The organism is Enterobacter sp. (genome assembly GCF_977039595.1).
The window spans coordinates 1-48999 of sequence record NZ_CDRQYH010000027.1 but is presented as its reverse complement, the minus strand read 5'-3'; the positions used below and the strand labels follow the sequence as shown (position 1 = coordinate 48999).

Annotated in this window: 49 protein-coding genes, 3 tRNA genes and 1 other annotated feature; of the genes, 19 read left to right on the top strand and 33 right to left on the bottom strand. The window is 55.8% G+C overall.

The window, feature by feature from the left end; all coding sequences use genetic code 11:
* Positions 1-258, bottom strand: a 258-nt coding sequence (locus ACWYRJ_RS10680; RefSeq protein WP_455507854.1) for an Hsp70 family protein, incomplete at its 3' end; no start/stop codon positions are given.
* A gap of 296 nt (positions 259-554) precedes the next feature.
* On the opposite strand from ACWYRJ_RS10680, the gene satP reads away from it, so the two are divergent.
* Positions 555-1121, top strand: a complete 567-nt coding sequence (satP, locus tag ACWYRJ_RS10675; protein WP_008502042.1) for an acetate uptake transporter — start codon at positions 555-557, stop codon at positions 1119-1121.
* Here satP and ACWYRJ_RS10670 read toward each other — a convergent pair.
* The 3 genes from ACWYRJ_RS10670 to tal all read right to left on the bottom strand — a co-directional run bounded on the left by ACWYRJ_RS10670 (position 1098) and on the right by tal (position 4194).
* Positions 1098-2420, bottom strand: coding sequence for an MFS transporter (locus ACWYRJ_RS10670; protein ID WP_455507853.1), 1323 nt, complete (start codon positions 2418-2420; stop codon positions 1098-1100). The two genes, satP and ACWYRJ_RS10670, sit on opposite strands and share 24 nt — an antisense overlap.
* A gap of 122 nt (positions 2421-2542) precedes the next feature.
* Positions 2543-3130, bottom strand: a complete 588-nt coding sequence (mog, locus tag ACWYRJ_RS10665) for a molybdopterin adenylyltransferase (RefSeq protein ID WP_111964074.1) — start codon at positions 3128-3130, stop codon at positions 2543-2545.
* Between the two features lie 110 nt (positions 3131-3240).
* On the bottom strand, positions 3241-4194 hold the full coding sequence (gene tal / locus ACWYRJ_RS10660) for a transaldolase (protein ID WP_023310342.1): 954 nt from the start codon (positions 4192-4194) through the stop codon (positions 3241-3243).
* A gap of 262 nt (positions 4195-4456) precedes the next feature.
* Here tal and ACWYRJ_RS10655 point away from each other — a divergent pair, with 262 nt between their 5' ends.
* Both ACWYRJ_RS10655 and yaaA read left to right on the top strand, forming a co-directional pair.
* Positions 4457-5887 (top strand): alanine/glycine:cation symporter family protein, encoded by a 1431-nt coding sequence (locus ACWYRJ_RS10655; protein WP_455507852.1) that lies wholly within the window; start codon positions 4457-4459, stop codon positions 5885-5887.
* A 66-nt stretch (positions 5888-5953) separates the two neighbouring features.
* Complete coding sequence (yaaA, locus tag ACWYRJ_RS10650; RefSeq protein ID WP_223581204.1) at positions 5954-6727, top strand: peroxide stress protein YaaA; 774 nt, start codon at positions 5954-5956, stop codon at positions 6725-6727.
* A gap of 32 nt (positions 6728-6759) precedes the next feature.
* Here yaaA and ACWYRJ_RS10645 read toward each other — a convergent pair whose 3' ends face one another.
* The 7 genes from ACWYRJ_RS10645 to yjjY all read right to left on the bottom strand — a co-directional run bounded on the left by ACWYRJ_RS10645 (position 6760) and on the right by yjjY (position 13573).
* Entirely contained in the window at positions 6760-7056 is a 297-nt protein-coding gene (locus tag ACWYRJ_RS10645) for a DUF2502 domain-containing protein (protein ID WP_455507851.1), read from the bottom strand.
* Between the two features lie 246 nt (positions 7057-7302).
* The gene (thrC, locus tag ACWYRJ_RS10640; RefSeq protein WP_455507850.1) at positions 7303-8589 is read right to left on the bottom strand and encodes a threonine synthase; all 1287 of its coding nucleotides are present in this window, start codon (positions 8587-8589) and stop codon (positions 7303-7305) included.
* Between the two features lie 3 nt (positions 8590-8592).
* Positions 8593-9522: a homoserine kinase gene (thrB, locus tag ACWYRJ_RS10635; RefSeq protein WP_455507849.1), complete on the bottom strand. Its 930-nt coding sequence runs from the start codon at positions 9520-9522 to the stop codon at positions 8593-8595.
* A gap of 1 nt (position 9523) precedes the next feature.
* Positions 9524-11986: a bifunctional aspartate kinase/homoserine dehydrogenase I gene (gene thrA, locus ACWYRJ_RS10630; RefSeq protein ID WP_133293755.1), complete on the bottom strand. Its 2463-nt coding sequence runs from the start codon at positions 11984-11986 to the stop codon at positions 9524-9526.
* A 24-nt stretch (positions 11987-12010) separates the two neighbouring features.
* Positions 12011-12128: a sequence feature (Thr leader region), on the bottom strand.
* Positions 12067-12135 (bottom strand): thr operon leader peptide, encoded by a 69-nt coding sequence (gene thrL, locus ACWYRJ_RS10625; RefSeq protein WP_015572623.1) that lies wholly within the window; start codon positions 12133-12135, stop codon positions 12067-12069. It overlaps the preceding feature by 62 nt.
* A gap of 211 nt (positions 12136-12346) precedes the next feature.
* Entirely contained in the window at positions 12347-13033 is a 687-nt protein-coding gene (locus tag ACWYRJ_RS10620; RefSeq protein WP_111964081.1) for a tRNA/rRNA methyltransferase, read from the bottom strand.
* 399 nt (positions 13034-13432) lie between these two features.
* Entirely contained in the window at positions 13433-13573 is a 141-nt protein-coding gene (gene yjjY / locus ACWYRJ_RS10615) for a YjjY family protein (protein ID WP_085928893.1), read from the bottom strand.
* Between the two features lie 95 nt (positions 13574-13668).
* On the opposite strand from yjjY, the gene arcA reads away from it, so the two are divergent.
* Complete coding sequence (gene arcA, locus ACWYRJ_RS10610; RefSeq protein ID WP_003856501.1) at positions 13669-14385, top strand: two-component system response regulator ArcA; 717 nt, start codon at positions 13669-13671, stop codon at positions 14383-14385.
* Between the two features lie 47 nt (positions 14386-14432).
* On the opposite strand, the gene creA is transcribed toward arcA, so the two are convergent.
* A complete protein-coding gene (gene creA, locus ACWYRJ_RS10605) occupies positions 14433-14906 on the bottom strand; it encodes a protein CreA (protein WP_032660778.1) in 474 nt (157 codons plus the stop codon).
* A 211-nt stretch (positions 14907-15117) separates the two neighbouring features.
* Here creA and robA point away from each other — a divergent pair, with 211 nt between their 5' ends.
* The gene (gene robA / locus ACWYRJ_RS10600; RefSeq protein ID WP_111964082.1) at positions 15118-15987 is read left to right on the top strand and encodes an MDR efflux pump AcrAB transcriptional activator RobA; all 870 of its coding nucleotides are present in this window, start codon (positions 15118-15120) and stop codon (positions 15985-15987) included.
* Here robA and gpmB read toward each other — a convergent pair.
* Positions 15984-16631: a 2,3-diphosphoglycerate-dependent phosphoglycerate mutase GpmB gene (gpmB, locus tag ACWYRJ_RS10595; RefSeq protein WP_008502057.1), complete on the bottom strand. Its 648-nt coding sequence runs from the start codon at positions 16629-16631 to the stop codon at positions 15984-15986. The genes robA and gpmB overlap by 4 nt on opposite strands.
* A 50-nt stretch (positions 16632-16681) precedes the next feature.
* Between gpmB and yjjX the strand changes: the two genes are divergently transcribed.
* Complete coding sequence (yjjX, locus tag ACWYRJ_RS10590) at positions 16682-17197, top strand: inosine/xanthosine triphosphatase (RefSeq protein ID WP_048961786.1); 516 nt, start codon at positions 16682-16684, stop codon at positions 17195-17197.
* Here the strand turns inward: yjjX and trpR are convergent.
* Together trpR and sltY are read right to left on the bottom strand one after the other, a co-directional pair.
* Positions 17194-17520 (bottom strand): trp operon repressor, encoded by a 327-nt coding sequence (gene trpR, locus ACWYRJ_RS10585; protein ID WP_126501107.1) that lies wholly within the window; start codon positions 17518-17520, stop codon positions 17194-17196. The two genes, yjjX and trpR, sit on opposite strands and share 4 nt — an antisense overlap.
* Positions 17521-17575: 55 nt before the next feature.
* Positions 17576-19513, bottom strand: a complete 1938-nt coding sequence (gene sltY, locus ACWYRJ_RS10580; protein ID WP_455507848.1) for a murein transglycosylase — start codon at positions 19511-19513, stop codon at positions 17576-17578.
* 227 nt (positions 19514-19740) lie between these two features.
* On the opposite strand from sltY, the gene ettA reads away from it, so the two are divergent.
* Positions 19741-21408, top strand: coding sequence for an energy-dependent translational throttle protein EttA (gene ettA, locus ACWYRJ_RS10575; RefSeq protein WP_003856515.1), 1668 nt, complete (start codon positions 19741-19743; stop codon positions 21406-21408).
* Positions 21409-21501: 93 nt separating this feature from the next.
* Here the strand turns inward: ettA and ACWYRJ_RS10570 are convergent, their stop codons facing one another.
* The gene (locus tag ACWYRJ_RS10570) at positions 21502-22401 is read right to left on the bottom strand and encodes a LysR family transcriptional regulator (RefSeq protein WP_115876484.1); all 900 of its coding nucleotides are present in this window, start codon (positions 22399-22401) and stop codon (positions 21502-21504) included.
* A gap of 108 nt (positions 22402-22509) precedes the next feature.
* Between ACWYRJ_RS10570 and ACWYRJ_RS10565 the strand changes: the two genes are divergently transcribed.
* A complete protein-coding gene (locus ACWYRJ_RS10565) occupies positions 22510-23511 on the top strand; it encodes a zinc-binding alcohol dehydrogenase family protein (protein WP_455507847.1) in 1002 nt (333 codons plus the stop codon).
* A 54-nt stretch (positions 23512-23565) separates the two neighbouring features.
* Here ACWYRJ_RS10565 and nadR read toward each other — a convergent pair whose 3' ends face one another.
* The 3 genes from nadR to serB are packed head-to-tail and all read right to left on the bottom strand — an operon-like array spanning position 23566 to position 27199.
* Positions 23566-24798 carry a multifunctional transcriptional regulator/nicotinamide-nucleotide adenylyltransferase/ribosylnicotinamide kinase NadR gene (gene nadR, locus ACWYRJ_RS10560; RefSeq protein WP_006810194.1) on the bottom strand — a complete coding sequence of 411 codons (1233 nt, stop codon included), beginning with the start codon at positions 24796-24798 and terminating at the stop codon, positions 23566-23568.
* 35 nt (positions 24799-24833) lie between these two features.
* Positions 24834-26219, bottom strand: coding sequence for a DNA repair protein RadA (gene radA / locus ACWYRJ_RS10555; protein WP_014068810.1), 1386 nt, complete (start codon positions 26217-26219; stop codon positions 24834-24836).
* Positions 26220-26230: 11 nt separating this feature from the next.
* Complete coding sequence (serB, locus tag ACWYRJ_RS10550) at positions 26231-27199, bottom strand: phosphoserine phosphatase (RefSeq protein WP_136195634.1); 969 nt, start codon at positions 27197-27199, stop codon at positions 26231-26233.
* Positions 27200-27316: 117 nt separating this feature from the next.
* On the opposite strand from serB, the gene ACWYRJ_RS10545 reads away from it, so the two are divergent.
* Both ACWYRJ_RS10545 and lplA read left to right on the top strand, forming a co-directional pair.
* Positions 27317-27961 (top strand): YtjB family periplasmic protein, encoded by a 645-nt coding sequence (locus ACWYRJ_RS10545; protein WP_032643995.1) that lies wholly within the window; start codon positions 27317-27319, stop codon positions 27959-27961.
* Between the two features lie 39 nt (positions 27962-28000).
* The gene (lplA, locus tag ACWYRJ_RS10540; protein WP_455507846.1) at positions 28001-29017 is read left to right on the top strand and encodes a lipoate--protein ligase LplA; all 1017 of its coding nucleotides are present in this window, start codon (positions 28001-28003) and stop codon (positions 29015-29017) included.
* Between the two features lie 61 nt (positions 29018-29078).
* Here lplA and deoD read toward each other — a convergent pair whose 3' ends face one another.
* The 4 genes from deoD to deoC form a co-directional block, all read right to left on the bottom strand.
* Complete coding sequence (deoD, locus tag ACWYRJ_RS10535; protein ID WP_032643987.1) at positions 29079-29801, bottom strand: purine-nucleoside phosphorylase; 723 nt, start codon at positions 29799-29801, stop codon at positions 29079-29081.
* Positions 29802-29890: 89 nt separating this feature from the next.
* A complete protein-coding gene (deoB, locus tag ACWYRJ_RS10530; protein WP_455507845.1) occupies positions 29891-31114 on the bottom strand; it encodes a phosphopentomutase in 1224 nt (407 codons plus the stop codon).
* A gap of 52 nt (positions 31115-31166) precedes the next feature.
* Positions 31167-32489: a thymidine phosphorylase gene (deoA, locus tag ACWYRJ_RS10525; RefSeq protein ID WP_455507844.1), complete on the bottom strand. Its 1323-nt coding sequence runs from the start codon at positions 32487-32489 to the stop codon at positions 31167-31169.
* A gap of 109 nt (positions 32490-32598) precedes the next feature.
* Positions 32599-33378, bottom strand: a complete 780-nt coding sequence (gene deoC, locus ACWYRJ_RS10520; RefSeq protein WP_455507843.1) for a deoxyribose-phosphate aldolase — start codon at positions 33376-33378, stop codon at positions 32599-32601.
* A 262-nt stretch (positions 33379-33640) separates the two neighbouring features.
* Between deoC and ACWYRJ_RS10515 the strand changes: the two genes are divergently transcribed.
* Together ACWYRJ_RS10515 and ACWYRJ_RS10510 are read left to right on the top strand one after the other, a co-directional pair.
* Positions 33641-35188 (top strand): YjjI family glycine radical enzyme, encoded by a 1548-nt coding sequence (locus ACWYRJ_RS10515; RefSeq protein WP_455507842.1) that lies wholly within the window; start codon positions 33641-33643, stop codon positions 35186-35188.
* Entirely contained in the window at positions 35163-36023 is an 861-nt protein-coding gene (locus ACWYRJ_RS10510; protein WP_455507841.1) for a YjjW family glycine radical enzyme activase, read from the top strand. Before ACWYRJ_RS10515 ends, ACWYRJ_RS10510 begins: the two co-directional genes overlap by 26 nt.
* Here ACWYRJ_RS10510 and ACWYRJ_RS10505 read toward each other — a convergent pair.
* The 8 genes from ACWYRJ_RS10505 to ACWYRJ_RS10470 all read right to left on the bottom strand — a co-directional run bounded on the left by ACWYRJ_RS10505 (position 36018) and on the right by ACWYRJ_RS10470 (position 42379).
* Positions 36018-36800 (bottom strand): TatD family hydrolase, encoded by a 783-nt coding sequence (locus ACWYRJ_RS10505; protein ID WP_455507840.1) that lies wholly within the window; start codon positions 36798-36800, stop codon positions 36018-36020. The two genes, ACWYRJ_RS10510 and ACWYRJ_RS10505, sit on opposite strands and share 6 nt — an antisense overlap.
* A complete protein-coding gene (locus tag ACWYRJ_RS10500; protein ID WP_058654236.1) occupies positions 36797-37849 on the bottom strand; it encodes a patatin-like phospholipase family protein in 1053 nt (350 codons plus the stop codon). Before ACWYRJ_RS10500 ends, ACWYRJ_RS10505 begins: the two co-directional genes overlap by 4 nt.
* A 120-nt stretch (positions 37850-37969) precedes the next feature.
* Positions 37970-38131, bottom strand: coding sequence for a DUF1328 domain-containing protein (locus ACWYRJ_RS10495; RefSeq protein ID WP_003856556.1), 162 nt, complete (start codon positions 38129-38131; stop codon positions 37970-37972).
* Between the two features lie 127 nt (positions 38132-38258).
* Positions 38259-38876: a molecular chaperone OsmY gene (gene osmY, locus ACWYRJ_RS10490; protein WP_008502075.1), complete on the bottom strand. Its 618-nt coding sequence runs from the start codon at positions 38874-38876 to the stop codon at positions 38259-38261.
* 299 nt (positions 38877-39175) lie between these two features.
* Positions 39176-40765, bottom strand: a complete 1590-nt coding sequence (gene prfC / locus ACWYRJ_RS10485; protein WP_008502076.1) for a peptide chain release factor 3 — start codon at positions 40763-40765, stop codon at positions 39176-39178.
* A gap of 91 nt (positions 40766-40856) precedes the next feature.
* Positions 40857-41534 (bottom strand): pyrimidine 5'-nucleotidase, encoded by a 678-nt coding sequence (yjjG, locus tag ACWYRJ_RS10480; protein WP_023310313.1) that lies wholly within the window; start codon positions 41532-41534, stop codon positions 40857-40859.
* Positions 41535-41553: 19 nt separating this feature from the next.
* Complete coding sequence (gene rimI / locus ACWYRJ_RS10475) at positions 41554-41997, bottom strand: ribosomal protein S18-alanine N-acetyltransferase (RefSeq protein ID WP_455507839.1); 444 nt, start codon at positions 41995-41997, stop codon at positions 41554-41556.
* Positions 41966-42379 carry a DNA polymerase III subunit psi gene (locus ACWYRJ_RS10470; RefSeq protein ID WP_455507838.1) on the bottom strand — a complete coding sequence of 138 codons (414 nt, stop codon included), beginning with the start codon at positions 42377-42379 and terminating at the stop codon, positions 41966-41968. The genes rimI and ACWYRJ_RS10470 overlap by 32 nt, the downstream gene beginning before the upstream one ends.
* 102 nt (positions 42380-42481) lie before the next feature.
* On the opposite strand from ACWYRJ_RS10470, the gene rsmC reads away from it, so the two are divergent.
* The 4 genes from rsmC to ACWYRJ_RS10450 all read left to right on the top strand — a co-directional run bounded on the left by rsmC (position 42482) and on the right by ACWYRJ_RS10450 (position 44003).
* Positions 42482-43510: a 16S rRNA (guanine(1207)-N(2))-methyltransferase RsmC gene (gene rsmC, locus ACWYRJ_RS10465; RefSeq protein ID WP_455507837.1), complete on the top strand. Its 1029-nt coding sequence runs from the start codon at positions 42482-42484 to the stop codon at positions 43508-43510.
* Positions 43511-43682: 172 nt separating this feature from the next.
* Positions 43683-43769, top strand: a tRNA-Leu gene (locus ACWYRJ_RS10460).
* Positions 43770-43797: 28 nt separating this feature from the next.
* Positions 43798-43884, top strand: a tRNA-Leu gene (locus ACWYRJ_RS10455).
* A gap of 33 nt (positions 43885-43917) precedes the next feature.
* Positions 43918-44003, top strand: a tRNA-Leu gene (locus ACWYRJ_RS10450).
* A 41-nt stretch (positions 44004-44044) separates the two neighbouring features.
* Here the strand turns inward: ACWYRJ_RS10450 and ACWYRJ_RS10445 are convergent.
* Entirely contained in the window at positions 44045-44314 is a 270-nt protein-coding gene (locus ACWYRJ_RS10445; protein WP_455507836.1) for a DUF1435 domain-containing protein, read from the bottom strand.
* A 215-nt stretch (positions 44315-44529) separates the two neighbouring features.
* Between ACWYRJ_RS10445 and ACWYRJ_RS10440 the strand changes: the two genes are divergently transcribed.
* Positions 44530-45594, top strand: coding sequence for a GGDEF domain-containing protein (locus ACWYRJ_RS10440; protein ID WP_029740020.1), 1065 nt, complete (start codon positions 44530-44532; stop codon positions 45592-45594).
* A gap of 95 nt (positions 45595-45689) precedes the next feature.
* Positions 45690-46478: a siderophore-iron reductase FhuF gene (gene fhuF, locus ACWYRJ_RS10435; protein WP_223581158.1), complete on the top strand. Its 789-nt coding sequence runs from the start codon at positions 45690-45692 to the stop codon at positions 46476-46478.
* A gap of 138 nt (positions 46479-46616) precedes the next feature.
* Here the strand turns inward: fhuF and ACWYRJ_RS10430 are convergent, their stop codons facing one another.
* Positions 46617-47963, bottom strand: a complete 1347-nt coding sequence (locus ACWYRJ_RS10430; protein ID WP_133293741.1) for a PTS sugar transporter subunit IIC — start codon at positions 47961-47963, stop codon at positions 46617-46619.
* A 328-nt stretch (positions 47964-48291) separates the two neighbouring features.
* On the opposite strand from ACWYRJ_RS10430, the gene ACWYRJ_RS10425 reads away from it, so the two are divergent.
* Positions 48292-48750, top strand: coding sequence for a YbaK/EbsC family protein (locus tag ACWYRJ_RS10425; RefSeq protein ID WP_149367749.1), 459 nt, complete (start codon positions 48292-48294; stop codon positions 48748-48750).
* Positions 48751-48999 lie beyond the last annotated feature (249 nt).

Sequence of the window (48999 nt, the reverse complement as noted above, 5' to 3'; positions counted from 1 at the left end):
AACGTCACGCTGAACTTCTTCGTCCTGGAAGCGGCGACCGATCAGGCGTTTAATCGCAAACAGGGTGTTTTGCGGGTTTGTCACTGCCTGACGTTTAGCCGGCTGACCAACCAGAGTTTCACCATCCTGGGTATAAGCAATGATAGAAGGCGTGGTGCGATCGCCCTCGGCGTTCTCCAGCACGCGTGCAGTAGTGCCATCCATAATCGCTACACAAGAGTTGGTAGTACCCAGGTCGATACCAATAATTTTACCCATCTAAACGTCTCCACTAAAAATTCAGTCAACATGTGGTTGTGTACCTGTAATAAGGGCAGAACGTGCTTTTTCAACTGCCCAGATTTGATTTTTTTCAGGTCCACACACTGCGGTTGACTACAAGATGGGGTCGCGACGGCATCCATCAAGGGGCAAGCATAAAAAAAATTTTAATTTCACCCTGATGAGATCATAGACGCCATTGATTGCGCCCATTATGATGCCGCGCCCAGTCAGGGAGAACTGACGCGGGTTTAACCATTTCACCATATTAATGATGATTTTTTTGAGGACTTATGGGCAACACTAAGTTGGCTAATCCGGCTCCGCTGGGCCTGATGGGTTTTGGCATGACCACTATTCTGCTGAACCTGCACAATATCGGGATGTTCCCGATGGATGGCATCATCCTGGCGATGGGCATTTTTTACGGCGGTATCGCACAAATCTTCGCGGGCCTGCTGGAATATAAGAAAGGCAATACCTTCGGCTTAACCGCATTCACCTCTTACGGTTCTTTCTGGCTGACCCTGGTTGCCATTCTGCTGCTGCCTAAAATGGGCATGGCAGACGCGGCAAACGCCCACTTCCTGGGCGTTTACCTGGGTCTGTGGGGCGTTTTCACCCTGTTTATGTTCTTCGGTACCCTGAAGGGCAACCGTATGCTGCAGTTCGTTTTCCTGAGCCTGACCGTCCTGTTCGCCCTGCTGGCGATCGGTCACCTGGTGGATAACGAAGGAATCGTTCATGTTGCAGGCTGGATTGGTCTGGTTTGCGGCGCAAGCGCTATCTACCTTGCAATGGGTGAAGTGCTGAACGAGCAGTTTGACCGCACCGTTTTACCGATTGGTGAAAAACACTGATCCTTCTGTCGTGTCCGCCTCGCGGGCACGACATCCCCGCTTCTGCCCCAGCCAAATCCCTAATCCCAGCCCCATCATCGACAGCGCCAGCACGTACCAGGCCGGAGCCATGGGAGACACGCCCATCAACACCGTCACCGCAATCGGCGTCAGCCCACCGAAAATGGCATACGACACGTTGTAGGAAAAAGAAATCCCGGTGAAGCGTACCTCTGGCGGGAACACGCGCACCATCACGTACGGTACAGCCCCGACAACGCCCACGCACAGGCCTACCACGCCGTACAGCAGAAACAGCTGTTCAGGATGGCTGCCAGCCAGATGGTAAAACGCCCAGCTTGATGCGGCCAGTAACAGGCTCCCGACAACAAAGGTAACGCTGGCACCGAAACGATCCGCCGCCAGCCCGGCGGCAAGACAGCCAAAGCAGAGCATGATTGTCGCGATACTGTTCGCCTGTAACGTCACGGCAGGAGCGAAACCGTACTGCTTTTGCAGCCACACCGGGGACATCAATATCACCACCACGATGCCCGCCGAGAGCAGCCAGGTAAGCAGCATCGACACTACTACCGCTTTTTTATGGCGTACCACGACCGCCTTCACCGGCAGCTCCTGCGCCAGCGCCTTGCGCTGCTGCATTTCGAGGAAAATCGGGGTCTCCTGCAGCCAGCGACGCAGGTACATCGCGACCAGGCCAAACGCTCCGCCCAGCAGGAATGGAATACGCCAGCCCCAGTCGTGCACGGCCTGCTGCGTCATGCTGGTATTAACGATCGTTGCGACGACGGACCCGAGCAAAATCCCTACCGTTAAGCCCGCGGTTAAGGTTCCGCAGGCGATACCAATGCGGCGCGCCGGAACATGTTCCGCGACAAACACCCACGCGCCCGGCACTTCACCGCCAATCGCCGCGCCCTGAAGAACGCGCATCAGCAACAGCAGCAACGGCGCAAGGATACCCATCGAGGCATAGGTGGGCAGCAGACCAATGGCCAGCGTCGGCACGGCCATCAGCAGGATGCTAAGGGTAAACATCTTCTTACGCCCGACCAGATCGCCAAAGTGGGCCATGATGATGCCGCCCAGCGGACGCGCCAGATACCCGGCGGCAAAAATGCCGAAGGTTTGCACCTGACGCAGCCATTCCGGAATATCCGCCGGGAAGAAGAGCTCTCCCACCACGGCGGCGAAGAAGACGAAGATAATGAAGTCGTAAAACTCCAGCGCGCCGCCTAAGGCCGCAAGCGTGAGGGTTTTGTAATCCTGTCGATTCAGAGGTCGGGTGTTATGTGACATAGCGAACCATTATGCGTGTATTGTGGATTTATTTTTACAGCAATCGTAAAGAAAAAATTACTATACCGTAAAACCTTGCCCACGCTATCGCCGCTTCAGCTTATGTCACATATTGATTAATTTCAGGAGATTGTTTCGCGACGCGCGTTTTTAGGACGAAAAGCTGCTACCACTTTCTCATCTGTTTCGACATACGGGCCGTCAAGCAGCTGTATACAATACGGTACACTTGCAAAGATACCGTGAACGATGACGCTGCCGTCTTCCGCTTTAAGCCCTTCCAGTGTCTCTTTGATCGACTTCGGCTGACCCGGCAGGTTCAGAATCAACGCCTGCTTGCGGATCACCCCCACCTGGCGGGAAAGAATGGCCGTCGGAACAAAGTGTAGACCGATCTGGCGCATCTGTTCACCGAAGCCCGGCATTTCGCGATCGGCGATAGCCAGCGTCGCGTCCGGCGTCACGTCACGGCGCGCGGGGCCGGTTCCGCCCGTCGTCAGAACAAGATGGCAGCTCATCTCATCCACCAGCTCGCAGAGCGTCTGCTCGATGATCGGCTGTTCGTCAGGAATCAGGCGGGTTTGAATCTCAAAGGGGGTGGTCAGCGCGCTGCTCAACCATTCTTCCAGAGCGGGGATGCCTTTATCCTGGTAAACACCGCTGGAGGCGCGGTCAGAAATCGACACTAAGCCGATGCGTAAGGTATTCATATCCATTCCATTCAAAGAGTACTGATTAAAGGGAATGATACACGCAGAGAGGAGATTCAGACAGGGGACGAAAGAAGTCGCGTGACCGGGAGCCCGGTCACGCAGAATGATTACAGCAGGTCGCCGATCATTTTTTCCAGTTTGCCCTGGTCAACAGCAAACTTACGGATACCGTCCGCCAGCTTGTCTACCGCCATTGGATCCTGGTTGTGCTGCCACAGGAACTCGGATTCAGTGATGCGCTCTGGACGTGCTTTCACTTCACCGGTGTAAGACAGTTTACGCTCAATGGTACCTTCGCTTTCTGCCAGCTCTTTCAGCAGTGCAGGAGCGATGGTCAGGCGGTCACAGCCAGCCAGCTCGATGATTTCACCGACGTTACGGAAGCTTGCGCCCATAACCACAGTCTCATAACCGTGCTGTTTGTAGTATTCGTAGATTTCAGTAACAGAAACCACGCCTGGATCTTCAGCCGGTGCATACTCTTTCTTATCAGTGTTGGCTTTGTACCAGTCCAGAATACGGCCCACGAACGGAGAAATCAGGTATACGCCCGCTTCTGCACAAGCACGCGCCTGCGCGAAGGAGAACAGCAGGGTCAGGTTACAGTTGATGCCGTCTTTTTCCAGCTGCTCTGCCGCGCGGATACCCTGCCAGGTGGAAGCCAGTTTGATCAGGATACGGTCGTTGCTGATGCCCGCGTCGTTGTACATTTTGATCAGACGTTTCGCTTTGGCGATAGACGCTTCGGTGTCGTAGGAGAGACGCGCATCCACTTCGGTAGAGATACGGCCAGGAACCAGTTTCAGGATTTCCAGACCGATGTTCACTGCCAGTTTGTCGGTGGCATCCACAACCTGCTGCGCGCGGTCGTTGCTCTGTGCTTTCGCCCAGGTCACTGCGTCGTCAATCAGTTTGCGATACTCAGGGATCTGTGCGGCGTTAAGGATCAGAGAAGGGTTAGTTGTGGCATCCTGCGGCTGGTACAGCTTCATTGCCGCGATATCTCCGGTGTCAGCTACGACAGTGGTGAACTGACGAAGGGAGGTCAATTTATCCGTCATGATAGTGTTTCTCTTTTAACGTGCCCTGGATAATTCACGCTACCGACAGCATGCCTGCAGCGGAAAAATGACAGGTTTACTTGTTAGGGGGATGTAACCGGTCTGCCCTGATGATAACACGACGGAGGGGTAGCGCAACCGCAGACAGTGCGCTTAGGTAGAGTATGGTAAACTCGGAATATTAACAGGCTGCTAAGCAACAGCATGCCCAATCAGTGGTAGCGCTTACATATTCACTTTGGCATCAACAAGAGGGACGTTAATGCCTGATTTCTTTTTCTTTATTAACGAAGTCCTGTGGGGTTCGATAATGATTTACCTGCTTCTGGGAGCAGGTATTTGGTTTACGCTACGCAGTGGGTTCATCCAGTTTCGTTATATTCGCAAGTTTGGCAGAAGTCTGAAAAACAGCGTCACGCCTCAGCCAGGCGGATTAACGTCGTTTCAGGCACTCTGTACCAGCCTGGCGGCACGCCTCGGCAGCGGGAATATGGCGGGCGTTGCGCTGGCCATCAGCGCCGGTGGGCCAGGCGCTATCTTCTGGATGTGGGTGACGGCGCTTCTCGGGATGGCCACCTCCTTTGCCGAAAGTTCGCTCGCCCAGCTTTATAAAGAGAAAGATAAAAACGGCCAGTTTCGCGGCGGTCCTGCCTGGTACATGGCGCGTGGCTTAGGGATGCGCTGGATGGGTGTCCTGTTCTCGCTTTTTTTACTGCTCGCGTACGGCCTTATTTTTAATACCGTCCAGGCTAACTCGGTCGCCAACGCCCTGCGCTATGCCTTCTCCTGCCCCGAGTGGCTCGCGGGTCTCGCTTTAGCCATCGTCGTTCTGCTTACCATCTCGGTCGGTCTCAAGGGCATCGCCCGTCTGATGCAGTGGCTGGTGCCCATTATGGCGCTGCTCTGGGTTGCCGCGAGCCTGTTCGTTGCCGCCCTGCATCTCGACCAGGTGCCGGGCGTGATTGCGACCATCGTCAAAAGCGCCTTTGGCTGGCGCGAAGTGGCCTCCGGGGCGCTGGGCTATACCTTCAGCCAGGCGCTGATGGCGGGTTTTCAGCGGGGCATGTTCTCTAATGAGGCCGGTATGGGGTCAACCCCCAACGCGGCAGCCGCCGCCTCTTCCTGGCCGCCGCACCCGGCCGCGCAAGGCATTGTGCAGATGATTGGTGTCTTTACCGATACCATTATTATCTGTTCCGCCAGCGCCATGATTTTGCTGCTGGCAGGCCCCGTACCACACGCGTCGGGCACCGTCGGAATACAGCTTCTCCAGCAGGCGCTGGTGAACCTGACCGGCGGCTGGGGTGCAGGGTTTGTCTCGCTAATCCTGGTTTTGTTTGCCTTCAGCTCGATAGTGGTGAATTACCTTTACGCCGAAAATAACCTTATTTTCCTGAAGCTCGACTCCCGCGCCGCAATCGGAACCCTGCGTCTGGGGGTCATCCTGATGGTGATCGCAGGCTCCCTGCTCAGTATGCCGCTGGTCTGGCAGCTGGCCGATATCATTATGGCGCTGATGGCGATCACTAACCTCACGGCGATCCTGCTGCTCTCGCCCGTTGTGACCCTGATTGCCAGAGACTATCTGCGCCAGCGCAAACTCGGCGTTCCGCCGGTATTTGATCCCGCCCGCTATCCCGATATTAAGGCGCAGCTTGCCCCCGGCACGTGGGATGATTTGCCGCGGCAATAACAGCTATCGATCAATTCAGGGCGATTTTTTGCTAAAGTCGCTCTAAATTTCCTGCAAGGACTGGATATGCTGATTCTGATTTCACCTGCAAAGACGCTCGACTACCAGAGCCCGCTCGCTACAGAGCGCTATACTCAGCCTGAACTGCTGGACTACTCGCAACAGCTGATCCGCGAAGCGCGTAAGCTCTCTGCGCCGCAGATCGCCTCGCTGATGAGCATTAGCGACAAGCTAGCCGATCTTAACGCGACCCGCTTTCACGAGTGGCACCCGGATTTCACCCCGGCTAACGCTCGCCAGGCGATTCTGGCATTTAAAGGCGATGTCTATACTGGCCTGCAGGCGGAAGATTTTAGCGAAGCCGATTTCGATTTTGCCCAGCAGCATCTGCGCATGCTGTCGGGTCTGTACGGCGTATTGAGACCGCTGGACCTCATGCAGCCGTATCGTCTGGAGATGGGGATTCGTCTGGAGAATGCCAAAGGCAAAGACCTGTACCATTTCTGGGGTGATATCATCACCGATAAGCTGAATGCGGCGCTGCGCGCGCAGGGCGATAACGTGGTGATTAACCTGGCATCCGATGAATACTATAAGTCGGTGAAGCCGAAAAAGCTGGATGCCAACATCATCAAGCCAGTATTCCTCGACGAGAAGAACGGCAAGTTCAAAGTGATCAGCTTCTACGCCAAGAAAGCGCGCGGTCTGATGAGCCGCTACATTATCCAGAACCGCCTGACGAAGCCGGAGCAGCTAACCGCCTTCAACAGCGAAGGCTATTTCTTTGACGAAGAAGCGTCAGGGAAAGGCGAGCTGGTGTTTAAGCGCCACGAGCAGTAAAAACAAACCCCGCCGGCTGGCGGGGTTTTGCATTAGTGGTGTTTCCAGTCCGGGCCCGGACGATGATCGTCATAGCGACGGTCGTCATGATGGTGGTCACGCTCGCTATGCTCATCATGTGGACGCCAGTGGTTATCGCGCCAGTCATAATGCGCCTTCCACCACTCGTGGTCGCGCCAGCGGCCACCGTCCCAGTAGTGCCCGTTATTATCCCGATCGCCAATCTGCAGTTTGACCGCAGGTACGAGGGTGATTTCGGATGCCTGTACCGCCATGGGAGCGACCAGCATCAGTGAAAGCGCAATCAGCACAGGTTTCAGTGTAGACATCGGTGACTCCTTATTATCTTTGCCCTACGTGGGCCGATGTAAGGAGATTACGCGAGGGAAACGGGGGATGTTATTCTCTGCAATCCTAATCGCTAAGTGACCGCATTTATTGGGAATTTCTGCTTTTTCCCTGCTATTTTCCTCCTTAATTTCTCCATAAAAAAAGCCAGGTAGCGGCTACGCCTTACCCGGCCTACGTTCTGAGCCGTTGTAGGTCGGGTAAGGCGAAGCCGCACCCGACAAAAATTATGCTAGGGACATCATCAGCTTACGCAGCGCGGCAAAGTCTGCCGGCAGTTCATGGGACAGCAGCGGCAGGTCGGCACGCTCGGCCAGCTCTTTCGGCAGCGGCAGCGTTTCGCCCAGGATTGCCTCCACGCTCTCTTTGAACTTCGCCGGATGCGCGGTGCCCAGGAACAGGCCATATTCACCCGGGTTAAGCTGGTCGCGCAGCGCGCGGTAGGCAATCGCCGCGTGCGGTTCAGAGGTATATCCCACCGCCTTCAGCTCGCGCATGGTGGTTTTGGTAGTTTCATCCGTCACAGCGGCATAGCCCAGGTCGCCCAGACGCCAGATCTTACGGCGGAACAGCTCTTCCACGCGCGGCCAGTTGTTCGGCTGAGACACATCCATCGCATTGGAGAGGGTCGCCTGCGTGGCGTTCGGCGCCCACTTCCCGTCTTTCAGGAAGCGCGGCACGGTGTCGTTGGCGTTGGTCGCGGCGATAAAGCGTTTCACCGGCAGACCCAGGGATTTTGCCAGCAGGCCCGCCGTCAGGTCACCGAAGTTACCGCTCGGCACGGAGATCACCAGCTGGTTGCGCGCTTCCTGCGGCAGCTGCGCCACCGCTTCGAAGTAGTAGCAGATCTGCGCCAGCAGGCGGCTGATGTTAATAGAGTTCGCCGAGTTCAGGCCCAACGCGACCTTCAGCTCTTCGTCGTCGAAGGCCTGCTTCACCAGCGCCTGGCAGGCATCGAAATCGCCGTCGATCGCCACGGTTTCAATGTTGCCGCCGAGCGTACAGAACAGCTTTTCCTGCAGCGGGCTGATTTTGCCTTTCGGATAGAGGATCACCACGCGGACGTTTTTCAGGCCGTAAAACGCGTGGGCTACCGCCGCGCCGGTATCCCCGGAGGTCGCGGTCAGGATGGTCACCGGTTTGTCACCGCTGATGTGCGTCAGCATCTGCGCCATAAAGCGGCCGCCGAAGTCTTTAAACGCCAGCGTCGGGCCGTGGAACAGCTCCAGACAGCCCACGTCAGGCTCAACCTGCTTAACCGGCGCCGGGAACGCGAACGCCGCGCGCACGCGCTCTTCCAGCAGCTCCTGCGGAATTTCATCGCCGATAAACGCGGACAGAATTTTGGTGCTGCGGGTGACAAAATCCTGCTTCAGCAGGTCATCAATCTCGGTCAGCTGGAATTCCGGCAGGTCATGCGGGAAAAACAGCCCCTGGTTTTTGCCCAGTCCCTGAGTCACCGCCTGCGCGAAGCTGACCTGCTCGTTATGATCTTTAAGGTTGTAGAGTTTCATTAATTATCCCAGTACTCGTGCGCCAGCCGTGTCCAGACGGCAAATATGAACAAAGCCTTCCTGATTTTGCAGGTAGTGTTTAGAGAGCCAGTCCACCACGCGCTGCGCAGTGTCTGCCTTGTCGCACAGGGCGAACAGCGTCGGGCCGGAGCCGGAGATGCCGCACGCCTGCGCGCCGATATCCATTGATGCCTGTCGCGCCTCGTTAAAGCCGGGTAGCAGCTTCGTGCGGTACGGCTCGGCAATGACGTCCTTCATCAGTTTTGCCGCCAGCTGCGGCTGACGGGTGTAGCAGGCGTGGATAAAGCCCGCCAGATGACGCCCGTGGGCGATACAGTCCTGACGACGATATTGCGCGGGCAGGATCGCACGCGCTTCCGCGGTAGAGACCTTAATGCCCGGATAGGCCAGCACCCACAGCCACTCATCAAACCCTGGCACCTGCTGGCTGATGATGCCATTTTCTTCGATCATCAGCTGCATGCCGCCGAGGAAGCACGGCGCCACGTTGTCATAGTGAATGCTGCCGGAGATACGCCCTTCCAGCTCGCCCATTAAGCCCAGCAGGCGGTTGTTGTTCAGCGGCTTGCCGCAGTGCTCATTCATTGCCACCAGAGCGGCGACCACCGAACAGGCGCTGGAACCCAGCCCCGAGCCAATCGGCATACTTTTTTCCAGCGTCATGGCGACCGGCACGTTTTTACCGATCTCCTGACAGAAGCGTTCCCAGCACTGATAGACGATGTTCTCGCGCGGGTCGGACGGTAGCTTGCTGGCGAAGCGGCCCACGTTATTCAGGCTGAAGCTGTCTGCCGCTTCCACCGTAACCGTATCGCCCAGCAGCGAACCATCCACCGGCGTCACCGCCGCACCCAGCACGTCAAATCCGACGCTCATATTCGCGCTGGAAGCCGGGGCATAAACTTTGACCATGTTAAACTCCTAACTTCCATGACAGGGTACGCAGCAGATCGGCAAACACACCCGCCGCCGTAACATCGTTCCCTGCGCCATAGCCGCGAAGCACCAGCGGCAGTGGCTGATAATAGTGGCTGTAAAACGCGAGAGCGTTTTCGCCGTTTTTGACTTTGTACAGCGGGTCGTTGCCATCCACTTCGGCAATCTTCACCCGGCACACGCCATCTTCTTCAATGTTGCCAACATAGCGCAATACCTTACCTTCATCACGGGCTTTCGCAACGCGCGCGGCAAACGCGTCGTCAAGCTGCGGCAGTCTGGCCATAAAGGCGCTGACGTCACCGCTGCTGTCAAATTCTGCCGGCAGGACCGGTTCAATCACGATATCGGAAAGCTCAAGCTCACGACCCGTTTCGCGCGCGAGGATCAGCAGCTTACGCGCCACGTCCATACCGGAAAGGTCGTCACGCGGATCCGGCTCGGTGTAGCCCAGCTCGCGCGCGGCGCGGGTGGCTTCGGAGAGGCTCATCCCTTCATCCAGCTTGCCGAAGATAAACGACAGCGAGCCGGAGAGAATGCCGGAGAAACGCTGCAGTTCATCACCCGCGTTAAGCAGGTTCTGCAGGTTTTCGATAACCGGCAGACCAGCCCCAACGTTGGTGTCGTACAGAAACTTGCGGCGCGACTTGCTCGCCGCCAGACGCAGCTGGTGATAGTAATCCATCGACGAGGTGTTGGCCTTTTTGTTCGGCGTCACCACGTGGAACCCTTCGCGCAGGAAGTCGGCGTACTGGTCGGCCACCGCCTGGTTAGAGGTACAGTCGACGATCACCGGGTTAAGCAGATGATACTCTTTCACAAGACGGATCAGGCGGCCCAGGTTGAACGGCTCTTTCGCCTCGTTCATCTCTGCCTGCCAGTTTTCCAGGTTAAGGCCGTGGACGTTGGTCAGCAGCGCTTTGGAATTCGCAATCCCGCAGACGCGCAGGTCGATGTGTTTCTTCTTAAGCCACGCCTGCTGACGCTTCACCTGCTCCAGCAGCGCGCCGCCCACGCCACCCACGCCAATCAGGAACAGCTCGATGACCTGATCGGTGTTGAACAGCATCTGGTGAACCACGCGAACGCCGGTGGTGGCGTCATCATTGTCCACAACAACAGAAATTGAACGCTCCGACGAGCCCTGGGCAATTGCCACTATGTTGATATTGGCACGCGCCAGCGCGGCAAAGAACTTGGCGGAGATACCGCGCAGCGTGCGCATGCCGTCGCCAACCACGGAGATAATTGCCAGGCGCTCCTGAATGGAGAGCGGCTCGAGCAATTCTTCTTTAAGCTCCAGATAGAACTCTTCTTCCAGCGCGCGACGGGCGCGCAGGCAGTCGCCCTGCGGCACGCAGAAGCTAATGCTGTATTCGGAAGAGGACTGGGTAATCAGCACCACCGAGATACCGTTGCGGGACATGGCCGCAAATACGCGTGCCGCCATGCCGACCATCCCTTTCATCCCCGGACCCGAGACGCTGAACATCGCCATATTGTTCAGGTTGGAGATGCCTTTCACCGGCAGTCCGTCCTCATCGGTACTCGCGCCAATCAGCGTACCCGGCGCCTGCGGGTTACCGGTGTTTTTAATCAGGCAAGGGATCTGGAACTGGGCAATCGGGGAGATGGTACGAGGGTGAAGTACTTTGGCGCCGAAGTAGGAAAGCTCCATCGCTTCCTGGTACGACATCGACTTCAGCAGCCTGGCGTCCGGAACCTGGCGCGGGTCGCAGGTATAGACGCCGTCGACGTCAGTCCAGATCTCGCAACAGTCCGCGCGTAAGCAGGCGGCCAGCACGGCGGCGGAGTAGTCGGAACCGTTACGGCCCAGCACCACCAGCTCGCCCTTCTCGTTACCGGCGGTAAAGCCTGCCATCAGGATCATGTGGTCAGCGGGAATTTTGCTGGCGGCGATACGGCGGGTTGATTCGGCAATATCAACGGTGGATTCGAGGTAGTGGCCCACCGCAAGCAGTTTTTCAACGGGATCGATCACGGTCACGCTATGGCCGCGCGCTTCCAGCACGCCGGCCATAATGGCGATAGAGAGTTTTTCACCGCGACAAATCAGCGCCGCGTTGATGCTGTCCGGGCACTGGCCGAGGAGGCTGATACCGTGCAGAACGTGTTTGATTTGCGCAAATTCCTGCTCAACGAAGGACTTCAGCTGAGCGTGCGGGAAGCCAGGCAGCGCCTCTGCCAGCCCTTGCAATAAGTCAGCGAATATACGCTCTGCGTCGCTGATGTTCGGGAGTGCATCCTGGCCACCGATGGTTTTTTCGATCATCGCCACCAGATGGTTCGTGATTTTTGCCGGGGCAGAGAGCACGGTCGCAACCTGCCCCTGCCTGGCGTTGCTTTCCAGGATATCGGCAACACGCAGAAAACGTTCTGCATTTGCCACTGATGTACCGCCGAACTTCAACACTCGCATGGTTCTACCTCGTTTCCTTTAGCCGAAAAAAAAGCCCGCACTGTCTAGGTGCGGGCTTTTTTTTGTTTTTCCTGTACGCGTCAGCCCGCATCGTTACCAGTGGTAATGATGATGGTTGTGGTAATGGTGGTGATGCTGATGCGTTTCATGGATGTTGTGTACTCTGTCATTATTATCTGTCTGTGCTGTATTCTTTTAGGGTTAAAGGATCGGGCTCGTTAAGTCAACGAATTTTTAATTTGATCACAATTCGGAAGACTCTCACGTCCCGCTGCGTGCAGATTTATTTTCATCCGATTCCCCCAGATGCAACCCATACAGACAGACTTATTCGCCATAGTAAAAACTTATGGCAGTATTTTACTCGGCCAATTTTTTTTCAATATCATGCAGCAAACGGTGCAGCATTGCGGTGTCCCGCTGCTCAAGACGTCCCAAACGCTGCTGCAGCCAGTCAGCCATTTTTTGATCGTCAGCTACTTCCAACTGCGTTAACAGTTGCTCAACGCGTGCGCGCAGCGCAGCCAGCTGATTTTCATCTGCCCTTTCAGCCTGAGGCTGGGGAATTTGTATTAGGGAGGCTAATTGATAGCAGTACACCATGACCGCCTGGCCCAAATTCAGGGAAGGATAATCGGCCACCATCGGCGCACCGGTGAGCACGTCCGCCAGTTCCAGCTCCTCGTTGGTTAATCCGGAATCTTCACGACCAAATACCAGCGCCGCTTTCTCCAGCCACTGGCTTTTCTCTTCCAGCATCGGCACCAGCTCCGCTGGCGTCGCATAGTAGTGGAACTTAGCGCGACTACGCGCCGTGGTTGCAACGGTAAACGAAATGTCGTGCAGCGCGTCGGCAAGCGTCGCGTAAGTGGTTATATTATCGAGAATATCTCCCGATCCGTGCGCCACCCAACGCGCGGCTGGCTCCAGATGGGCCGTGCTGTCCACAATGCGCAAATCGGTAAAACCCATGGTCTTCATGGCACGCGCCGCTGCGCCTATATTTTCTGCTCTGGCTGGGGCAACCAGTACAATCGACAGATGCATTTATGCTCTCTTTTTAATCAGTTAGCCGGTAAAAATGTGATGCACTTCAACATATTACGCAGCGCGAATTTACAAAATTGCAACACAAATCACCGAAATAGCGTTTCATAACAAATTAAAAACGCTAAACTATTCTGTGTCTGAACAATCAGTTAGAATGTTAATAGAACACCATTACCCCTATGTTTTATAATGATAATGGCAGCATGAATACCCTATTCTGATTGGATTCGCTTCGTTTATAAATCAATGTCCGCAACTAGTTGGTTTATTGAAAAATTGTGACAAAGGCTAGCATTCAGCTACGATGATTTCATCAAACTGTTAACGTGCTACAATTGAACTTGATATATGTCAACGAAGCGTAGTTTTATTGGGTGTCTGGTGTCACTTAGCCTGTTATGTTGCTGTTAAAATGGTTAGGATGACAGCCGTTTTTGACACTGTCGGGTCCAAAGGGAAAGTACCCAAGACCAAGCTAATGATGTTGTTGACGTTGATGGAAAGTGCATCAAGAACGCAATTACGTACTTTAGTCACGTTAAGCCGATCATGTTAATTTGCGACATGCATCAGGCAGGTCAGGGACTTTTGTACTTCCTGTTTCGATTTAGTTGGCAATTTAGGTAGCAAACATGCAGACCCCGCACATTCTTATCGTTGAAGACGAGTTGGTAACACGCAACACGTTAAAGAGCATTTTCGAAGCAGAAGGCTACGATGTCTTTGAAGCGACCGATGGCGCAGAGATGCATCAGATCCTTTCTGAAAATGATATCAACCTGGTGATCATGGATATTAACCTGCCGGGCAAAAACGGTCTTCTTCTGGCGCGCGAACTGCGCGAGCAGGCGAACGTCGCGTTAATGTTCCTGACGGGCCGTGATAACGAAGTTGATAAAATTCTTGGCCTGGAAATCGGTGCGGATGACTACATCACCAAGCCGTTCAACCCTCGCGAGTTAACCATTCGTGCACGCAACCTGCTGTCCCGCACCATGAACCTGGGTACTGTCAGCGAAGAGCGTCGTAGCGTAGATAGCTACAAATTCAACGGCTGGGAACTTGATATCAATAGCCGCTCGCTGATTAGCCCTAACGGTGAGCAGTATAAACTGCCGCGCAGTGAATTCCGCGCGATGCTGCACTTCTGCGAAAACCCGGGAAAAATTCAGTCCCGTGCAGAACTGCTGAAGAAAATGACCGGCCGTGAGCTGAAGCCGCACGACCGTACCGTAGACGTCACCATCCGTCGTATTCGTAAACATTTCGAATCTACGCCAGATACGCCGGAAATCATCGCCACCATTCACGGCGAAGGGTACCGTTTCTGCGGCGATTTGCAGGAATAATCCCGCAGTTAATGCATTAAAAAACGGCGCTTATGCGCCGTTTTTTTTTATTCCCGCCAGGGCATAATCGGCACCGCGCTGATCGCGTTTTTCGGTGAACCTTCCACCACTTTGTCAGAATAGGCCAGGTAGGCCAGCGTATTGCGTTTGGCATCGTAGAAACGCACAACCTGCAGCTTTTTGAACACCAGCGAGGTCCGTTTCTGGAATACCACGTCGCCCTGCGCTTTGCCGTTTTTAATTTTGTCGCTCAATTCAACCGGGCCCACCTGCTGACATGAGATCGCCGCATCGGAGGTATCTTCCGCCAGCCCCAGTCCGCCTTTGATGCCGCCCGTTTTCGCGCGGCTGACATAGCAGGTGACGTTTTTCACGTCCGGATCGTCAAACGCCTCCACCACGATTTTGTGGTCCGGGCCAAACATTTTGAACACGGTATCGACGGAACCAATCTGTTCTGCCTGCGCGACGCGTCCAACCATCAACATCAGCGCGGTGAAAATCAAAGTCTTGTATTTCATATTGTTACCATTCTTTAAAATTACACTGAGCAATTATTCAACACTTTAGACAAAAATGTAGCAAGATCACAGGATTAGAATATATCTGCCTGTAATGTGCTCGAAAAAGCATGAATGCGCAAAAAAAACACTGAATGCTAAAACATCAAAAAATGCTATTATCCGCTAACCTGTTATCAGGCACCTGCTGTTTTAAGGATGAGGATAGTATATGGATCAGGCTGGAATTATTCGTGACCTGCTCACCTGGCTGGAAGGTCATCTCGACCAGCCTTTGTCACTGGATCATGTGGCGGCTAAAGCAGGCTATTCCAAGTGGCATCTGCAAAGGATGTTCAAGGATGTCACCGGTCATGCTATCGGGGCCTATATTCGCGCACGTCGTTTATCAAAATCTGCTGTAGCATTGCGCCTCACCGCGCGGCCGATTCTGGATATTGCCCTGCAATATCGTTTCGATTCACAGCAGACATTCACCCGCGCCTTTAAAAAACAGTTCTTGTTGACGCCAGCGCTTTATCGTCGCTCGCCTGACTGGAGCTCGTTTGGCATGCGTCCGCCGCTGCGTCTGGGCGAGTTCGCAATGCCGAAGTACGACATTATTACACTGCCGGAAACCCATCTGATCGGCACGACTCAGAGCTACTCCTGTTCACTGGAGCAGATTTCTGAGTTCCGACATCAGATGCGCGTCCAGTTCTGGCGCGACTTCCTGAGCCACGCGCCGGCGATCCCGCCTATCCTGTATGGTCTCAACGAAACGCACCCAAGCCAGGAAAAAGACGACGAGCAGGAGGTGTTCTACACCACCGCGCTGACGCCAGAGATGGCCAACGGGTATATTCAAGGTTCGAAGCCTGTCGTGCTGGAAGGCGGCGAATATGTGATGTTCGCCTATGAAGGGCTGGGAACGGGGGTACAGGAGTTTATCCTGACCGTTTACGGTACCTGCATGCCAATGCTGAATCTGAATCGCCGTAAAGGTCAGGACATTGAGCGCTACTACCCGGCGCAGGATGCCAAACCGGAAGAAGGCCCAATTAATCTGCGTATGGAATTTTTGATTCCAATACGTCGTTAACGCTGCAGTTCGTCAAGCGCAGGGGCATCGAGATGCGAAATGTCCCCTGCCATCTCCACGACCCAACCTGACGCCAGCCACGCGCTTTCCTGATAATCAATTCGGGAAATGGAGCAGTTACGCAGACGCAAACGGCGCTCAGCGTAAGCAGGTAATCCCAGAATGGTGCTCACCAGGCATCCCAACGCAATCCCATGACTCACCAGCAGCGGACGGCTTCCCGCCGGAAGCTTCAGGCATTCCGCCAGTGCGGCATGCATACGGACGCTGAGCTCCTGCATGGATTCGCCCTCAGGAATACGGCCATCTTCGGTACCGTTCACCAGCGTGCGGCGCCAGCCCTCTTCCGTTTCCGTCAGCGTATCGATATGGCGTTTTTCCAGCACGCCCATATCCAGCTCGCGCAGGCGCGGCTCCAGCATGACGTCACAGCCGCAGGCGTCTGCAATGATGCGCGCCGTCTGCTGTGTGCGACCTAAATCGCTGGTAATGACGTGGGTAATGCCCAGCGTTCGGGCGCGTTCTGCCACCTGCCACGCTTGCTGCACGCCCTTCTCTGTAAGAGGACTGTCTGACTGGCCTTGAATACGTCGCTCGGCGTTCCACTGCGTTTCACCGTGGCGAACAAGGTATACCTGTAACATGCTTTTTTTCCGTTATACTGCGATGAGTTTTTTTTGAATCGAGCTTAATTATGCACCATGTTGTCTCTGCTACCACTAATCCTGCCAAAATTCAGGCAATTCTAAGGGCATTTGAAGAGATCTTCGGCGCAGGATCCTGCCATATTGAAGCCATCGGCGTCGAGAGTGGCGTTCCTGAACAGCCGTTTGGCAGCGAGGAAACGCGCGCTGGAGCACGAAACCGCGTAGCAAATGCCAGGGCTGCGGCACCGGATGCGGACTTTTGGGTGGCAATTGAAGCCGGTATCGACGAAGGCGCAACCTTTAGCTGGGTGGTGATCGAAAGCCGTGAACAGCGCGGTGAAGCGCGTTCAGCCACCCTGCCGCTGCCGGAGATTATTCTGGAAAAAGTCCGCGCGGGTGAAGCGCTCGGGCCGGTGATGTCGCAGTACACCGGCATTGATGAGATTGGCCGTAAAGAAGGGGCGATTGGCGTCTTTACCGCAGGCGCGCTGACGCGTTCAGGCGTTTATCATCAGGCGGTGATCCTGGCGTTAAGCCCGTTCCATAACGCGATTTATCGCTAAGCGTTTTTCAATAGCACCGCTTCCAGCCACTGGCGCAGCTCAACGGGCGCCGACTTCAGGCTGTTCGATCCGCGGGTAATCGTTGCGATGCCCGCGCCGAGCTCATTTTTCAGTTCGCGCTGGCTCATCTCACCGCGCAGCAACTCTTCGATGATCCGCACGCGCGTGCCCAGCGCCTCGCGCTCGTCCGGCGTGAGCATCAGCTGCATAAGGGGTAAATGCAAATCCTGTTCGTAAGACTGGCGAAGCAGCTCCACAAAACGAAGCCACTCCTGATGACGTTGTTCGGCGATTGCCGAGGAATACGGGGAATGCTGGGTCATGTTATGCTGCCTCTTGTACTCTTTAGCGAGTACAGCATAACACAACCCGCGCCGATCAGTAACGTCTCTGCCACTCGACATCACTCATCAGGGTATCTTTCTGCCCCATGAAGTAGCGATAGTAGGCGTCATAGGCCAGCACGTTCTTCACATAGCCGCGCGTTTCCGAGAACGGGATGCTCTCGACAAACGCCACGGCGTCAATGCGTCCGGCGCTGTTGCCGAGCCAGGTACGCACGCGACCCGGCCCCGCGTTATACGCCGCCGACGCGAAGATGCGGTTATTGCCGAACTGCTGATACACGTACTGCAGGTAGCTGGTACCGATGTTGATATTGGTATCCGGATCCAGGAGCTGTGACGGGCTGCTGTAGCCAGGAATATTAAACATCTTCACCGTGTGCGTCGCCGTGCCCGGCATAATCTGCATCAGGCCGCTGGCGCCCACCGGGGAACGGACTTTCGGGTTCCATGCGCTCTCCTGACGGGCAATTGCCATCGCGTAGCTTTGCGGGATATCTTTGCCGCTGGTGTAGCGATCGAACAGATCCTTGTAAGCCAGCGGGAAACGCTCTTCGAGATGATCCCAAAGCTTACCGGCGATCGTCGCCTGCACGCTCAGATCCCACCAGTGGTTATCAAAAGCATAGCGGGCAAGCTGGGCTTTCTCGTCGGTGCTGCGGCTGGTCACCAGATTCGCCCACTCGCTGCGCGCGGTATTATCCATATTCCAGTACATCAGCTCGCGCACGCGCGCCATTTCTGGCCCCTGCGTCAGCGCCGGGTTCGCGTTAGCGGGCGCTTTATCAATGCGGAAGGTGTACTCCTCGCCCAGGCGCTGCGCGGCTGCCATCGGGTAGAACCCGCGCTGCTGCATCAGCGTATGGAGAATTTCTTTGGCCTCGTCATCACGACCGCGCTCCATCAGCAGATCGGCCTGCCAGTAGCGCCATTCGTCCTTCTCTTTGGCCTCCATAGGCAACCGCGCAAGCCAAGTATTCAGCCCACGGCGATCTCCCATACCCAGCGCCATGCGCACGCGACGTTCCACCAGAGACGTGGAGTTCGAACCCATAATGGCATCGTCACGCCAGCGCGCCTGTTCATCGGTCACATCCGTGCCCATCAGTCGCCACGCCACGATATCGCGCAGCTCCTGGGTTTGTTCCTCATTAAGCTGCTGCGCCTGCACCAGCTGCGGGATCATCAGCCGCGCGTTTTCCACATCGTCACGCGCCACGCTGGCAAAGGCCACCGCCGCCATCTGGCGGGTAAAATCGGTCGCGCCCGTACTGCGGGCAAAGGTCAGCACGCTGTTAGGATCGTTAGCCAGCGAGATAACCGCGGTGGAGATCGTCTGGTAATCGGACGGCATCTGCCCCGCCAGCGTGGTCACCAGACGCGTGTTGCCGGCTTTCATCGCCAGACGGATGCGCTCAAGATAGGACAGCGGATCCTGCTTGCCGGATGCGCGCCACGCGCCGAACAGGGAATCACAGGCGTTCGGCTGGTTTTTCCCGGTCAGCCAGAGCTCTTTCGCCCCGGCCCAGGCCTCTTCCTGCTGGCCGGTCGCCCATTTCGCGTAGTAATAGTTACACTGCGCTTCGGTGGTATTCGGCTTTTCAGGGCTAAACGCCAGCAGTCCGCGCCAGTCTTCGCGTCGCGCCAGCTCATTCACAAAACGAGACTGAAGATTCCGGGCTGGCGGCAGGGTCGGGTTCGCCTGAATGAAGTTATTCACGGTAACGGTGGGCTGATTTATGAGATCGTCCGTAATTTGACGATACTCCAGATACGGATACAGCGGATAATCCTTTAGCGTCGGCATCAGCGCCTGCACGGTATCCATCTGCTTGTTGTCCCACGCCTGTTTAATCTGGGCGTAGCGGTTGCGTTGTTCATCCAGTGAATCGGCATGCACCGCCTGGCTTACCGCCATTACGCATACGCTGGCAGCCAGCAGACGCCAGACCACCCGTTTGGCTTTTTCCACAAGCTCTTCCTCATTGTTTTTTCGTCAATTGCAGCGTCTTGCCACGTCAAAGTCTAATTAACTTATGCTAACCAGGCATCCTTCAACGCGCCACGTCATGGACACTTTTTTACCTTTCTTGCGCGTTTTAACACTCCCGACGTTCCTGGCTGGGATTAGGACGTGAAAAAGGCTACACTTCGAGGCTGAAATTCCTTCTCATTACGATAAAAGAGGCGAAGTCCAACGTGGCTCAATTCGTTTATACCATGCATCGTGTCGGTAAAGTTGTCCCGCCGAAACGTCATATTCTTAAAAATATCTCGCTGAGCTTCTTCCCGGGCGCAAAAATCGGTGTTCTGGGTCTCAACGGTGCCGGTAAGTCCACCCTGCTGCGCATCATGGCCGGCATTGATACAGACATCGAAGGTGAAGCCCGTCCGCAGCCTGGCATCAAGATTGGCTACCTGCCGCAGGAACCTCAGCTGAACCCGGAACACACCGTGCGCGAATCCGTTGAAGAAGCGGTATCCGAAGTGGTTAACGCCCTGAAAGGTCTCGATGAAGTGTATGCCAAATACGCCGAGCCGGATGCGGACTTCGACAAGCTGGCTGCACAGCAGGGCAAGTATGAAGAGATTATCCAGGCGCACGACGGTCACAACCTGAACGTGCAGCTGGAGCGCGCGGCGGATGCCCTGCGTCTGCCGGACTGGGATGCGAAAATCGCGAACCTCTCCGGTGGTGAACGCCGTCGCGTGGCGCTGTGCCGCCTGCTGCTGGAAAAACCAGACATGCTGCTGCTCGACGAACCGACTAACCACCTGGATGCAGAATCCGTGGCGTGGCTGGAGCGCTTCCTGCACGACTTCGAAGGCACCGTTGTGGCGATTACCCACGACCGTTACTTCCTCGACAACGTCGCTGGCTGGATCCTGGAGCTGGACCGCGGTGAAGGTATTCCGTGGGAAGGCAACTACTCCTCCTGGCTGGAGCAAAAAGATCAGCGTCTGGCTCAGGAAGCTTCTCAGGAAGCGGCGCGTCGTAAGTCTATCGAGAAAGAGCTGGAGTGGGTTCGTCAGGGCGCGAAAGGCCGTCAGTCTAAGGGCAAAGCCCGTCTGGCACGCTTCGAAGAGCTGAACAACACCGAATACCAGAAACGTAACGAAACCAACGAACTGTTTATTCCACCTGGAGCACGTCTGGGGGATAAAGTGGTTGAAGTGACCAACCTGCGTAAGTCTTACGGCGACCGCGTGCTGATCGACGACCTGACCTTCTCCGTACCGAAAGGCGCTATCGTGGGCATCATCGGTCCGAACGGCGCGGGTAAATCGACTCTGTTCCGCATGATGTCCGGTCAGGAACAGCCTGACAGCGGCTCTATCACCCTGGGTGAGACCGTGAAGCTGGCCTCCGTTGACCAGTTCCGTGACGCGATGGACAACAGCAAAACCGTGTGGGAAGAAGTGTCCGGCGGTCTGGATATTATGCGCATCGGCAACACCGAGATGCCAAGCCGCGCCTACGTTGGTCGCTTTAACTTCAAAGGCACCGATCAGGGCAAACGCGTGGGCGAGCTGTCCGGCGGTGAGCGCGGTCGTCTGCACCTGGCGAAGCTGCTGCAGGTGGGCGGTAACGTACTGCTGCTCGATGAACCAACAAACGACCTGGATATCGAAACCCTGCGCGCGCTGGAAAACGCCCTGCTGGAGTTCCCGGGCTGCGCGATGGTTATCTCGCACGACCGCTGGTTCCTCGACCGTATCGCGACCCACATTCTGGACTACCAGGACGAAGGTAAGGTGGAGTTCTTCGAAGGTAACTTCACCGAATACGAAGAGTACAAGAAACGCACGCTGGGCGCCGACGCGCTGGAGCCGAAGCGTATTAAGTACAAGCGTATTGCTAAGTAAGTGCCCAAAAAGCCGGGTGGCGCTCACGCTTACCCGGCCTACGGTTCTGCGCTGTTTGTAGGCCGGGTAAGGCGAAGCCGCCACCCGGCTTTTTTATTTGCCCACGTAATACCGCTTCACCTCGTCAAACTGCATCGCAAACTCGATATAGCTCATCAGCGCGGGCGAATTCAGCTTGCGGCTCGGATAGGCCAGCCAGAGGTCGTTGCCTTCAACGTTCCACTCCGGCAGTACCTGCACCAGCGCGCCCTTTTCAACCTTATCTCCCAGCAGAAATGCAGGAAGCAGCGTGATCCCCGCCCCGGCCATCGCGCACTCGCGGGCGTACACCAGATTATCGGTCATGTGCGCGTTATCCGGCAGGTAGCGGTAATCCTCATTCTCGCTTCGCAGAAGCCACTCCGACCAGGCTCTGTGCGTAATGCTGCGGTGCTCCACCAGCTGACGGGGATGCGTTAGCGGCGCCCGGCGCGCCAGATAGTCCGGCGAGGCCAGCATGTAGCGCGGACAGTGCCCGATCATTCGGCCAATCAGGGAGGAGTCCTGCGGCTTGCCGGTACGCAGCGCCACGTCAAAGCCGGACTCGACCAGATCCACCACATCATCAGAGATCGACACGTCCAGCGAAACCTCAGGATAGCGAAGCTGGAACTCGGCATTCATATGCGCCAGCAGCGTCGCGCCAATCCCAGCCGGACAGGTGATGCGCAGCCGCCCGCTCGGGTTTTCGCGCAGGCGCTGAATGGCATACTCCGCCCGCTCGCTGGCCGCCAGCATTTCGCGGCAGTGCACCAGATAGTGCTCGCCCGCAAACGTCAGGTTCAGCCTGCGGGTGGTGCGGTTCAGCAGGCGGATACCCACCTGCTGCTCCAGCTGGCTAATTCGCTGGCTGACGCTGGATTTAGGTAGTTCTGCTTTCTGGGCTGCCGCGGTAAAGCTGCCCATCTCCGCCACCAGCGCAAAAAGCGCCATATCCTGCAGCTGTTTAAACATGATTGTTCATCCTGTACGAACGCTGAGTTCTTGATTGTCCATCTTATCATGCAGCTGGCCACTTAATAGACTAGCCTCAACAAAACGCATGCCATTGAGGAGCACACCATGTCAGTTAAAGCGATTGCCGTTAACCCAGAAAATCCCGCCTCGTTCATTGAAATCACCCCGCCGATGCCGCATCCCGGCGAGCACGATCTGCTGGTGGAGGTGAAAGCCGTCTCCGTTAACCCGGTCGATACCAAAGTCCATGCGGGCATTGCCAAAAACGGACTGAACGAGCCGCGCATTCTCGGGTGGGATGCAAGCGGGATCGTCAAAGCCGTTGGGGCGGGCGTCACCGGATTCAAACCGGGAGATGAAGTGTGGTACGCGGGCGACATCACCCGCCCGGGCAGCAACACCACGCATCAGCTGATTGATGCGCGCATTGTCGGGCGCAAGCCTGCAAGCCTCGGCTGGGCGGCTGCCGCTGCACTGCCGTTGACCGCACTCACCGCGTGGGAAGGCCTGTTTGAACGACTGAACATTCAGGATGCCGGCGCGGACAAAACCCTGCTGATCATTGGCGGCGCGGGCGGGGTGGGATCGCTGGCGATCCCGTTTGCGAAGCACAACAGCAAGGTGAAGATCGTCGCAACCGCGTCCCGCGAAGATTCCGCCCGGTGGTGCCGCGAACGCGGTGCAGATGTGGTGGTGAACTACCGCGATCTGAAAGGCGAACTGGCGAAACACGGGCTCAAATTTGTGGATTACATTTTCATCCTCAACGACACCGACGGGCACTGGGATGCGGTCAGCGAACTGATTGCCCCACAGGGGCATATCTGTTCCATCGTCGAGAATGAACGTCCGCTGAATCAGGACAAGCTGAAATCCAAATCCGCCGCCCTGCACTGGGAATTTATGTACACCCGCAGCATGTTCCAGACCGCGGATATGGCGCGTCAGGGTGAGATCCTCAATGAGGTGGCGAAGCTGGTAGATAATGGCGTGGTGGAAAGCTCACTGAGTGAAACGCTGCACGGTCTGAGCGTGGAGAGCATTACCGAGGCGCACCGTAAGGTGCTGGACGGGCATATGCGCGGAAAAGTGGTGGTTGAGTATTGAGTGGCCTGATGCCCTCACCCCGGCCCTCTCCCACGGGGAGAGGGAGGTTAACGCTTACCCCTGCTCCCCCATCATCTCCTTCACCAGCTCGACGCAGCGCAGGAAGCGGGAGTCATAATCCGACTCTTCCACGTGCACAAACTCAACGTTGTTTTCGTTGAGCATCTCCACCAGCATGGACTGGAATTCACGCCTGTCCACGGAACTGCCGAGGCTGCGCATGCCGTCGGCCACCCACGGGGTGTTGTTTTCTAGCAGGATCACCAGGTCAAAGCGATATTCGTCAATCAGCGCCTGCACGAACGGGTGCTCGCGCCCTTCGTATTTTTTACAGAACGCCTGAGTGGTGACGAAATCGGTATCGATAAACGCCACCTTGTTGGCATATTTCACTGCGAAATCAATGTACTGAGCGTGGCCGAGCGCGATTTTGTCATAGTCGGAATACTGCAGCGCCATCTCGTCGCCGCCCAGGTGCGAGAAGACATAATCGCGGCCGTACTCCCATGCGCTGGTGGTATTGAAGATATTCGCCAGCTTGTTGACCAGCGTTGATTTGCCGCTCGACTCGCCGCCCAGGATCGCGACGGTGCGCACAAAGAACGGCTTCACCTCGGTCGGGATGTAATCCCAGTAGCGGAACGGGTTTTCGCGGATCTGCGCTCCGCTGATGTTCATGAAGGTGCGTTTCGGATCGATCAGCACCGTCTCGATGCCCAGATGCTCGCGGAACTGCGGCGCATCGGACTCTTCAGAGGTGTAGATCCAGTTAGGCGCAATGCCCTTCTCTTCCATAAACGCTTTGATGCCGTTGCTCCACACGTCCCAGCCGTGCGGATACGGCTCCATGCCCTCTTCGTTAAAGGCATGAATGCGAATGTTTTTCTGGTACTTGAAGGTCTGAAGCAGCCAGCGCAGGCGGTCCGGCACGGTCGGCTGCTGCGACATGGCGCTGTCCTCAAACAGCTGGCGATCGCGGGTTTCATCGTAGCCCATGATGATGTGCAGCTCGTCAACCTGGCTACAGGCTCGCTGGATCAGATAGATATGCCCGGTATGCAGCGGGTAAAACTTGCCGAACACCACGCCGATGTTCTTTTGCATACGCGGGAATTCCAGCCCCAGAAAGCGGTGCAGCGCTTCCAGCTTCTGCGCACTGGGGCTTTTGATTTTGGCGTTCAGCAGCTGGCTCAGGTAGCCCTTGGTCATGCCGCTGGCGTCCGCCACCTGCTGCAGCGTGCAGCCCTTCTGGCGGATAGCGGTCTTGATGTAGTCAAATGATGACATAAATTACGGTGCCTCCTGCAAAATCGAATACGTAATTATAAGTCGTCAAAGACATTTAACGCATCTGCGAGTTTCTTCACGCCGAAAACCTGCATCCCTTCCGGGATTTTTTTCGGCACGTTAGCAGCGGGAACGATAGCCCGGCGGAAACCGTGTTTTGCCGCCTCGGAGATACGCTCCTGGCCGCTGGGAACCGGACGGATTTCCCCGGCAAGGCCCACTTCGCCGAAGACCACCAGATCCTGCGGCAGCGGCCTGTCACGCAGGCTGGAGACCATCGCCAGCAGCAGCGCCAGGTCTGCGCTGGTCTCAGTGACTTTCACGCCACCCACCACGTTAACGAAAACGTCCTGATCCGCCATCTGCAGCCCACCGTGACGGTGCAGCACCGCCAGCAGGATCGCCAGACGGTTCTGTTCCAGACCGACCGCCACGCGCCGCGGGTTGCCCATCATCGACACGTCCACCAGCGCCTGAATTTCGACGAGCAGCGGGCGCGTGCCTTCCCACAGCACCATCACTGAACTTCCGGAGGTGATCTCATCTCCCCGGCTCAGGAAGATCGCAGACGGGTTGCTGACTTCGCGCAGCCCCTGCTCGGTCATGGCAAACACGCCCAGTTCGTTCACCGCCCCAAAGCGGTTTTTATGGCTGCGCAGAGTACGGAAACGGGAGTCCGCGTCGCCGTCGAGCATGACGGAGCAGTCGATACAGTGTTCAAGCACCTTCGGTCCCGCCAGCGAGCCGTCTTTGGTCACGTGGCCGACCATCACAATCGCCACGCCGCGCGTTTTGGCAAAGCGCGTCAGGTAGGCCGCCGTTTCACGCACCTGCGCCACGCTGCCCGGCGAGGACTGAATGTCCGCCATGTGCATCACCTGGATGGAGTCGATCACCATCAGCTTCGGCTGCTCTTCTTCGGCGATCATGCAGATCTGCTCGATGCTGGTTTCGGAGAGCATGTTCAGATTGCCGGTCGGCAGGCCCAGACGGTGCGCGCGCATTGCCACCTGCTGAAGAGACTCTTCCCCCGTGACGTACAGTGTTTTCATCTGTTCGGCGAGCTTACAGAGCGTTTGCAGCAGCAGGGTCGATTTACCCGCGCCCGGGTTACCGCCGATCAATATGGCGCTCCCCGGCACCACGCCGCCGCCGAGCACGCGGTCAAACTCTTTGAACCCGGTGGAGAAGCGCGGCAGTTCTTCGAGGCTGATGTCCGAAAGTTTTTGCACCTTCGCCACGCCCGCATTGCCCGCATATCCGCTCAGGCGTTCATTGCGCGCCACGCTCGGCGAAGCCGCCACACCACGCACTTCGGTGATGGTGTTCCAGGCATGACAGGCGCTGCATTGCCCCTGCCAGCGCGGATAATCCGCACCACATTCATTACAGACAAATGCGCGTTTTGGAGCTTTCGCCACGGTTTACCTCTTTATTTCTGATTAAGGCTGCCGGAGAGAATGCAGAACACCCCCATCAGGTCAGCGTGACGGATAGTGACTTCCGTCTTTTCATTCACTTTTGGCTTGGCGTGGTAGGCAATGCCCAGGCCGGCCGCTTTGATCATCGGCAGATCGTTCGCGCCGTCCCCGATAGCGACGGTCTGGATAACCGGAATTTCATATTTTTCCGCCAGACGCGTCAGCGTATTGGCTTTGTACTGGGCATCAACAATATCGCCGATCACCTGGCCGGTCAGCTTGCCGTCCATGATCTCCAGCTCGTTGGCCACCACGGTGGTCAGATGCAGTTTTTCCCGCAGGTAATCCGCGAAGAAGGTGAAGCCACCTGAGGCGATCGCCACCTTCCAGCCGAGGGACTGCAGCTTCAGCACCAGCTGCGTCAGCCCAGGCATCAGCGGCAGTACGTCGCGCACCTGACGCAGAATGTTGGCATCGGCCCCTTTCAGGGTCGCCACGCGCTGGCGCAGGCTGGCGGTGAAGTCCAGCTCGCCGCGCATCGCACGCTCGGTGACTTCCGCCACCAGCTCGCCGCTGCCCGCCAGCTTCGCAATCTCGTCAATACACTCGATCTGAATGGCGGTTGAGTCCATGTCCATCACCAGCAGGCCCGGGGTTTTCAGGTGCGGAATTTTGCCCAGCGGCGCGACGTCCAGCCCGGCGTCATGCGCCAGGCGCGTGGCGCGCTGCGTCAGGGAACCCGCCAGGCGAATGACCTGGTAGTCTTCCACGCACCAGGCGGCGACGATGACCATCGCGGCCCCAAGTTTGGTTTGATACTGGGTCAGGCGTTGCTTATCCAGACCGCGTCCATACAGCAGCCAGCCGCTACGACCGGCATGGTAATCCAGAGGCATCACCTCATCGCCACTTAAAGAGAGCGGCAATCCTGGCCATAAAGAGACATCCGTTGGCAGGTCACACCAGGTAATGTTCGGCATTAAAGCTCCTGTAATTTCGTTCGCGCCGGAAGGTTGCAGAGGGAAAATAACGCATGAGGCTACCCTGTAACCATCACTTCTGGCAACATTAAGCCGTAAATTTTCAGCAGGTGGAATATGGCTCGCGCAAAACTGAAATTCCGGCTCCATCGCGCCGTGATTGTCCTTTCCTGTCTCGCACTCTTAGTGGTGCTGATGCAGGGGGCATCGTGGTTTAGCCAGAATCATCAACGGCAACGCAACCCGCAGTTTGAGGAGCTGGCCCGCACGCTGGCACGCCAGGTGACGCTCAACGTCGCACCGTCCATGCGAACCGAAACGCCGGACGATAAGCGAATAGGCCAGGTTTTACGCCTGCTCACGGAGAACAGCCGCATTCTTGATGCTGGCGTCTATGATGAGCAAGGCAACCTGATTGCCCGCGCGGGCGAGCACGTCGACGTGCGCGACAGGCTGGCGCTGGACGGGAAAAAAGCCGGGGGCTACTTTAACCAGCAGATTGTCGAACCTATTCAGGGGAAGAATGGCCCGCTGGGCTATCTGCGCCTGACCCTCGATACCCACACCCTGCCTACTGAAGCCAAACAGGTCGATAATACCACCAATATTCTGCGCCTGATGCTGCTGCTTTCACTCGCCATCGGCGTTGTGCTGGCGCGCACCCTGCTTCGCGGCAAGCGCTCGCGATGGCAGCAATCCCCGTTCCTGCTGACCGCCAGCAGATCCGTTCCCGAAGACGAAGAGAGCGAGAAGAAAGAATAGTGATAAAGTAGGTGAACGATTCGGAAAAGGAACTTTGCCATGACGACGTTACGCCTGCTTATCTCTGACTCTTACGATCCTTGGTTTAATCTCGCGGTAGAAGAGTGCATTTTCCGCCAGATGCCTGCCACCCAGCGCGTACTGTTTCTCTGGCGTAACGCCGATACGGTGGTCATTGGCCGCGCACAAAACCCGTGGAAAGAGTGTAATACGCGGCGTATGGAAGAGGATAACGTCCGCCTCGCGCGCCGGAGCAGCGGCGGTGGCGCGGTCTTTCACGATCTGGGCAATACCTGCTTTACCTTTATGGCGGGAAAACCGGAATACGACAAAACCATCTCAACTTCGATTGTCCTCAATGCGCTGAATTCACTCGGCGTGACGGCTGAAGCCTCCGGACGTAACGATCTGGTGGTGAAAACCCCCGACGGGGATCGCAAGGTGTCCGGCTCCGCCTACCGCGAAACGATGGATCGCGGGTTCCACCACGGCACCCTGTTGCTGAATGCCGATCTCAGCCGTCTGGCTAACTACCTGAACCCTGACAAGAAAAAGCTCCAGGCCAAAGGGATTACTTCCGTGCGCGGCCGCGTGGCGAATCTGGTGGAGCTGCTGCCGGGGATTACGCACGAGCAGATTTGCGACGCGATTCGTGAAGCGTTCTTTGAACATTACGGCGAGCGCGTGGAAGCAGAAGTGATCTCCCCAGACAAAACCCCGGATCTGCCCAACTTCGCCGAAACCTTCGCCCGCCAGAGCAGCTGGGAGTGGAACTTCGGTCAGGCTCCTGCGTTTTCCCATCTGCTGGACGAGCGTTTTACCTGGGGCGGCGTGGAATTGCACTTTGACGTGGAGAAGGGCCACATTACCCGTACGCAGGTCTTTACCGATAGTCTCAATCCGGCACCATTAGAGGCGCTGGCGGCACGTTTGCAGGGCTGTTTGTACAGGGCGGATATGCTGCAGCAGGAATGCGACGCGTTGATTGGGGATTTCCCTGAGCAGGAGAAAGAGTTAAGGGATTTGTCAGCATGGATTGCGCAGGCCGTGCGCTAGGTGCGGTCTGGTGCCCCCCCCCCAGCCCTCTCCCACAGGGAGAGGGAGGGAAGAGACTGAATTACGCTTTATCGCCCAGCAGAACGGATTCCAGCGCGATTTTGATCATGTCGTTGAAGGTAGTCTGACGCTCGGCAGCGGTGGTCTGCTCGTGGGTACGGATGTGGTCAGACACGGTACAGATGGTCAGCGCTTTCGCACCAAACTCAGCCGCGACGCCGTAGATACCCGCCGCTTCCATTTCCACGCCCAGAATGCCGTATTTCTCCATCACGTCGAACATCTCGCCGCCGTCCGGTGCATAGAACAGGTCCGCAGAGAAGATGTTACCCACGCGCGCTTCAACGCCCAGCGCTTTGGCTGCGTCAACCGCATCGCGCACCATGCCGAAGTCAGCAATCGCTGCGAAGTCATGGTCTTTGAAACGCATACGGTTAACTTTGGAATCGGTGCAGGCACCCATACCGATAACGATGTCGCGCAGCTTAACGTCCATGCGCACCGCGCCACAGGAGCCAACGCGGATAATTTTCTTCACGCCGAAATCGGTGATCAGCTCTTTAGTGTAGATAGAGCAGGATGGGATACCCATACCGTGGCCCATAACGGAAATTTTGCGGCCTTTATAGGTACCGGTGAAGCCCAGCATGCCGCGAACGTTGTTCACTTCACGCACGTCTTCCAGGAAGGTTTCTGCAATGTGCTTCGCGCGCAGCGGGTCGCCCGGCATCAATACGACGTCAGCGAAATCACCCATTTCTGCATTAATGTGAGGAGTTGCCATCTTCAGTTCCTTTAACATTGTTTATTCTTTTCACCCTCTCCCGCAGGGAGAGGGCTGGGGTGAGGGCATCAGACCTCACCCTACATGATTCAGAACATGGCCTTGCCATATTCCATGTCAGACGTACCAAAGTATTTGGCGATAGTCTGGCCGATGTCCGCGAAGGTTTCACGGTGCCCCAGCGAGCCCGGCTTCACTTTCGGGCCGTACACCAGCACCGGAATGTGCTCGCGGGTGTGGTCGGTACCGGTCCAGGTTGGGTCACAGCCGTGGTCCGCGGTCAGGATCAGAATGTCATCTTCACCCACCAGCTCCATCAGCTCCGGCAGACGGCGGTCGAACAGCTCAAGACCCGCAGCATAACCCGCGACGTCGCGACGGTGACCCCAGGAGGAGTCGAAGTCCACGAAGTTGGTGAAGACAATGGTGTTGTCGCCCGCTTCTTTCATCTCTTTGATGGTGGCATCGAACAGCGCATCCAGACCGGTCGCTTTGACCTTTTTGGTGATGCCGCAGTTAGCGTAGATATCCGCGATTTTACCCACGGACACCACGTGACCGTCCTTCTCTTCAACCAGCTTCTGCAGCACGGTTGGCGCCGGCGGCTCAACGGCCAGATCGTGACGGTTACCGGTACGCTGGAAGTTACCCGCTTTGTCGCCGATAAACGGACGCGCGATCACGCGCCCAATGTTGTAGCCGCCTTCGGTCAGCTCTTCACGGGCGATTTCGCACAGCTCGTAGAGTTTATCCAGGCCATACGTTTCTTCATGGCACGCAATCTGGAACACGGAGTCAGCAGAAGTGTAGAAAATCGGCTTGCCGGTTTTCATGTGCTCTTCGCCGAGCTGATCCAGAATCACGGTACCGGAAGAGTGGCAGTTGCCGAGGTAACCCGGCAGGTTGGCACGCTTCACCAGCTTATCGAGCAGCTCCTGCGGGAAGCTGTTCTCGTGATCGGAGAAGTACCCCCAGTCGAACAGCACCGGCACACCGGCAATTTCCCAGTGACCAGACGGGGTGTCTTTACCGGAGGAGAGCTCGTGCGCCCAGGCGTAGGCGCCCACGACTTCCGCGTTGCCGTCCATACCGGCTGCGATTTTACCGGTAGAGCCTTCATGCGCTTTCACCAGCCCGAGGCGGGTCAGGTTAGGTAGAGTCAGAGGGCCTTTACGACCGTTGTCCGCTTCGCCTTTCGCACAGGCTTCCGCGATGTGACCCATGGTATCGGAACCCACGTCACCAAAACGTTCTGCATCTTCGGTTGCGCCGATGCCGAATGAGTCCAGCACCATAATAAATGCACGTTTCATAATTGTTCTCCGTACGTAGTGCTTAAAAATTATCGATCAGATCAGTATACCGCTATTCGGTGATACGGCGATAGACAGTCGGTGTGGTTTCCGGTGCTTTATCGTCAAGCGTGATGGCCGCCTTCACCGCTTTCGCCGCTTCCTGCCAGCTGGCTTCGTCTTTGGCGTGGATCACCGCCAGCGGACGTTGGCCGTCAACGCTGTCGCCCAGACGGGCCATATCGGTAAAGCCGACGCTGTAATCAATGGTGTCTGAGGCCTGACGACGGCCGCCGCCCATTGAGACCACCGCCATGCCGAGGGCACGGGTGTCCATGGCGGAGACAAACCCTTCGCTATCGGCATACACCGCTTTGCTGAGCGTCGCGGTTGGCAGGTACTTCGCGTAGTTTTCGACGAAGTCTGTCGGGCCTTTTTGCGCCGCGACCATGCGGCCGAAGATCTCCGCCGCTTTGCCGTTATCCAGCACCGCCTGCAGTTTCGCGCGCGCTTCCGCATCGTCTTTGGCCAGCTTGCCGGAGATTAACATCTCAACGCACAGCGCCATGGTCACGTCAAACAGACGCGGGTTGCGGTATTCACCGGTCAGGAACTGCACCGCTTCACGCACTTCGACTGCGTTACCGGCGCTGGACGCCAGCACCTGGTTCATGTCGGTGAGCAGTGCGGTGGTGCGCACGCCCGCGCCGTTGGAGACGCCAACGATCGCTTCGGCAAGCTGCGCAGAGAGTTCATAGGTTGGCATAAAGGCGCCGCTGCCCACCTTCACGTCCATCACCAGCGCATCCAGCCCTTCCGCCAGCTTCTTCGCCAGGATAGAGGCGGTGATCAGCGGGATGGAGTCAACGGTCGCGGTGATGTCGCGGGTCGCGTAGAAACGCTTGTCTGCCGGAGCAAGAGAGCTGGTCTGGCCGATAATCGCCACACCAACGTCTTTAATAATGTCGCGGAAGCGGTTGTCGTCCGGGAAGATATCGAAGCCCGGAATGGCTTCCAGTTTGTCGAGCGTACCGCCGGTGTGGCCCAGGCCGCGTCCGGAGATCATCGGGATGTAACCGCCACAGGCTGCCACCATAGGGCCGAGCATCAGGGAGGTCACGTCGCCCACGCCGCCGGTGGAGTGTTTATCCACAATCGGGCCATTAAGGTTGAGGCTTTTCCAGTCCAGAACGGTTCCTGAATCTCGCATCGCCATGGTCAGCGACACGCGCTCAGGCATCGACATATCGTGGAAGAAAATGGTCATCGCCAGAGCCGCAATCTGCCCTTCTGAGACGGTGTTATCACGAATGCCGTTGATGAAGAAGCGGATCTCTTCGTCGCTTAATGCATGACCATCACGTTTTTTACGAATAATTTCTTGTGCGAGAAACACGGTAACCTCCATGCGGAATCGGGGGAGTTGTGGCGGGTGGCGTTACGCTTACCCGCCCTACGATCCTGTAGGCCGGATAAGCGAAGCGTCATCCGGCGTTGTATGGCAATCAGTAGCTGCTTGCGCTCTTACCGTCGCCGTGACCCAGCGCTTTCAGCAGGCTGGCCAGCAGGCTGGAGGCGCCGAAGCGGTAGTGACGGGAATCGGCCCAGTCGGCGCCAAACAGCTCGTCGGCAATCGCCAGGAACTGCTGCGCGTCTTCCGCGGTACGCACGCCGCCCGCAGGTTTGAAACCAACGGTTTTGGACACGCCCATGTCGCGGATCACTTCCATCATGATGCGCGCGCTTTCCGGGGTCGCATTCACCGGTACTTTACCGGTAGAGGTTTTAATGAAATCCGCACCGGCTTTGATGGAGATTTCAGACGCCTTACGAATCAGCGCTTCTTCTTTCAGCTCGCCGGTTTCGATGATCACTTTCAGCAGCACGTTTGCCGCCGCACACGCGTCTTTACAGGCTTTCACCAGGTCAAAACCGACCTGCTCGTTACCGGCGATCAGCGTGCGGTACGGGAACACCACGTCAACTTCGTCTGCGCCGTAGGCAATTGCCGCGCGGGTTTCTGCCAGCGCAATGTCGATATCGTCGTTGCCGTGCGGGAAGTTAGTTACGGTTGCAATGCGCACGTCCGGGGTGCCCTGCTCTTTCAGCGTCTTACGGGCAATCGGGATAAAGCGCGGGTAAATACAAACGGCTGCGGTATTACCCACTGGCGTTTTCGCCTGATGGCACAGGGCGATGACTTTCTCATTAGTGTCGTCATCGTTCAGGGTGGTCAGGTCCATCAGTTTCAACGCGCGCAGGCTGCTTGCAGTTAAATCGGTCATAACTTTCTCCAACGGCAGTGCCGTATAAATTTTACCTTGCGGGTCTGTGAGTATTCTAACATTCACCCGCATCCACACTTCGACATTCATCACAGTTAATGAAAACTGCATACAAATTTGCATTACTGTAATGAGATCTTCTTCAAACTTTAGTAGGGAGATTGCCGACTAAAGCAGCAATACCCCCTGTGGGATCAAAAGCGCCAACAGGCAGGCTTTCTACAATCCGTTCATCATCCGCAGAACATTCAAGGAAGCGAATATGCCCCACTCCAGCCCCGACGCCCTGCAGCAACGTTGCCAGCAGATTGTGACAAGCCCGGTGTTAACCCCGGGACAAAAACGTCATTTTCTGGCGCTGGAAGCGGAAAACAACCTGCCGTATCCGGCACTCCCTGAAGCTGCGCGCGCCGCGCTGGACGAGGGGTTTATCTGCGACATGTTCGAAGGCCATGCGCCTTACAAACCCCGTTACGTTCTGCCGGATTACGCAAAATTTCTGGCTAATGGTTCAGAATGGCTTGAGCTGGAAGGGGCAAAAGATCTCGACGATGCCCTCTCGCTGTTAACCATCCTCTACCATCATGTTCCGTCCGTCACATCGATGCCGGTCTATCTCGGTCAGCTTGATGCGTTGCTGCAACCTTATGTTATAATTCTAACACAAGAAGAGATCGATAGCCGAATAAAACGTTTCTGGCGCTATCTCGACCGTACGCTGCCCGATGCGTTTATGCACGCAAACATCGGGCCTGCTGACGGCCCCATCACCCGTGCCATTTTGCGGGCCGATGCAGAGCTGAAGCAGGTAGCGCCAAACCTGACCTTTATCTACGATCCGGATATCACCCCGGATGATTTGCTGCTTGAGGTGGCGAAAAACATATGTGAATGCAGCAAACCTCATATTTCTTATGGCCCGGTGAATGATAAAATTTTCACAAAAGGCCGTTACGGCGTGGTGAGCTGTTACAACTCCCTTCCGCTTGAAGGCGGTGGCAGCACCCTGGTGCGCCTTAACCTCAAAGCCATTGCTGAACGTAGCACATCCATTGAAGACTTCTTCACCCGCACGCTCCCGCACTACTGCCAGCAGCAAATGGCCATCATCGATGCACGCTGCGGTTTCCTGTACGAGCAATCTGGCTTCTTTGAGAATAGCTTCCTGGTGAAAGAGGGGCTGATTGATGCCGATCGGTTTGTGCCGATGTTTGGCATGTACGGCCTAGCGGAAGCGGTAAACGCGCTCTGTGAGAAAGCAGGAATAGCGGGACGCTACGGAAAGGATGAACAGGCCAACGCGCTGGGCTATCGCATCAGCGAACAGCTTGCGGCGTTTGTCGAAAACACGCCGGTGAAGCACGCCTGGAAGCAGCGCGCGATGCTTCATGCCCAGTCGGGGATCAGCTCCGATTCGGGTACCACGCCAGGCGCGCGCCTGCCCTACGGCGACGAGCCGGATCCCATCAGCCACCTGCTGGCGGTGGCTCCCCATCACAAGCACTACTCTTCCGGGATAAGCGATATTCTGACGCTGGATGAAACAGTAAAACGCAACCCGCAGGCGGTGGTTCAGCTGTGCCTGGGCGCGTTCAGGGCGGGTATGCGTGAGTTTACCGCCAACGTAGCGGGTAACGATCTGGTGCGCGTAACCGGGTATATGGTACGGCTATCGGATCTGGAGAAATACCGCGAAGCAGGGTCGAGAACGAACACCACGTGGCTGGGTGAAGAAGCCGCACGTAATACCCGTATTCTGGAACGTCAGCCTCGCGTGATTAGCCATGAACAGCAGATGCGCTTTAGTTAGTCAGGTCATTCCTTTTTCCTGCGTAGACGGGCCGGGCAGCCGCCTGGCACTGTTCCTGCAGGGCTGCAACCTGCGCTGTAAAACCTGCCACAACCCGTGGACGATCGGCCGCTGCAACGACTGCGGGGACTGCGTGCCCCACTGCCCGCACGACGCGCTGATTATGCATGCGGGACGCGTCTGGTGGCAGGAGAGCAACTGCCACCAGTGCGACACCTGCCTGCGCCTGTGCCAGCAGCAGGCAACGCCTATGGCGCACCGCCTGAGCGTGGAGGAGATCCTCGCTCAGGTCCGCAAATCTGCACCGTTTATAGAGGGGATCACCGTAAGCGGTGGAGAAGCCACAACGCAACTGCCGTTTTTAGTAACGCTGTTCACCGCGATCAAAGCCGATCCCGCCCTGCATCATCTGACCTGCCTGGTAGACAGCAACGGCTTGTTAAGCGAAACCGGCTGGCAAAAGCTGCTGCCGGTACTGGATGGCGCGATGCTGGATCTCAAGGCGTGGGGTAACGAGCACCATCGCTTCCTGACCGGGCGCGACAATCCGCAGATCAAGCAGAGCATCCGCTGGCTGGCAGATCGTCGCCGTTTGACGGAGCTCCGCCTGCTGGTGATTCCGGGGCAGTGTGACTATCTGGAACACCTCAAGCCGCTGACGACGTTTATCCACGGGCTGGGAAACGTGCCGGTACGCCTCAATGCGTTTCATGCGCACGGCGTGTACGGCGAGGCGGCGTCATGGCGCAGCGCCACGCCCGAGGACGTTGAACCGCTGGCGCGGGCACTGGAAAAACAGAAGATAACGGTGATCCGCCCGGCGCTTTATCTATAGCGTGATGCCAAATACCAAACGGGTATTTTCCAGCAGCGCGTCGGCAATCACCTCTTCTGGCTCCTTTCGCAGTTCACACAGGGTGGTAAACACGCGTGCCGCCTGCTCCGGACGATTTGGCTGGCCCTGAAAACCATTCAATGGCATGTCAGGCGCGTCGGTTTCCAGCAGAAGCGCCGACAGCGGCAACTGTGCCATTACGTCCCGGGTTTTACTGGCCCGGGGATAGGTGATGGTGCCACCTACACCAATTTTGTAGCCCAGTTCGATAAAGCGCTGCGCCTGCTGCAGGCTGCCGGAGAAACCATGCACGACGCCCCTGCGCGGCAGATCGATGCGTTTCAGGTGCATCGCCAGCTTATCGTGCGTGCGTCTTGAGTGGAGGATCACCGGCAGATCGTGGCGCTTCGCCAGCCTGAGCTGCGCGTCGAGGATCGTCTGCTGGCGCTCAAACTGCGGATCCTCGCGATAAAGATCGAGGCCGATCTCCCCGATGGCGACAAGCTTGTCGCCTGCGGTCTGCACGATCTCATCAAGTCCCTCAATGTTCTCATCCCGATGTCGCTCAATCACAATCGGATGCAGGCCGAGCGCGGCATAGAGTGCGGAGTGCCGCATGGAAAGATCCAGCACGCGGGAAAAGTAAGCCGCTTCCACTGAAGGCACAATGATGGCCTGAACGCCTGCCTCGGCCGCTTTCGCAATACTGTGTTCTTCATCTCCCGTAAACGGCGGGAAATCGAAGTGGCAGTGGGTATCAATAAAGCGGTGCGTCACGCCAGATCCTCGTTATCCAGTAAAGCGTCATTCGCCTGCGGAATATCCACAAGCGGCACCGTCAGAGCGTCGTTAGCGACAACCGCAGGCGGCGTAATAATGCGTTTATGGCGATGAAGCGGCGGTTGCTCTGCCAGCATTTTACCCACCGTCGCCAGGAAGTAGCGTCCGCACAGCCGCCCCGTTTTGTAATCCATACGCAGCGCAGGAACGCGACTGCCCAGCGCCATGCTCAGCAGCGGCTTAGGCGGATAAATTTCAAAAATACGCAGCTTACCCGGCGGCTTTTCAATGAATCGCTGCATCGCGCCGTAGGTTGTTTCATGCTGCTTCGCGATGTTCACCAGCGGCTGGAGGCTGCTGTCGCCCAGCCAGCGCTCCATCCGCTTAAACCACTGCGGGGTGTAATACATTTGCGACGGCACGGTACGGATCACCACGATGGTTTTCGCCCCGCGACGGGCGGCTTCCTGCACCGGCACCGCGTCACTGATCCCGCCGTCAAGATAGCTAATACCGTCCAGCAGGGCGCCGGTACGATAAAAGCCGGGGATCGCGCTGGAGGCGCGGATGATGTCCAGCCAGTTCTCCTTTTGAGGAGAAAAATAGCCCGGCGAATAGTCATCGCCCCGGCTGGCGCACATCCAGAATTCTTTGCCGCTATCAAACAGACGGGCGGCAGTATCCATGGCCAGCGGCATCTGGCTGGAGGTCGACTCCAGCAGCCAGTCGAGATCGATCAGGTTGCCGCCGCGCACAAAGCGCACCGGGTTAAAAAATTCTTTCGCCGTGGTGTAGCGCATAATGACCTTTCGCGCGTAGCCGGGCTGGTTACAGACATAGGCAGAGAGATTCTGCGCGCCGGCAGAGGTGCCGAAGTAAAGGTCAAACGGGTTGAACTGCGCGCGCATAAATTCATCCAGCACGCCGGCGGTGAAAATGCCGCGCTGTCCGCCACCCTCGCAGACCAGCGCGAGTTGACCTGCGCGAAACGGCTTTAACGTCAGCGGCGCAATATTGCCGAGCGTAACGGGAATTCGTTGCCCCACCTCTGCTTTCCTGTTTTGATTATTTTATAACACCACAGTAACGCACCCGACCTGTTCCGCAAATAAGAAAAAGCCAGTCACAGTGACTGGCTTTATTTTGTTGAAGGAATATTGCGTTTTCTATGGACGTCGACGTCCCGTAAACAGGCTGACCAGGAACAGAATAATACCCACAACGAAGACAATTTTAGCTGCCCATGCCGCTGTACCTGCCAGTCCACCAAAGCCCAATGCGGCGGCAATTAACGCGATAACCAGAAATATAATGCCCCAACGAAACATAAGCTTCTCCTTTACCATAGTTAATGTCGGCCGCTAAACGTGAGCGCTCAGGTCACTCACCGGCGTTTTTCCAGAGTCGTTCTTATTTCGCCCGCTGGTGTTAGCCAGACGGGCGAATGGTCAAGATTTACTTCGTTTTCAGATCGTTTTTAACGCTTTTCACACCGTCAATCGCTTTCGCGATGGACTCGGCACGTTCACTTTGCGCCTGCGAATCTACCGTACCGGAAAGCTGAACCACGCCATCGGTGGTTTCTACTTTCACCTTACGGGACGGCACGATGTCATCCGCTAAAAGTTTAGCTTTGATTTCGCTAGTGGTGGCAGCATCACCGGCATAACCTTTCACCGACGCGTTTTTGCCGTCACGGACGTGCAGCTTATCGCTGACGGAGGCGACACCTTCGACGCCCTTCGCCACTTTTACCGCCTGTTCAGCCTGAGCCTGGCTTTCGACAAAGCCGCTCAGCGTGACCACTTTTTTGTCGGTCTTAACGGAAATGTCGGTGCTCTTAATGGCTTCATCATCCACCAGTGCGGCTTTCACTTTTGCTGTGATTGAGCTGTCATCCATGAAATTGCCGACTTTATTCATAGAGCTATCGATTTTTTGCCCTGCGCTATCGGCCGTGGATTGTGCTTTATCCATGGTGCTGCTTTCCGCCAGGGCGGAGCCGCTCACCAGAACGCTACCCAGAGTTACAGCCAGCAGAGTTTTAGAAATCTTCAGTCTTGTCATATTCATCGATCTATTCCTGTGTTGACCCGTTATTCGGGCTGCATACTTCCTTAGTAGTTTTATATATTGCGAATAAACACGCGGGCAAAATGGATAACCTAAAGTCATGCATTGAACAGTTAATTTATCCATGCCCGGTGTTAAACACTGAGTTAAATATAGATCACTCTCACAGAGCCGCTTTCAGAATTGGGCAAAAAACGCGCGAATAGCGTGAAATTGCGTTGAATTAAGAACATTCCGCAAGGGATTAATAAGACAGGAATTAAAGAAGAGCACGGCGGGACCCGTGCTCAGAGAGGGGATTAGTGCTCGCGGGTTTTACGGAACTGAACGTCAGGGTAACGTTCCTGCGTCAGGTTCAGGTTCACCATCGTTGGCGCGATATAGGTCAGGTTATCGCCGCCATCCAGCGCCAGCTGGACTTCATTCTTACGCTTAAATTCTTCGAATTTCTTCACGTCAGAACACTCAACCCAGCGCGCGGTCGCGACGTTCACCGATTCGTAAATCGCCTCCACGTTGTACTCGCTCTTCAGACGCGCAACGACCACGTCAAACTGCAGCACGCCGACCGCGCCAACAATCAGATCGTTATTCGCGATTGGGCGGAACACCTGCACGGCACCCTCTTCAGAGAGTTGAACCAGGCCTTTCAGCAGCTGTTTCTGCTTAAGCGGATCGCGCAGACGAATACGACGGAACAGTTCTGGCGCGAAGTTCGGAATACCGGTGAACTTCATCATTTCGCCCTGGGTGAAGGTATCACCGATCTGGATGGTGCCGTGGTTGTGCAGCCCGATGATGTCGCCCGGATAGGCCTCTTCAACGTGCGAACGGTCACCCGCCATAAAGGTCAGCGCGTCGGAGATGACAACGTCTTTCCCGATACGCACCTGGCGCAGCTTCATGCCCTTTTCATATTTACCGGACACCACGCGCATAAAGGCCACGCGGTCACGGTGTTTCGGATCCATGTTGGCCTGAATCTTAAACACGAAACCGGTGAACTTCTCTTCTTTTGCTTCCACTTCACGGGTGTCGGTTTTGCGCGGCATCGGCTGCGGCGCCCACTCCACCAGACCGTCGAGCATGTGGTCAACGCCGAAGTTACCCAGTGCGGTACCGAAGAAGACTGGGGTAATTTCGCCGCTCAGGAACAGCTCTTTGTCGAATTCGTGAGACGCGCCCTTCACCAGCTCCAGCTCGTCGCGCAGCTGCGCGGCCAGCTCTTCGCCAACCGCAGCGTCCAGATCCGGGTTGTCCAGACCTTTAACAATGCGCACTTCCTGAATGGTGTGGCCTTTACCGGTCTGATACAGGTAAGTTTCGTCTTTATAGAGGTGATAAACCCCTTTGAACAGCTTACCGCAGCCAATCGGCCAGGTGATTGGCGCACAGGCGATCTTCAGCTCGTTTTCCACTTCATCCATCAGCTCCATCGGATCGCGGATGTCACGGTCAAGCTTGTTCATAAAGGTGAGGATCGGCGTATCGCGCAGACGGGTGACTTCCATCAGCTTACGTGTCCTGTCTTCTACACCTTTCGCGGCGTCGATCACCATCAGGCAGCAGTCCACCGCCGTCAGGGTACGGTAGGTATCTTCGGAGAAGTCTTCGTGGCCCGGGGTGTCCAGCAGGTTCACCAGGCAGTCGTGATACGGGAACTGCATCACGGAGGTGGTAATCGAAATACCACGCTGTTTTTCCATCTCCATCCAGTCGGATTTTGCATGCTGGCTGGAGCCACGGCCTTTAACGGTACCCGCAGTCTGGATCGCCTGTCCGAACAGCAACACCTTCTCGGTGATGGTCGTTTTACCGGCATCCGGGTGAGAGATAATGGCAAAAGTGCGGCGCTTGGCCACCTCTTGCAGATAAGGAGACAACGTCATAATTAAATCTTCTTTTATTAGCGCGGCAGCACGCCACGCATCATGGAATACAAAATTGCGGCTATTTTACCCATCAACGGGGGGCAGGCAATCATTGTTTACACAGGAGTTGCTCCAGTTCGTTCAACGACGTGACGGTCCAGGTCGGCTCGATGCCTTCAGGCTTCACGCGGCCATGCGCGTTGAGCCACACGGTTGACAGACCTGACTTCATGCCGCCCAGGATATCTGACTCTGCCGTATCACCCACCATCAGGACGCGATCGCGGTCGGGATTTCCGGCCTGCGCCAGCGCGTAGTCGAAAATACGCGGATCCGGCTTCGGCACGCCAACCTCTTCCGAGATCACCAGCGCGTCGAAATGATCGCGCAGGCCGGTGCGCTCAAGGCGGATCTGCTGCAGGGCGGTAAAACCGTTGGTGATGATCCCCAGTTTCACCTTGCCTTTCAACGCATTCAGCAGGGAAACCGCGCCCGGCAGCGGTGCACAGATATCGGCCATCGCGTTCAGGAACGCATCGTTCAGCGTCCCCGGACTGACCTTTAAGCGTTCCGCCCAGACGTCAAAGCGCTGGTGCTGAAGCTGTAACGCGGTGATGGCACCGTTCTGGTAATCCACCCACAGCGGCTTATTTACCGCCTGATAGTCCTGAAAATCTTCAGCGGTGAAGGTCACGCTATAGTCGAGAAACATCCGCTGCAGGCCGCCGAACGAATCAAACGTAAACAGCGTTTCGTCGGCATCAAAGAAAATCCAGTCCCATTTCATCGTTACAACCTTATATTCGTTATCCAATCGGCAGAGCCATGATAATGGCGTCTTCACGTCCCTCTGCGGTGGGGTAGTAGTTACGGCGGATTGTCGCCTCGTTAAAGCCTAAGCTTTGATAGAGCGCGATGGCGGCGACATTCGACGCGCGCACCTCCAGCCACAGGGTGAAAACGTCACGGGTTTCGAGCTCACGGATGAGGTGCTCAAGCAGTTCTCTTCCCAGCCCACGGCGCTGAAACGCGGGATCAACCGCGATATTAAACAGCGTCGCTTCATCAAGAACAACCTGCGTGATCGCGAAGGCGGCCATGGTGCCGTCAACGTCCAGGCGGTAGTTCAGATACCGTTCGCCCTGATTGCTGGCGAAAGCTTTTTCGCTCCACGGAAACGCGTGGGCGCGTGTTTCAATCGCGAACGCGGTGGACAGGTCAGGCGTCGTGAGGGAAGAAATCGTGTTCATATTCGCAGATTTGTTGCCATAGCGCGCTGCGCGCTTTTGGGTTGGCTTTCAGTTCGTCCAGCGCTGGCGAGCAGATCTGGCTCCCCTGAAGAGAGATCTCATTTGCCTCTCCGATACGCCAGATGTTACAGCGGCTATCAGGAGGCAGCATCGCGACACGCTCTGGCGTCAGCGGTAAAACCTGGTCGGCCGTCAGCTTCAGGCTGCGAAGGACATCACCGATCAGGGGGTCATTCAGGGCAGGCAGTTCTTCTGCCACCATCACCAGACGAACGTGCGCCGGGATGGAGATGGCGATTTCGCCCTGCAACGCCGTCGGGCGACGCAAAGCCCACTGGGTAATGCCCAGCTGCTGCAACTGCCAGTCTCGTCGGGATGTCATAGGGAAAACTCCTGTCTCTCAGGCGCGCAAATATAGCAAATGTGTCGAAAGTGCGCCATCTACCTACTATAATCCCCGCCTGAGTTTATTGAGGAACAATTCATGTCTGCATTTACCCCGGCAAGTGAAGTCTTGCTGCGTCACAGTGATGATTTCGAAGAAAGCCGTATTCTGTTTGCCGGAGATATGCAGGATGACCTGCCTGCGCGTTTCGACTGTGCTGAAAGCCGTGCCCATACCCAATACTACCACCACTGGCAGGTGCTGAGCCGCCAGATGGGAGAGCGCGCGCGCTTTAGCCTGGTGGCAGAGCAGAGCGATATTGCCGACTGCGATACGCTGATCTACTACTGGCCGAAGAATAAACCTGAAGCCCAGTTCCAGCTGATGAACCTGCTCTCCCTGCTGCCGGTCGGCTGCGATATTTTCGTGGTCGGTGAAAACCGCAGCGGCGTGCGTAGCGCTGAACAGATGCTGGAAGGCTACGCGCCGTTGAATAAAGTCGACAGCGCTCGCCGCTGTGGTCTGTACCATGGCCGTCTGGAAAAACAGACAACGTTTGATCCCCAGGCTTACTGGGACGAGTACCAGCTTGACGGCCTGACCATCAAAACCCTGCCGGGCGTGTTCAGCCGCGACGCGCTGGATACGGGCAGCAAGCTGTTGCTCTCCACCCTGACGCCGCACACCAAAGGCAAAGTGCTGGACGTGGGATGCGGCGCGGGCGTGCTCTCTACCGTGCTCGCCAGCCATTCACCAAAAGTGCGCTTAACCCTGTGTGACGTGAGCGCTCCGGCGGTAGAAGCCAGCCGCGCAACGCTTGTCGCAAACGGTATTGAAGGCGAGGTGATTGCCAGCAACGTCTTCTCCGACGTCACCGGTCGCTTCGACATGATCATCTCTAACCCGCCGTTCCACGACGGCATGGAGACCAGCCTGGAAGCCGCGCAAACGCTAATCCGTGGCGCGGTCCGTCACCTCAACAGCGGCGGTGAGCTGCGTATTGTCGCGAACGCCTTCCTGGCGTACCCGAAAGTGCTGGACGAAACCTTCGGTTTCCACGAAGTGATCGCCCAGACCGGCCGCTTTAAGGTCTACCGTACCGTGATGACGCGTCAGGCCAAAAAGTAATCTCCACTCATGCAGGCCGGATAAGTGCAAGCACCATCCGGCTCCGCATGGCATCTGCATCGGCCATTTTTGCAGCAATCAAGGCGTCGCGCGCACTTTTCTGTTGACGTAAAGCTGAAAACATCTAGAATGCGCCTCCGTGGTTACGATACTTTTACAGTATCGATGGTATGCGAAGGTGGCGGAATTGGTAGACGCGCTAGCTTCAGGTGTTAGTGTCCTTACGGATGTGGGGGTTCGAGTCCCCCCCCTCGCACCATAAATCACAATGATATTGCTCGCACTGGGCGAAGGTGGCGGAATTGGTAGACGCGCTAGCTTCAGGTGTTAGTGTCCTTACGGATGTGGGGGTTCGAGTCCCCCCCCTCGCACCAACGAGGCGATATCAACAATAGTAAGATGACTGTGCGAAGGTGGCGGAATTGGTAGACGCGCTAGCTTCAGGTGTTAGTGTCCTTAGGATGTGGGGGTTCGAGTCCCCCCCCTCGCACCAATTATCTTACATCCCTTCTGTAGTTCCTCTTCTTTTCCCTGTTATTTCAAGCTCATCAGTATCACCAGAATTCCACTGACCAGTGCTACACATGATGGTAGTAAAACAAAGTGCCGCAGTTGCTTATGCCAGATCATGCCTGACGTGACTAACAGTCCTGACACAATGATCGCTTTCCATGTATCAAGGGAGAGATCGGCAAACATCAACCCGCAGAGAATGGCTCCCGGTAGCAATACCCCCCAACCACTGCCAAGCGCCCTGTTCAACATGCTCTGCCCTCTAAAAACGATAATGATAACCAATATCATATGACACGGATTATCATTTGTCAGCTGAATGAATCAAAATCCATCGTCCTTTACCTTTCCCGTAATGACAGGAATTGCCTAAGGTGATAAATTGCACACCTGTTAACAACATCTAAAGATTTTCTGATAATTACTCTTTGATTTTTTTTCATATTTTATTGCGATACAGCACCTACTTATTTGTTTTAATTAAATTTTAATAAAAACGCACGACTATGACATCACAATCCTGGCGGTCTTTGGTTCACAGAAAATATCAATTGTCGTTACGTTTATTTTTATTTCTGAACGCAACCTCGGCAGTGTTCTCGGTAACAAATCCGCTCAATTCTGTACGCCTGTTATCAGCCCCACTTATTGCTATTTTCTCCATCAGCACCGGTCTGTTCGTCTGGCACTGGAGAAAGCGCGCGCGGAAGATAAATATTCCTGTTGTTTCAGGGATATTCGGTATTTTGTGGGCCTGGCAAATTGTGTCTAAATTCGCCTTAATTACCCACGATCACGCGACGTATTTGTTAATCGCCCTATTAACGGTGCTTTTTATCGGAACGCTGGCATTCGCCAGTAATATCAAAGCCTTTACGCTGCATTCACTGCCTACGTTTATTGTCTGCCTGTGGTTAAGCGATCATGATATATGGCTGAGAATGACCTATTCTTTCGCACTTCCTGTGGTGGCAATTGCTATTCATAACATTTTGCAAACACGTAACGACCGTTTTGCTCAGGAGCTGCTCTCACGTCTTCTGGAAGAGCGAGAAACCCTTACCGATCTCAGCATGATGGACCCGCTTACCGGGCTTTATAATCGTCGCGGTCTGCAAAGCCGTCTGGAGAATCTGCCGACGGTTGAAAATGGCGAGCATTTTGTCCTGCTGATGGATATCGATCACTTCAAAGCCTATAACGACCATTATGGCCATATGATGGGCGACCAGGCGCTGAAGCGTGTCTCTGCGGCAATCCGCGATGCCGTGCGTTCCCGCGATATTGTGGCGCGTTTTGGCGGGGAAGAGTTTATGGTGCTGTTGACTAATATTTCTCTCGAACATGCTCGCCAGACGGCCGAGCGGATCCGTCAGAAAGTCTACGATTTGAAAATCCCGCATCTGTTTAACGAGAGCGTCGCGACAAACGTCACCATCAGCATTGGTATTGCCATTTTCGAGGATGAAGACGTAGAAGGCGCGCTGGAAAAAGCGGACAAAGCCCTCTATGAAGCCAAGCATATGGGGCGCAATAACATTCTGCTGAGTGAAGAGCTGCAGACGGCTTAAACATCACGACGATGTCACCCGGACAAAAGTCTTGCCATTGGTATAAGCAATAGTTAGGATTGGCAATCATTATCATTTAGATTTCTATCTATACTATGGCTACGCATACCGCACACATCGTCGAACCACTCCTCTGGCGAGCGCCCCTCACCAGTGGGAATGTTTCGCTTGCGGATGCCATACGGGATAAGATTGCGGAGACGCGCGCCCACCTGCTGGACTTCATCAGGCTTGATGAAGCGCACCCGAATCACGCCATGACGCTCTCAGAGTGGCGTCACCCGACAAAACTGCAGTCTCTGCTGGCTACCTATTCCGACCATATCTATCGCAATCAGCCCACCCTTACGCGGGAAAATAAACCCCTGCTCTCTCTCTGGGCGCAGTGGTATATCGGGCTGATGGTGCCACCGCTGATGCTGGCGCTGTTAACACAGAAGAGCATGCTGGAACTCTCGCCGGATAATTTCCACGTCGAGTTCCACGAAACCGGACGTGCGGCCTGTTTCTGGATTGATCTCCACGAAGACCAGAACGCTGAACGCCTGACGGCTCAGGAGCGTATGGAGCAGCTTATCATCCAGGCCCTGATTCCGGTGGTGGAAGTGCTTGAAGCGACGGGAGAGATTAACGCAAAGCTTATCTGGAGCAATACGGGCTATTTAATCCACTGGTATTTAACGGAAATGAAGCCTCTGCTTGGTGATGAGAACGTTGATGCCCTGCGTCAGTCCTGTTTCTTTGCAAAACAGCTTTCCGATGGCCGTGACAACCCGCTATTCCGCACCGTCGTGCTCCGTGATGGGCTTATGGTTCGCCGCACCTGCTGCCAGCGCTATCGCCTGCCGGACGTTAAGCAGTGCGGGGATTGCACGCTAAAGTAGAGCAGTGAATTGCCCGCTGGCGGTTCGCTTACCGGACCTAAAAACGGGCCCGTCCTGATGCTCTCACCTTGCCTCTCTCCCACATGGAGAGGGAAAAAACACTAAAAACGGCAACGTGCGTTGCCGTTTTGTTTTTACCTATGCCACCTGCTGATTGTCCTCTTCCGCGTTACGCTGCGCTTCTTCCGCTTCCTGCTCCAGCAGCTGTTTCTCGTATACTTTGAAGAACGGGAAGTAGATGATTGCCGATACGCAGGCAAGAACAACAACCAGAATAGCCGCGCGGAAATCCCAGCCCAGAGCCCACGCTGCACCTATTGGCGCCGGTGCTGTCCAGGGGACTACTGAGATGACGCGGCCAATCAGATCAAACGTCATCGCCGCCCAGGCCAGCACGGCATTTACCATCGGTGCCAGCAGGAACGGAATAAAGAACACCGGGTTCATCACAATCGGCGTACCGAAAATGACAGGTTCATTGATGTTAAAGAAGCTGGGTACCACGCTCAAACGCCCGATAGAGCGTAAATGCGCTGAACGGCTACGCAGATAGCAAATCACCAGCCCCATCGTGGCGCCCGAGCCGCCAATCACGATAAAGAACGTCCAGAACGCCTCCATAAAAATATGCGGCAGAGGCTGGCTGGCGGCCAGAGCGGTCTGGTTCGCGCCGAGGTTCGTGAGCCAGAACATCTGCAGCATCCCGGAGACGATGGCGGCTCCGTGGATCCCGGCGAACCACAGCAGATGACCAATCAACACGGCCAGCAGGATCGCAGGCAGGGAATCCGCTGCGGAAACAAGAGGTTTAAAGACCGACATAATGGCCTGCGGGATCAGCATGCCGAACTGAGACTGAATGACCAGGCTCAGAGGGTAAAGCGTCAAGACCACCACCAGCACAGGGATGAGCAGATCAAAAGAGTTTTTGATCATCGGAGGTACCTGGTCTGGCAGGCGAATACCGATGTTGTGCACCTTGAGGAAACGCATCATCTCAACGCAGTAGATCGCCACCAGAATCGCGGTAAAAATCCCCGTTCCACCCAGGCTGTCGACAGGCAGCGTGCCTTTGGTTTTCGGTGCCGCGACCAGCAGAAATGCCATCAGCGACAGCATGGCGCACATAAACGGGTCTAACTGGTGCGATTTGACATAGTGTTTGCCAAGGTTATAGGCAATGGCCGCACAGATATAAATGGACATAATGCCCATCGTCATATCAAACGGCGTCAGGATCTGACCTTCAAACTGCTTCGCCATATCCAGCCAGGCGCGGGCGAAACTCCAGGTGGTATCAGGCGAAAACGGCGGGTATGCGAACACTAACAAAAATGAACCCACAATCATGAATGGCATCGCGGAGATGAACCCATCACGAATGGCCATCACATGACGCTGGGAAGAAATCCGCCCGGCAATCGGGCTGACGTAATTTTCAACAAAACGGAATATCAGGTTAAACGCAGCATGGTTGGCAGACATGGCAGATCTCCTGTCAGACGTTTGTTACGGGCACATTTGCGCCGCACGTTGTTCCATAAATCACCTTCACAACCTTGCTGGCTTGTGTACCAGTAGTACTGCTAAGACGGAATGGTTTCATAATTTGCTCTTATTATTAGATACAGGGGACGTTACGTACTCAGTATTAATCGACGCATCACGCTCTGCAACCGGTTACTGTAACCGGTTTCCGTGATTGTGAAGATGATCCAGAAATCAGCCGTTCGGTATATTTGTTACTGAAGAGATATTTACAGAGCATAAATTCTTATGACAGATTACGCAGGATATTTGTCAGGAGGAAACAATGAGTTTGCAGTCTGTACAGCAGTTTTTTGCCGACAACGCGCCGGATATAGACGTCATTGAACTTAACCAGAGTACCGCTACCGTTGCGTTGGCTGCTGCCGCCCACCGTGTGGAACCGGGGCAAATCGCCAAGACCTTGTCACTTAAGGTGAAAAATGAGGTGATTCTGGTGGTAGCGAAAGGCGATGCGCGCCTGGATAACAAAAAGCTAAAAGACACCTTTGGTGCAAAAGCGCGCATGCTCAGCAGTGATGAAGTGGTGACCATAACCGGTCATCCCGTTGGGGGCGTGTGCCCGTTCGGCCTGGAAAATCCGCTCGCGGTTTACTGCGATGTCTCGTTAAAGCAGTACGCCGAAGTGCTGCCCGCCGCAGGCGCAATTCACAGCGCTGTGCGTATCTCACCTGACAGAATGGCAGAGCTGACTTCCGCAAAATGGGTGGATGTTTGCATCTGATTGATGCGCCAGAGCCTGTCTGGCGCGCAACAGGCAGGTTATAAAAAGGTCGGCTTGCTAAGTGTCGAACTTCGCGGTTCTCTTGCCGAAAGGTGGGTAATAATATCTGCCGCATCAAGCAACCGGCTTTGTTGAATAAATCGAACTTTTGCTGAGTTGAAGGATCAGATCACGTATCTTCCCGACAACGCAGACCGTTCCGTGGCAAAGCAAAAGTTCAAAATCACCAACTGGCCCACCTACAATAAA

What these genes read in the sequence shown, in the direction of transcription:
- satP (WP_008502042.1), top strand. Translation starts at nt 555, where the DNA reads ATGGGCAACACTAAGTTGGCTAATCCGGCTCCGCTGGGCCTGATGGGT.
- ACWYRJ_RS10670 (WP_455507853.1), bottom strand. Translation starts at nt 2,420, where the DNA reads ATGTCACATAACACCCGACCTCTGAATCGACAGGATTACAAAACCCTC.
- mog (WP_111964074.1), bottom strand. Translation starts at nt 3,130, where the DNA reads ATGAATACCTTACGCATCGGCTTAGTGTCGATTTCTGACCGCGCCTCC.
- tal (WP_023310342.1), bottom strand. Translation starts at nt 4,194, where the DNA reads ATGACGGATAAATTGACCTCCCTTCGTCAGTTCACCACTGTCGTAGCT.
- ACWYRJ_RS10655 (WP_455507852.1), top strand. Translation starts at nt 4,457, where the DNA reads ATGCCTGATTTCTTTTTCTTTATTAACGAAGTCCTGTGGGGTTCGATA.
- yaaA (WP_223581204.1), top strand. Translation starts at nt 5,954, where the DNA reads ATGCTGATTCTGATTTCACCTGCAAAGACGCTCGACTACCAGAGCCCG.
- ACWYRJ_RS10645 (WP_455507851.1), bottom strand. Translation starts at nt 7,056, where the DNA reads ATGTCTACACTGAAACCTGTGCTGATTGCGCTTTCACTGATGCTGGTC.
- thrC (WP_455507850.1), bottom strand. Translation starts at nt 8,589, where the DNA reads ATGAAACTCTACAACCTTAAAGATCATAACGAGCAGGTCAGCTTCGCG.
- thrB (WP_455507849.1), bottom strand. Translation starts at nt 9,522, where the DNA reads ATGGTCAAAGTTTATGCCCCGGCTTCCAGCGCGAATATGAGCGTCGGA.
- thrA (WP_133293755.1), bottom strand. Translation starts at nt 11,986, where the DNA reads ATGCGAGTGTTGAAGTTCGGCGGTACATCAGTGGCAAATGCAGAACGT.
- ACWYRJ_RS10620 (WP_111964081.1), bottom strand. Translation starts at nt 13,033, where the DNA reads ATGCATCTGTCGATTGTACTGGTTGCCCCAGCCAGAGCAGAAAATATA.
- arcA (WP_003856501.1), top strand. Translation starts at nt 13,669, where the DNA reads ATGCAGACCCCGCACATTCTTATCGTTGAAGACGAGTTGGTAACACGC.
- creA (WP_032660778.1), bottom strand. Translation starts at nt 14,906, where the DNA reads ATGAAATACAAGACTTTGATTTTCACCGCGCTGATGTTGATGGTTGGA.
- robA (WP_111964082.1), top strand. Translation starts at nt 15,118, where the DNA reads ATGGATCAGGCTGGAATTATTCGTGACCTGCTCACCTGGCTGGAAGGT.
- gpmB (WP_008502057.1), bottom strand. Translation starts at nt 16,631, where the DNA reads ATGTTACAGGTATACCTTGTTCGCCACGGTGAAACGCAGTGGAACGCC.
- yjjX (WP_048961786.1), top strand. Translation starts at nt 16,682, where the DNA reads ATGCACCATGTTGTCTCTGCTACCACTAATCCTGCCAAAATTCAGGCA.
- trpR (WP_126501107.1), bottom strand. Translation starts at nt 17,520, where the DNA reads ATGACCCAGCATTCCCCGTATTCCTCGGCAATCGCCGAACAACGTCAT.
- ACWYRJ_RS10570 (WP_115876484.1), bottom strand. Translation starts at nt 22,401, where the DNA reads ATGTTTAAACAGCTGCAGGATATGGCGCTTTTTGCGCTGGTGGCGGAG.
- ACWYRJ_RS10565 (WP_455507847.1), top strand. Translation starts at nt 22,510, where the DNA reads ATGTCAGTTAAAGCGATTGCCGTTAACCCAGAAAATCCCGCCTCGTTC.
- nadR (WP_006810194.1), bottom strand. Translation starts at nt 24,798, where the DNA reads ATGTCATCATTTGACTACATCAAGACCGCTATCCGCCAGAAGGGCTGC.
- serB (WP_136195634.1), bottom strand. Translation starts at nt 27,199, where the DNA reads ATGCCGAACATTACCTGGTGTGACCTGCCAACGGATGTCTCTTTATGG.
- ACWYRJ_RS10545 (WP_032643995.1), top strand. Translation starts at nt 27,317, where the DNA reads ATGGCTCGCGCAAAACTGAAATTCCGGCTCCATCGCGCCGTGATTGTC.
- lplA (WP_455507846.1), top strand. Translation starts at nt 28,001, where the DNA reads ATGACGACGTTACGCCTGCTTATCTCTGACTCTTACGATCCTTGGTTT.
- deoD (WP_032643987.1), bottom strand. Translation starts at nt 29,801, where the DNA reads ATGGCAACTCCTCACATTAATGCAGAAATGGGTGATTTCGCTGACGTC.
- deoB (WP_455507845.1), bottom strand. Translation starts at nt 31,114, where the DNA reads ATGAAACGTGCATTTATTATGGTGCTGGACTCATTCGGCATCGGCGCA.
- deoC (WP_455507843.1), bottom strand. Translation starts at nt 33,378, where the DNA reads ATGACCGATTTAACTGCAAGCAGCCTGCGCGCGTTGAAACTGATGGAC.
- ACWYRJ_RS10515 (WP_455507842.1), top strand. Translation starts at nt 33,641, where the DNA reads ATGCCCCACTCCAGCCCCGACGCCCTGCAGCAACGTTGCCAGCAGATT.
- ACWYRJ_RS10510 (WP_455507841.1), top strand. Translation starts at nt 35,163, where the DNA reads ATGAACAGCAGATGCGCTTTAGTTAGTCAGGTCATTCCTTTTTCCTGC.
- ACWYRJ_RS10495 (WP_003856556.1), bottom strand. Translation starts at nt 38,131, where the DNA reads ATGTTTCGTTGGGGCATTATATTTCTGGTTATCGCGTTAATTGCCGCC.
- osmY (WP_008502075.1), bottom strand. Translation starts at nt 38,876, where the DNA reads ATGAATATGACAAGACTGAAGATTTCTAAAACTCTGCTGGCTGTAACT.
- prfC (WP_008502076.1), bottom strand. Translation starts at nt 40,765, where the DNA reads ATGACGTTGTCTCCTTATCTGCAAGAGGTGGCCAAGCGCCGCACTTTT.
- yjjG (WP_023310313.1), bottom strand. Translation starts at nt 41,534, where the DNA reads ATGAAATGGGACTGGATTTTCTTTGATGCCGACGAAACGCTGTTTACG.
- rimI (WP_455507839.1), bottom strand. Translation starts at nt 41,997, where the DNA reads ATGAACACGATTTCTTCCCTCACGACGCCTGACCTGTCCACCGCGTTC.
- ACWYRJ_RS10470 (WP_455507838.1), bottom strand. Translation starts at nt 42,379, where the DNA reads ATGACATCCCGACGAGACTGGCAGTTGCAGCAGCTGGGCATTACCCAG.
- rsmC (WP_455507837.1), top strand. Translation starts at nt 42,482, where the DNA reads ATGTCTGCATTTACCCCGGCAAGTGAAGTCTTGCTGCGTCACAGTGAT.
- ACWYRJ_RS10445 (WP_455507836.1), bottom strand. Translation starts at nt 44,314, where the DNA reads ATGATATTGGTTATCATTATCGTTTTTAGAGGGCAGAGCATGTTGAAC.
- ACWYRJ_RS10440 (WP_029740020.1), top strand. Translation starts at nt 44,530, where the DNA reads ATGACATCACAATCCTGGCGGTCTTTGGTTCACAGAAAATATCAATTG.
- fhuF (WP_223581158.1), top strand. Translation starts at nt 45,690, where the DNA reads ATGGCTACGCATACCGCACACATCGTCGAACCACTCCTCTGGCGAGCG.
- ACWYRJ_RS10430 (WP_133293741.1), bottom strand. Translation starts at nt 47,963, where the DNA reads ATGTCTGCCAACCATGCTGCGTTTAACCTGATATTCCGTTTTGTTGAA.
- ACWYRJ_RS10425 (WP_149367749.1), top strand. Translation starts at nt 48,292, where the DNA reads ATGAGTTTGCAGTCTGTACAGCAGTTTTTTGCCGACAACGCGCCGGAT.